Raw genomic sequence first — 57209 nt, 5'->3', positions numbered from 1 at the left:
CCGTTGTCGCTCGTCACGGCGAGATACACCGTCTCCCCGGCGACGACCGGTTCCACGTCGTACATGCTTCCTTCCAGGTCCGTCCGCCAGTCGGTCGCGGGGAACGGCGTCGGACCCCGGTCGTCGGTCGCTCCCGTTCGGTTCGGCCCCAACCGGACGCCCGTCCAGGCCTCGAATCCCGACCGCCGACGCTCCGCCCTGTCGGCGGTGGCGACCTGACCGGCACCGCCGACAGCCCCGAGCGCGACACCTACCGTCTTGAGTAACGTTCTCCGATTTTCGCTGTAACTTCTATCGCTCATGTGCCGTAAAGCCAGAAATTATCCGATTTCACTTCGTTATTCGTACGTTACTCGAAATATTACTAATATATATATATATATATAGGATATAACAATAATTCTTTCCAGAATTAAATGAGATATGCTCGACAAAAGAGCAAGCAAAACCGATTATCGTAGTACGATTAATGTCGAAATACTTCGGAAAGATATGCGGACTCGGTCGGAGGGTCAGAAAGGAGAGCGAACGACGCGGGGTCGCGTCGGGCGACCGCGAACGACCGCCGCATCGCCCACGGGGGGGACGTGAATGCCGACCTATAACATCGTCGACGAGGGAGCGGACAATACCGGCGAGACCGCCATCGACCCCGTCCTCGAGAGACTGGTCGGCAGCGATACGACCATCCTGTTCCCGCCGGGCACGTACCGACTCACGGAGCTCGTCGTGGAGTCCGGCACCACCGACCTCGAACTAATCGCGCCGGACGGCGCGCGCCTCGTCCCCGGCCGGTCGGGCGACAACGTCCGCTGGATCGACGTGTACTCGCAGGGGTTCGTCCTGGACGGCTTCGAACTCGACATGCGCGACGTGCCGGTACCGCCATTCGTCCGGATGAACGACACTGCGGGCGACTGGGAACTGCGACCGCTCGTCACCCGGGGGAAGGTTCGGGAGGCCACCGATACGAACGTCGGCACGAACGACTCCGGCGACGCGCGGACGTACTTCCGACTGTCCGCGGCGGCCGGGACCCGGGGGCTCCTGCAGGACTGCTACTTCCACGAAGGCGCGTGCGAGCCGACCGAGGCCAGCAATCGGCGGGCCATCCTCGTCGAGTCGGGGAATGGCGACCTCGTGTTCAATCGCTGCTGGTTCGAACTGTGGGCCGAGAACACGGTGTACGCGAAGAAGCCCGAAGGCGCACTGCGGATTTTCAACTGTTACTTCCGCAACACGCAGAACGGCATGCGCCTCGGCGGCAACACAGCCGTCCGCAACTGCGTCTCCATCAAGGACGGTAGCCATCCGATACAGGCCTGGTCGGGGGGCTCGCTCCAGCGCGGCGTGAACGTCGAAGCCACCGACCCGGCGAATTCCAGCCGCGGCATCGACAGCTACAACGGAACGCTCACCGTCGCGGACAGCGACTTCTACCACCGCTACCCGTCGTCGAGCTGCGGCGGCGCGATTACGGCACCGGTGCCGTGCGAGCGCATCAACGTCCAGGACGTTCGCGTCAGTTACGACTCGACGAAGAACCTCGACGCAATATACACGTACGAGAGTTCGACGAACCTCTCGTACCTCCAGCTCGAAGACGTCTCCGTCCGCAACGACCACGATTCGGAGTACGCGGTCTGGATCGGTCAGGAGCCGGATAGGTGGGGAACGGTGTCGGGCACGCTGGGGGGGAGCGGCCCCCAGACGAACTCCTCTTTCGTCAGTTCCCGCATGACGACCGACGGCGATCCGCCAGCGCCCGACACGACGCCGCCGAACCCCATGCCGGTCGGAGACGTCCCGATGGAGCCCTCACAACTCCTCCGTATCGACAACGCCGGTAACGACTCGGCCGCCACCTACGACATTGAGGCCGGCAACTACGTCCTTCCGGCGGGGAACGACGGGGCGACGATAACGATGAAGTGGGGGCCGAACGGGGAGCCGCTACGGCCGCCGAACTCGCAGCGAGCGACTGGGACGATTCCGGCGGGCGACGTCTACGCCTTCTACGTGACCGGCGGCATCGTCTCGGCGGACGTGACCGAACCGGCCACGCTGACCGTGGACGGGGAACCGTACGCGCCGCCGGCGGCGCTCCTGACGAACGCCATCACGGCCGACCAGCCGAACGCGGAGTTCTGGAACCAGGTCGAGTCTGTCGCCCCACAGGACCGCGTCGTCGTCGCGAAACCGCTCTCCAACAGGGGCGGTCAACCGACGCACGTCCGCCTTCGGAACGTGGCCGACGGCGACTTCGAGTACCAACTCGAGGAGTGGGCGTATCTCGACGGCCGACACGTCACCGAGACGTTCCACAGCCTCGCCGTGGAACCGACCGAACAGGTGCTGCAACTGGACAGCGGCGCACCGTATCGGGTGACGGCAAGCAGAACGGACGCGAACCACACCTTCGAGTCCGTCTCCCTCGGGGATTTCTTCGGGACGCGGACGCCCGTCGTGCTTGCACAATCGCAGACGTACCGGGGCGCGGACCCGATAGTCACGCGAGTCCGGAACGTCTCGAGCGACTCCTTCGACGTACGACTCCAAGAGGAGGAAGCCAAGGGATGGCACGCGAGCGAAACAGTCGGCTACGTCGCGCTCGAACAGGCGACGGGCGCACTCGACGGGAGGCCGTTCGAGGTACGGAGGACCGACGCGACGATAGGTCACGAGTGGACTCGCATCCCGTTCGAGCAGCAGTACGACCTCCCGCGATTCGTCGCCGGCATGCAGACGTTCAACGGTACCGACACGGCAGAGTTGCGCTACCGGAATCTCACCGGCGACGGCGTCGACGTCAGGGTCGAAGAGGAGTAGAGCGCCGACGCCGAGACGAACCACTGGGACGGCGAACGCGTCGGATACCTCGTCACCGAGGGCGCTGAGTGAGCGGCCGTCTCATCGCTTCCGTCGTAACCGCCGACGCTCGTTCGAAGCGGTGTCCCGGGCCGATCGCAGACGAACTCCGGCGCGATGGGAGTCAGCCCGACGACAGTCTGCTGTTCCGCGTGTCGTCGGTGAACGACGTGAGAAAGCGGCCGTACGGGGTTCCGCCGGTCCCCTCGGTGTCGTCGAGCTGGTTCACGAGGTACGTCTCGACGACGTCGACGTGGTGTTCGCGGAATGTGACCAGCTGGTCGATGCAGTCGTTGTAGGCGCCACGGAGGGCGTCGTCGGCGCGGTCGACGTGGTCGCGGAGGGACGGTCCGTCCTCGACGGCCTCGACGAACGCTCGATGGGCGGGTGGCATGTCCTCTCGCAGTTCGTGGAGGTGGTCGACGAGCGGGTTGTCGCCGTGGTCGATGCCGAGGGCGGCGTCGAGCGCCGGAACGAAACTGGACTGTGCGCCCGAAGCGCCCCGATACGACTGGTAGCCGTCGAGTTCCGGGACGCCCTCGTACTCGACGTTGGTGAGCGAGTTCAGGTACGGTCGGAACGCCCGTCCGTACTTCTCGGGTGCGTTCCGTTCGGGCATCCTGTCGAGGATGGCGGTCACGTCCCGCAGGGCGTCGGTGATAGTGCGGAGCGCACGGACGACCCGGTCGGTGTCGTCGTCGAGGACGCCGCGCTGGGCGTCGCCGATGGCGGCGATCGCCGGTCCGGCCGCGCTCTCGATGGCGACGTGGACGGCGATGAACCATCGCTCGTCGCGAAGGCTGGCGAACTGCGTGATCGGGCGGACGTTCGGCGGTCCCAGCCCCTGTTCGGGTTCGTCGCGCGTCCAGTTGTGGAGGACGTAGGCGTCGTACGAGAGGACGGGCGTGCATCCGAGGCGGTCGGTCGCTTCGTAGAGGGGGACGGCGACGCCGGCTGGAATCGTCTCGACGTCGGCGTCCGGGTCGTTGACGTACGCGTTCGCGAGGAAGCCGGTGGTCCGGTAGACGTGGTAGAGTTCCCGGTCGGAGAGCCCGTCGAAGATGTCTCTCGGCGGTGCCGAGAGGTCGCGCACCTTCGGCCCGAGTTCGTCGCGTTCGAGAAGCGACGGGAGCCGTTCACCGAGTTCGTCGAGTCGCTGGAGTCGCGGATGTGCGTCCCTGCCGAGCGAGGAGCGGGGTGTGACGTCCGGGAGGAAGCCCCGTTCGGGACTGACGCCGAACCGGTCGGGGTCGGGTGCCTCGTCATCGGTTGTCATGGTACCGTCGGAGTTCTATTTAGCCGCAGTAAAAGATGAAGGTTCGTTTTTCTGTCATCTCTGGCGGATAGCTGCCAGAGACGTACATTAGATTACATACCGGGTCACCGCTCTCCGGTTTTCACCGGTCCCGGGAACCGACGACGGGAGAGCGACCCCCGACCCGTCGCCGTCGGTCATTCCCGTTTCGGGGCTCTGCCACGGTCGGTAATCTCATCCTGACGACCGACGCCGCCGCCCGAAGCGTCCGCCTTCGTTCTCCCACGCATACCTATCCGAAAAACCCAACAGAGAAGCAGTAGCATACGAACTATGGACGACGACTTCGAACGCGGACGCGAGTACGCCCGCGAACGCGACCGGTCGGCCGCTCTCGGCGTCCGCGACCGCTTCTACCGTCCCGACGACCTCTACATGGACGGGAACTCCCTCGGCCCGCTCTCGACGGACGCCGAACACGTCCTCCAGCACGTCCTCGACGAGTGGCGCGAACTCGGGATTCGAGGGTGGACCGACGGCGACCCGCCGTGGTTCCACTACGGCGAGCACCTCGGCGAACGCCTCGCGTCGCTGGTCGGCGCTCGCGACGACGAGGTCGTCGTCGCCAACTCCACGACCGTCAACATCCACACGCTCGTCGGCACCTTCCTCACGCGGTGCGACCGGGAGAACCGCGGGCAGAAGGTCCTCGTGAACGAACTCGACTTCCCGACCGACCACTACGCCATCCGCGCGCAACTGCGAAACCGCGGGCTCGACCCCGACGAACATCTCGTCGTTGTCGAGTCCAGAGACGGACGGACGCTCCGCGAAGACGACGTCGCGGCGGCCCTCGACGCCCACGACGACGTCGGCATCATGTTCATGCCGTCCGTGTTCTACCGTTCCGGACAGCTCCTCGACGTCGAACGCATCACGGAGCTCGCGCACGCACACGACGCGTACGCCGGCTTCGACCTCGCACACTCCATCGGCGCGGTGCCGCACTCGCTGGCCGACCACGGCGTCGACTTCGCCGCGTGGTGTCACTACAAGTATCTGAACGCCGGGCCAGGTGCCGTCGCGGGCCTGTACGTCCACCGCGACTACCACGGCGAGACCCCGGCGCTCGCCGGCTGGTGGGGACACGAGAAGGAGACCCAGTTCGAGATGCGGACGACCTACACGCCGGCGCAGTCGGCCGGCGCCTGGCAGACCGGCACGATTCCCGTCCTGAGCGCCGCGCCGCTGCTCGGGGTCATGGACATCGTCGACGAGGTCGGCATCGAGGCGCTGCGCGAGCGGTCGGTCGAACTCACCGAGTATCTCGTCTTCCTCGTCGACGAGCGTCTGCCCGAGTGTACGGTCGGGACGCCGCGCGACCCCGACCGGCGGGGCGGCCACGTCGCCGTCGAGCATTCCGAAGGCTACCGCATCAGCGAGGCGCTCAAGGAGCGCGGCGTCGTCGTCGACTTTCGGCCGCCGAACGTGGTGCGCGTCTGCCCGTCTCCCTTCTTCGTCGGCTTCGAGGAGGTTTGGGAGACGGTCGACCGACTGCGCGAGATTCTCGACGAGCGCGAGTACGAGACGTTCGAGCGGCGCGGAAGCGGAGTGACGTGACCGCCGGTCGCCGGGTCCCCTGGTCGACCCTGACACGCATTCCACACGTCAGAACTTCTACCACTGCCACGGTAGTGTCAAGTAGCGATACACTATTATGTCATGGTATCGCATACCTTCGGTATGCTGCACCACGAGAGCATCCAGCGACCGAACGTGCCCACGGACCGGTTCCCCGACCCCGACGCACGTCCGGACCTCGTCCACGCGCTGCCCGAGCTCCACTATCCGGAACGGCTCAACGCGGCGCCCGGCTTCGTCGACCGGCACGTCGACGCCGGACGCGGTGACGCACCGGCCATCCACTTCGAGGGCGAGACGCTGACGTACGCTGACCTCCAGGAGCGGGTGAACCGACTCGGAAACGCGCTCCGAAGTCTCGGCGTCGAACCGGGTGAACGCGTGTTCGTCAGATTCCCGAACCGGCCGGAGTTCGCCGTCGCGGTCCTCGCGACCCAGAAGATCGGCGCCGTCCCGGTACCGTCGATGAAGCTCCTGCAGGCGAAGGAGGTTACGTACGTCCTGGAAGATTCGGCGGCGACCACCGCGCTGGTCGACGACGGCCTGCTCGCCCCCGTCGAGGCCGCCGACGAGGAGTGCGAGACGCTGGAGACGGTCGTCGCCGCAGACCGGGCGGGCGTCGACCACGACTACCGCGACTACGACACCCTCGTCGCCGACGCCGCACCGACGCTGGAGCCCGCCGACACGCGACGAGACGACCTGTCGATGCTCGCGTACACCAGCGGGACGACGGGCCGACCGAAAGGGACGATACACACCCACCGCCAGATGCTGGCCATCGCCGACGGATACGCGCGGTACTGCCTCGACCCGTCGCCGGACGACGTCTTCACCGGGAACCCTCCGCTGGCGTTCACGTTCGGGTACGGGATGCTCGTCGCGTTCCCCCTCCGGTTCGGCGCGAGCACCGTCATCGTCCAGAACCCCGAACCGGCCGACCTCCTCGACGCGGTCGAGGCACACGACGTCACCGTCATCGGGTCGATTCCGACGGCGTACAACCAGATGCTCGGCGAACACGGCGACCGACTCGCCGAGATGGATAGCTCGTCGCTCCGTCTCGGCGTGAGCGCGGGCGAACCGCTGCCGCCAAGCACGTTCGACCGGATACAGGAACGGCTCGGCATCGAACTGCTCGACGGAATCGGCACCACCGAGATGCTGCACATCTTCATCAGCCACCGCAGAGACGACGACGTCGACCCGTCGGCGACGGGGTATCCTGTCCCCGGCTACGAGTGCAAGGTCGTCGACCCGGACACCGGCGAGGAGGTCGACCGCGGCGAAGCCGGACTGCTCGCCGTCCGCGGACCGACCGGCGTGGACTACTGGGACCGGCCGGACGAGCAGGCGAGAGCCGTCCGGGACGGATGGAGCGTCCCCGGTGACGTGTTCGTGTACCGTGACGACGACCGGTTCGAGTACAAGTCCCGGCAGGGCGACCTCATCATCGCCAGCGGCTACAACGTCCCGGGTCCCGAAGTCGAGAACGTCCTGCAGGAGCGCGACGAGGTGTACACGGCCGCCGTCGTCGGCAGTCCCGACGAGGAGCGAGGAAAGATAGTCAAGGCGTTCGTCATCACCGCCGACGGGTACACCCCGGACGCCGGTCTCACGGAGACGCTCCAGTCGCACGTCAAGGAACGTATCGCACCCTACAAGTACCCCCGCGAGATCGAGTACGTCGACGACCTGCCGACGACCGAAACCGGCAAGATACGGCGCGACCGGCTCCGGGAGCGGGAACGCGAGCGGTCGAGCGCCTGAGCACCGGATCGTCCCGGTCGCCGTTCGCGCCCGTACCGGTCTCCGTCTCGTCCCCGAGACGACCGCCGTCGGTCAAGTCGCAACGGTATCGATTTCAACCAGTGCGGTGATAACACGGGTATGCTCACGGGATACGAGCACTCGCCGGGTGCACACTGCGGTTCGTCGTCGCTTCGCAACCTCGCCGCCCACTACGGGTGGGGATTCGACGAACCGTTCTGCTTCGGACTCGGAGCTGGCCTCGGATTCGGATACTACGAGGGCGGACCGGCGAGTCGGACGATAATGGGTCGCAACGGCCGACTGGAGACGTTCTTCTTCGACAACCTCGGCGTCGACTACGTCGAGCGTTCGGGGCAGGAGTGGTCCGCGGCGTGGGACGACGTCCGCGCCCGACTCGAGGCCGGGACCCCGGTGATGCTGTTCGTCGACCTCTACTATCTCGACTACTTCGACACGAGCACGCACTTCGGGCCGCACGTCGTGCTCTGCATCGGCGGTGACGAGGACGAGGTCGTGCTATCGGACGGCGAGTTCGACGAGCGACAGACCGTCGGGACCGACGACCTCCGGCGAGCCTGGAACTCGGAGTACGGGTTCGCCCCACTGGAGAACCACTGGCTCGCAGTCACCGACCCGGCGGTTCCGGAAGACACCGCAGCAGCGGTCAGGGCGGCGGTCGAACGGACGGCGACCGTCATGCTCGATTCCGGAGACGCTGCGTGGGACACGCAGGGCGTCGCGGGGATACGGCAGTTCGCCGAGGAGTTGCCGGACTGGCACCGGTTCGAGGACACGGGATGGTGTGCGCGGTTCGCGTACCAGAACGTCGAACGCCGGGGGACCGGCGGCGGTGCGTTTCGTCGTCTCTACGCCGACTTCCTGGACCAGGCGAGTTCCACGGTCGAGCTTCCCGAGGGGAGTTCGGACCGACTCCACGCCATCGCGGACGACTGGACCGACCTGGCCGGGACGCTCAAGGACGCGAGCGAGGCTGACCCTGACGAACAGCGCGGAAAGCTGGAACGGGCGGGCGAGCAGGCGGCGGCGTTGGCAGACGAAGAATCCGCGTTCTTCGGACGGCTGCGGGACGCCGTACGGTGACGGCACCGTCGACTCGACACCGTCACTCCGGCGGAGATTCCCCGACGGCGAAAAACGACAAACGCATCGCCCCCCAAGACTGCACCGTGATGGCAACGGACACCGAAACTCTCGAGGGATACGTCATAGACGGCGGCTGTATCCGGAAGAACGGGCGCGAGGAACTGCTCGAGAAGGCGCGGGAACACACGCGAGAGTGCGCGCTCATGGGTCACTGCATCGAAAGCGGCTACGGCGTCGTCACCGAGGGCGACCGGTTGACGATGCTCGACCCGGAGGCGACTCCGAAGGTGGTCGACGTCGTCCAGGAATCCGACACCCAGGAGGGAATCCGCCTTCGCGTGACCCGCGAGAGAGGCGACGGCCAGATGGAGACGACGGACGTCGAGGAGCTATAATAACCGACGACGTCTCCTGCCTCAAGAACTATCCGCGAGGGTCACGAACCACGCACCGATGAGTTCGCGAACACCCAAGGAGTGCGTCGACCTCGCAGTCGACGAATCGGCGAGCAAGGACCGACGTGAAGACGCAGTTCAGGAGCTCAAAACGGCGAACGAGTGCGACGAACTCGAAAACCTCGTTCGGATGGACGACCTGGACGACAGGTATCGCGAACAGGCGCTGCGGGCGCTGGCCACTCCCCAGTGCGACTCGACTCTCCGGGAACTCGTCGAAGAAGGACCCCTCGACGAGTCGCTCCGGGAGAACGCGACGGAGTTGCTTCGCAAGGTCGAGGAGAACGCCGAGTAGGGACGCTCTCCTCGATTTCCGACACACCACCAATGACAGACCCATCCCATCCGTTTTCGGCCGACCGCATCGAGGGCGTCGCGGAGGAACGCGACGTCGACGAGGAACGCCTGGACGAGACGCTCGCGCAGCTCCAGAGCGAACTCGACCGTAGCGACGGAGGCTACGAGTACTCCTCCGAGTTCAATTTCGGGTGGCAGGACGACCGGGCCACCTACTTCTACGGCGGTGACGACCTCTGGACGTGGTTAGCGGAGAAGCTCTCGGTCCCCGACGAGTTTCTCGACCCCGCCCGGGACGTCCACTACAGGACCATGGTGGAGGCGGCGGCAGAGCGCGACGAGAAGGAATCCGTCGAGGAGATGCTAGCTGACGGGAACGAACCGCTCGTGGTTACCAACACCTCGGAGGGTCCCCCGTCGTTCGGCCAGGGCGATTCGGTCTGACTCCGTCGAAGCCGGTCACTCGGTCCGTTCGAACTCCGGACGGTGAACTCGCTGCCGTCCTGACTGACGACGCTCGTGCCGAGACTTGGCGATGGGAGTGCGAAGCCACGAACTCGGTAGCCGCCGAGGCATCTTCGGGGTGGAATGGCGACGAGGTGAGTGGAACTGGTAACACGACCGGCGGTTTTTCCGGTACCGGAGACCGGCAGCTACTCGAGCTGGTGGTAGTCCAGTTCGTAACCGGCATTGAGCGCGTCCTGGACTACGGCGCTGGGTGTCCTGATTGGTGCCGTCGTCAGTCGCATCGCGCCGACGCTGTCGCGCTCGACGACGATGTTCCGCTGCCAGTCGGGACTAACGTCGGGGTAGTCCGTCCGGTAGTGCGCGCCACGTGACTCCGTACGCTCGCGCGCGCCACGCAAGACGGCCTCGGCGACGACCAGTGCCAGCCCGAGGTCGAGCGCGAACTCGAACGAGCGACTCGTCGGTCCGCCGACCGCGAGGTCGTTCGCGCGTCCGCGGATTCGATCGAGTTCTGCGAGCCCGGAAGCCAGTCCCTCTTCGTCCCGTATGATGCCGGCACGACTCCAGAGTAGTTCGCGGACTTCGTCGAGCACCGTGCGGGGGTCGTGTGTTCCGTTGCTGTCGGCCAACATCGCCAGGTCGGCGAAGTGGCGCTCCGCGCGATCGTATAGCACGTCGCTGTCGCCCCCGATCGACTCCGTCGCGAGTCTTGCCGCGATAGCCCGTCCGGTGACCTGTCCGAAGGCGACTGTCTCGGCGAGCGAGTTACCGCCGAGCCTGTTTGCACCGTGAACGCCCGCCATCGTCTCGCCGATGGCGTACAGCCCGTCGATACGCGTCTGGCCGACGCTGTCCACTGTGACGCCGCCCATCCCGTAGTGGGCGGTCGGAGCGACCTCCACGGGTTCCTCGGCCATATCGACGCCGAGGTCCGAAAACCGCTCGTACATCCGCGGAAGGCGCTCCTCGATGAACGACCGACTGCGATGCGAGATATCCAGATAGACACCGCCGTTCTCCGTCCCCCGTCCCTCAGCGATTTCCCGGGCGATAGCGCGGGCGACCACGTCGCGGGCGTCGAGTTCCATCTGGTCGGGCGAGTATCGCTCCATGAACCGCTCGCCGTCGACGTTGTACAGGCGTCCGCCCTCGCCGCGGACAGCCTCTGTGACTAGCCGTCCATCCCACTCGTCGCCGTAGCGGTCGCCGACCATTCCGGTCGGGTGGAACTGGACGAACTCGACGTCCATCAGTTCCGCACCGGCCTCGTAGGCCAGCGCTGGGCCATCGCCGGTGTTCTCGTCGTCTCGCGACGAGTGTCGCCGATAGAGACTGGCGTAGCCGCCGGCCGCGAGCACTACGACGTCGGCGTCGAAGACCACGAATTCGCCGGTCTCCATGTCGTGTCCCGCAGCGCCGAGCGTTCGACCTCTCTCGGTCACGAGCCGAGAAACGAAGACGTTCTCGTGGTAGGGGACGTCCAGGTCTCGTGCACGTTCGACGAGCGTATCCAGAAGTGACTCGCCGGTGTGGTCGCCGGCGAAGGCCGTCCGCCGGAACGATTGAGCGCCGAAGTAGCGTTGGTCTATTTCGCCCTGGTTGGTGCGGCTGAACGGCATCCCCCAGTCGTCGAGCTCTCGCAATAGCGCTGGCATTCGCTTCGCGACAGTCTCGACCTTTTCGGGATCGTTGAGGTATCCCCCTTCCCTGAGCGTGTCCGCAGCGTGAATCGACCAGTCGTCTTCGGGGTCGTGCGTTCCAAGTGCGCCGTTTATTCCACCGCGTGCCCACTTCGTGTGGGCGTCACCGTACTCCTGCTTTCCGATGACGAGTATCTCCTCCGGGTCGATTCCCTGTTCGACCAACTCGATGGCCGTCTGCGCGCCGGCGGCGCCCGCGCCGACGACGAGTACGGTCCGCTCGACTACCCTGTAGTCGGCCGGGTCGAGCGGTACAGCATCACCTGTTCGGTTTTCAGTTCTCATACCTATTCTTGGTACTCACCAGGCTTAACGGCGTTGTGAGCGATACACGAGGCGTCTCATCCCGTATCTATTAGATAACTTATTTTTTAGAATTCTGGTCGAACTCGATTGGTGCCCACCCTGTGGACAGATTGTAGGTATCCAAGGGTTCGATGTACGGACTCGCGAAGGAGGTTTGCTTCCACCCTCGACGGGTCGTCAGCTCTCACGAACAGGGACGTTCGATTCCGGTCGCGTCGCCTACAGGTGGCCAGAGCATAGCTCTCCACCACGTACCTTCGTGGGCGGAGATTGGTTAGTTATCGCCCGCGCTCGACACACCCTCACTCCGCATACTCGCGGTCGTTCGGGTAGAGTTCGAGCCATTGACCTTCGACGCGTCGTTGCGTCGAAGCCAGTCGCGATACTCGTCGGGAGGGAGTACCCGCACAGTCGTCCGCATCTCCGAATGACCCGCACCGCAGAGTTCGGCGCAGTAGCCGCGGTACGTTCCCGGCTCGAAGACGCGGGTGTGGATGACGGTCGTCCGGCCCGGGAACACGTCCTGTTTGACGCCCAATTCGGGAACGTACAGCGAGTGGATCACGTCTTTGGACGTCATGCGAACGTAGACGTCACGGTTCGCAGGCAGAACGAGTTCCTCCTGGTCGGTGACGTTCCGCCCTGGATAGCTGAACTGCCAGTCCCACTGGTAGGCGAGCCCGCGGACGACGACGGCGTCCTCCGGGACGTCCGCGGCGGCGTTCCCGGACTGGTTCGGTGAGATGTACGGATTGCCGAGGACGCTGTACGCAGCGACTCCGACGAACAGGAGGATGATGGCCGTCGCGACGGTCCACGTTATCTCCAGCGAAGGGGCCTCGGCCGTCGGGAGCGGGTCGTCGTTGTTTCGGAACCGATAGACGGCGTAGACGAGGATGAGTTCGACGAACAGCGTGAGCGGAATGGCGACGTAGAGCAGCTGGAAGTTCAGCTGGTCGATAAGCTGCCGGTTCACGGATTGTGCCGCCGCCGGCTCGGCTACCACTCCCACGGCCAGAGTGACGAATCCCCCCACGACTGCCGTGCGACGGTCCCCCGGTACCATCACCACCATCGGTCGGTAGGCGGCGAGTTATATCTGTTGTCCAACGCGGTTCACGGCCATCGCCGGGGCGGGTAGACGATTTCGAGCCAAGCGGTGTCTTTCCACGGCGAACGCCGGCGGTTTCCACCGCTCGCCCCGGTACGTCACCCTTCACCGGCCGTGAACCCGGGTCTTTCGACGACGGCCCCCGATTTTATTGGAACGAGTGTTGAGACAGGTGGTGGAGCAACGATGGACTGGGGGACGCAAGGAGGGGGAGACCTGCGGGTCCGAGCGGCGCGATCGGGGAGAGGGCGATGAACCGCGCACTGGTCGAAGTGGGACTGCTCGCAGTGCTCCTCGTCGGGTGCTGGGCCGTGGTCCGGCGGTCGAAGGCGGGGAGCGGCAGGTCGAGCAGCGACGGTGGTTCGACCGGCGGATACGGACGGGAGCGCGAACGCGAGACCGGAATCGGACGGTTCCGGGAGACGGTCGGTCGCTGGACGACGACGACGAATCACCGCGAGATAGGGATACTGTACCTCGTGTTCGGAACCTTCGCGGCGCTCTGGGGCGGGATGGAAGCGATGATGTTGCGGACCGAGTTGTTGACCCCCGAGACGACCATCTGGTCGGCGGAGACGTACAACGCCCTCTTCACGACGCACGGCGTCACGATGCTGTTCTTCTTCGTGACGCCCGTCTTCTTCGGCATCGGGAACTACTTCCTGCCGCTGCTGATCGGCGCGGACGACATGGCGTTTCCACGGCTGAACGCCGTCGGCTTCTGGCTGTTACCGCCGGCACTGCTGATCGCGCGGTCGGGCCTGCCCGCGCAGGTCGTCGGACAGTTGCTCGGACTCCTCGTCGAGACCGGCGACGTCCTTCGATTCTTTCTGACGCTTCGAGAGCCGGGAATCGGCTGGACGCTGTACACGCCGCTGTCGATACAGGTCCCGGATCCCCAGATAAACTTCCTCCTGCTCGGCCTCCACCTCAGCGGTATCTCGACGACCGTCGGCGCGATCAACTTCGTCGTCACCACCGTCTACGAGCGCGGCGAGGACGTCGGCTGGCCCGACCTCGACATCTTCTCGTGGACGATGCTCACGACCAGCGGCATCGTCCTGTTCGCGTTCCCGGTGTTGGGCAGCGCGCTCGTCATGCTGTTGCTCGACCGTAACTTCGGGACCACCTTCTTCGTGACTGAGGGCGGCGGTCCCATCCTCTGGCAGCACCTCTTCTGGTACTTCGGCCATCCCGAGGTGTACATCATCTTCCTTCCGGCGACGGGACTGATGAGCCTCATCCTCCCGAAGTTCGCAGGACGAAAGCTGTTCGGGTTCAAGTTCATCGTCTACTCCACGCTGGCTATCGGCGTGCTGAGCTTCGGCGTCTGGGCCCACCACATGTTCGCCACCGGCATTGACCCGCGCATCCGCGCCAGCTTCATGGCCGTCTCCATCGCCATCGCCGTCCCGAGTGCGATAAAGACGTTCAACTGGATAACGACGATCTGGTCCGGGAACCTCCGGATCACCGCGCCGCTGTTGCTCTGCGTCAGCGGTATCGGTACGTTCGTCATAGGCGGCGTCACCGGCGTGTTCCTCGCCGTGATTCCCATCGACATCCTCTATCACGCGACGTACTACGTCGTCGGCCACTTCCACCTCATCCTCATGGGAATCATTCCGTTCATGATGTTCGCAGCGAGCTACTATTGGTATCCCATCGTCACCGGTCGGATGTACGACCGCCAGCTCGCGCTCTTCCAGTCGATGCTGCTAGTCACGGGGTCGGTTGTCACGTTCGGAACGCTGGTGGTAATCGGATTCTTGGGGCTCCCGCGCCGGCACGCGAACTACCCCGCCGAGTTCATCCCCTACCAGCAGGTCGCGACGGTCGGCGCCTACGTCATTGGTATCAGCGTTCTGTTATGGCTCTACAACATGCTCTGGTCGTACCGGAACGGACGGCCGGTCGAGGACGCCGACGTCTGGAATCTCAAGGGAACCGATCAGTTCACCCGCGAGTGGCAGTGGTTCGAACGGCGACTCGAAGAGCAGTACGGCATCGAGCCGACCGAGCCGGAGATGGTCCGACCGGCCTCGACGAGCGTCCCCGGCGAGGGAAGTCCGACCATCCTCCGGGGCGTTACGCCGCTAGTCGGAACCGTCTCGCAGGTCGTCGCGGCCGCTGCCATCTCCGGACTCGTCGGAACGCTGCTAATGGCGGGAGCGCTCGCGGTTGCGGCCGGACTGGACGTACTCGACCCCGCCGCGTTCGGCGAACTCGCCGAACTGGTCGGCCTGGGACGGAACGTCACCGTCGGGTACGCGCTCTTCCTCGCCGGCGGCATGACGACGTGGCCGCTGTTGTTCGTCGCGTTCGTGGAGTTCCTCCCGGGCAAACCGCTCGTCGTGGCCGGCGAGGCGTTCGTGACGGTCATCTCGGTCGGATTCCTGCTGGCGTTCTACACGGGACAGACCGGCCTCGAACTGCTCGCCTACGTCGTGTTCGTCTTGATCGGACACTGGCTGTACGGCTTGGGACTGGCCGGGACGTTCGGCTACCTGGCGCGCCGCTGGTCCATCGAACTATGACCGACGACGACCCCACGCGACGAGCGACGAACGACTCCGCGGACGGGACCCCGACCGGCGACCCGACGCGCCGAACGGCGTCCACCGCGGGACGGGCGACAACCGACCTGCGCGGATCGGCCGCGCTGACCTACGGTCCGCCGTTCCTCGGCACGCTCCTCATCGCGCTGGGGATGGCCGGTGGCGTCGTCGGCGGGTACGCATTCATCCAGGCCGAACTGGGCCTCTGTGGCGACCCGACGGTCGTCGTCTACTCCCCCGAGGCGACCGACCGGTTGACCGCCGAGCAACCGTCCGGCCCGAACCTACAACGGTTCGGGTTCGACGACCTCACGCCCGCAGAGCGACGAGCGGTCGCAACTGCCGTCTCCGACCCGGCCGGCGAAGCGGAGGTACGGGGACGGTTCGCTCACCGCTCCGCGTTCGAACGCGGCGCGCTCGTCGAGTACCGGGGAGCGACTCGCTACGTCACCATCGCGTCGACGACCGCCTGCCTAACGGTCAATCCGCTCCTGTTCCCGCTCGGCGTCGTCTCCATCCTGCTCGGCGTCGTCGGAATCCTCGTCCCGCCCGTCTACCGCCGCTTGATCGCGCTCGAGGCCCGGTCCGAACGGTCGCGACAGGAGGAGCAGGGCTAAGCGACGAGCGTGGCACCGGCGTAGACGTAAACGACGAGAAAGAGCCAGACGGCGTCGACGAAGTGCCAGTACCACGACACGGTCGTCACCGACGTATCGTGCCCGGCGGCGTACCCTTCGCGTACCGCGCGACCGAACACGATGGACAACAGTACGACGCCGAGGAGGACGTGGAGGCCGTGGAGTCCCGTCAGACCGAAGAAGGCGCTCCCGAAGATGCCGCTCGTCAACGTGAACCCTTCTTCGACGACGAACTCGTAGTACTCGAACACCTGGCCGACGACGAAGACGACGCCGAGCGCGACCGTTACACCCAGCAGTCGGCGGAACCGGCGCTGATTCCCCTCGCCAAGCGCCGAATGGGCGACGTGGAGCGTGACACTGCTCGCGACCAAAACGGCCGTGTTCACCAACACGAGCGACCCGAATACGTCGGGGACGTCGGCCGGAGTCCACGCTCCAGCCCGGATGTAAAAGTAGTATGCGAAGCCGGCGCCGAACGTAGCGACGTCGGTCACCAAAAAGAGGACCATCGTCATCCGGTACGACGCGCGCTTTCGTTCGTCGGCCGCACGCATTCCACCGACGTACGCCTGGTCGAGCCAGCCGAAGAGACCGACGACGACCACCCCACCCCCTGCGACGGCGACGGCGATACCGAGGGACGTCGGCACGATACCGGCCGCACCGGCGAACAGCGCGACGGCCGCGCCAAGATACAGCGCGCCCGCGCCTGCCGCGGCGACGAACGGCCACAGACTCTGCTCGTGCTCGTGTGCTGGCGCGTCGGAAACCTCCGTCCGACCGTCCGGTGGCTTCGTCATGTGGGTGTCCCAACCGGCTTCGAGAGGTAGTCACATGACAGTAGCGGCCGGCGGACGTCTCCGAACCACGTTCGGGTCACGGCCACTCGTCTCACCTGCTCGACGTTCACGTGACGCGGCGGGGAGTCGGTCACGGGTTGACCTTCGCCCTCCTCTACGGCGGCGACTCCCGGCAGCTCGACGAGTGGTCTCACGCGAGCTACGTCGACGTCTGTCGCTGGGTGGCGACGCCTACCGTCGTTAAGATGCGTCGTACGGCGGGAATCTTCGCTACCGAGCCGTACGCCGCCTCCGCGTACTACATCTCCCGGATGGGCGATTGCTGTCCGGACTGCCCGTACGCTCCCGACGACACCACCGGCGGCGGTTCGTGCCCCTTCAGCGCCCTATGTGGGGGTCCTTGACCGGAACGAGGAGCGGCTCTGCGAGAATCCCATCATCTCCCGTACTCTCGCCCCGACGGCGAGGACCGCGGGCGATTCGTGACCCGGTCCGGGCCCTCCGACGTATCGTCACGGCGGCGAGTCGCGATGCGCTCCGCAACGGAGCTTCAGAGGTCGAACTTCTCCGCGGCGGTCTCCATGTCCTTGTCGCCGCGGCCGCTGAGATTGACGAGTATCGTGTCGTGGTCGCCCTCCTCGGCGAGCTGGATAGCTCGGGCGACGGCGTGGCTGGATTCGAGCGCCGGGATGATGCCCTCCGTCTCGCTCAGTTCGCGGAAGGCGGCGAGCGCCTCCTCGTCGGTGATGCCGGTGTACTCTGCGCGACCGATCTCCCTGAACATCGCGTGTTCGGGACCCACGCCGGGGTAGTCGAGCCCCGCGGAAACCGAGTGGACTTCGACGTCGTCGTCGATGACGCGCGTCTTCATCCCGTGGAGGACGTCGTCCTCGCCGCTGGTGAGCGGGGCAGAGTGGCGCTTCGACTCGGCTCCTTCGCCGCCGCCTTCGGCGCCGTAGAACTCCACGTCGTCGTCGCGGAAGGCGTGGAACAGGCCGATGGCGTTGGAACCGCCGCCGACGCACGCCACCGCAGCGTCCGGAAGCTCGCCCGTCCGTTCCTGGAACTGCTCGCGCGCTTCGCTGCCGATGACGCTCTGGAAATCCCGAACCATTCGGGGGAAGGGGTCGGGACCGACGACGCTCCCCACGAGGTAGTGAGTGTCGTCGACGTTCTGGGCGAAGTCTTCGAGCGCGGCGTCGACGGCGTCGGCGAGCCCTGAGTCGCCGCGGGTGACCTCGTTGACCTCCGCGCCCATCAGCCGCATCCGGAAGACGTTCATCTTCTGGCGCTCGACGTCTTTCTTCCCCATGTAAATCTCGGTGTCCAGGTTCAGGAACGCGCCGACCATGGCGGTCGCAGTCCCGTGCTGGCCCGCTCCCGTCTCGGCGATGAGTCGTTCTTTGCCGGCCCGCTTCGCGAGCAGTCCTTGGCCGAGCGTGTTGTTGATCTTGTGCGCGCCGCCGTGGAGCAGGTCCTCGCGCTTGAGGTAGATGTCTGCACCGTATCGGTCGCTGAGATTGCCGGCGTAGTGGAGCGGCGTCGGTCGACCGGCGAACTCCTCGAACAGCGCCTGGAGTTCGGACTGGAACTCGTCGGTGTCGCTGACGTCGTCGTACGCCGTCGCGAGCCGTTCGAGCGGTTCGACGAGCGGTTCGGGAACGTGACGGCCACCGTAGCCCTGGAAGTCACCCTCTGACATACCTACCTATTACTATTACTACACTTAAATCGTTTGGTGAAGGTCCCGCTCACGGGTAACCGAGCCGTCTCCGTTCGCCGGTTCCGCCTGCGGCCGCTCCTCCGATGCCTCTCGGTCCGCCGACGAAGCGCTCCTCCGGGAAACAAATCTTAATATCCCGTGGTATGAGTGTTGTGGACACGTGACGGTGAACAGCGTGCAAGAAGACATCGACATCACGTCCGACCACGGCGAGGCGACGTCGTCGCTCGACGCCGCGACGCTACGACAGCCCGAGACGGCGCCGGCGCGATACCAGCTCGTGTCGCCGGACGGGACCTACGACGCCGGGACGCTGCCGGACCTCGACGACGAGGAACTGCGCGACCTCTTCCGGTGGATGGTCCGGCAGCGCGTCGTCGACGAGCGGATGGTGAAGCTCCAGCGTCGCGGCGAGATGGGGACGTACGCCTCCGGTCGCGGGCAGGAGGCGAGCATCATCGGCTGCGTCTACGCGCTCGACGCGGACCGGGACTGGCTGTTCCCGTACGGTCGCGAGGCGACGGCCCTGCTGAAACACGGGATGGCGTTGCGGGACCTCCTGCTGTACTGGCGCGGCGTCATGGACGCGAACCGGTTCGAGGACAGCAACATCTTCCCGATGTCCATCGCCATCGGTACCCACATCCCGGTCGGCGTCGGCCAGGCGTGGGGGATGAAACTCGACGGCGCCGACGCGGTCTCGGCGATGTACTTCGGCGAGGGCCATCCGAGTACCGGCGAACTCCAGTCCGGCATGAACTTCGCGGGCGTGATCGACGCGCCGGCCCTGTTCTACTGCCAGAACAACCAGTACGCCATCTCCCAGCCGTTCGAGAAGCAGACGAACGCCAGGTCGGTCGCCCAGAAGGCCATCGCCTGGGGGTTCGACGGCATCCGCGTCGACGGCAACGACGTCCTCGCCGTCTACGACGCCTGCCGGCGCGCCCGGGAGCGGGCCGTCGACGGGAGTCCGGTGCTCGTCGAGGCCGTCACCTACCGTCTCGACGCCCACACCACCAACGACGACCCGTCGCTCTACCGGAGCGACGAGGAGGTAGAGCGGTGGGAAGCCTACGACCCCGTCGACCGCTTCCGGTCGGTGCTGAAGGCGGAGGGCGTCTGGGAGACGGTCGACGAGGACGCGATCCGGGACGAACTGAACGCCGAGTTCGACCGGGCGAAGGAAGCCGCGGACGCGTACGAGTCTGGCGGCGTCGACGAGCTGTTCACGTACCTGTACGAGGAGATGCCGCCGGAGCTCGAACGCCAGCTCGCCGAGTTCGAGGCGCTGCTGGAGGAGCGACCGGACGTGATGGAGTACGTCGACGACAGACCGAAGGGGTGACCGAGATGCAACTGACACTCGTCGAAGCCGTCAACGAGGCGCTACACGCGGAGATGGCTGCGGACGACCGCGTCGTCGTCTACGGCGAGGACGTCGCCGAAACCGGCGGTGTCTTCCGCGCGACCGAGGGTCTCGAAGACGCGTTCGGGAGCGAGCGCGTCGTCAACACGCCCATCGCCGAGATCGCCATCGTCGGCACGGCGGTCGGCCTCGCGATGCGGGGCTACCGTCCCGTCGCCGAGATTCAGTTCTCCGGGTTCCTGCCGCCGGCGTTCAACCAGCTCGTCTCGCAGGCGAGCAGGATTCGCTGGCGGACGCGCGGCGAACGCACCGCTCCGATGGTCGTGCGGGCGCCGTACGGCGGTGGCGTTCGCGCCCTCGAACACCACTCGGAAGCGATGGAGGCCGTCTACAGCCACGTTCCCGGACTGAAGGTCGTCGTCCCCAGCACGCCCCGCGACACGAAGGGGCTGCTCACCGCGGCCATCCGCGACCCCGACCCCGTCCTCTTTCTCGAACCGAAACGCGTCTATCGCTCGTTCCGCCAGGCGGTCCCCGAGGAGTCGTACGTGGAACCCATCGGCGAGGCCGCGGTCCGGCGCGAGGGCGAGGACGTGACGGTCGTCTCCTACGGCGCGATGATGGAGCCGACGACGACGGCCGTGGAGACGCTCGCGGAAGAGCGGGGACTGGACGCGGAGGTCGTCGACGTCCGGACGCTCTCGCCGCTCGACCGCGAGACGCTCGTCGAGTCGCTGAAGAAGACCGGTCGCGGCGTCGTCGTCCACGAGGGGCCGAAGAGCGGCGGGTTCGCCGGCGAAATAATCGCGACGCTCAACGAGGAGGCGCTGATGTACCTCGAAGCGCCCATCGAGCGCGTCACGGGGTTCGACGTTCCGATTCCGATGCTCGCCTGGGAGGACTACTACCTCCCGAACCCGCCGCGTATCGAGGAGAAGATTCTCGACGCGATGGCGTTCTGACCGCTCCCCCCGTCCCTCGGTAGCGCCGTCGGTCCGATTCGACGGAGATAGATTGATAGGCGGTGGCACACCACTGGTTGGCGTGCAACGCGAGATACTGAACCCCGACGAACTCGCACCGCCCAGCGGTTTCAACCACGGCGTCCTCGTCGACGGCGGGAAGACGCTCTACCTCGCTGGGCAGGACGCCAGCGGTCCCGACGCCGAGATCGTCGCCCCCGACGACCTCGTCGGTCAGTTCGAGCAGGTGCTCTCGAACCTCTCGACCGTGGTCGAGGAGGCCGGCGGGAGTTCGAACGACATCGTGAAACTGAACGTCTTCGTCGCCGACCGCGACGAGTACAAGGCCCACCTGGACGAACTGGGCGACGCGTTCGGACGGTACTTCGACGACTATCCGGCGATGGCACTGTTCGAGGTCGCCGGCTTCTTCGCGGACGACGCCCGAATCGAGATGGAAGGGTTCGCGGTCGTCGACGACGAGTGACCGCGAGCGCGGCGCTCTCGACGTGGCCTCGACTCCGGGGCCACGAGGACGACGAGCGACGACGGAACCGCGGGTCCTATCTACCGTCGTCTGCCTCGCGGACGCGGATTTCGTCGCGCGTCACGGTGACCTCGCACCCGCCGAACAGGAGGACGAACGACCCGCCCGCTCTGGACGATTCGGGCCCCCGTTTCCCGAACAGCCCGTCCAGGTGGTCGGGGTCGACGACGTCGTACAGCGGGTCGAGGTCGATGGGCGACCGGTTCGTGTAGGCTGCGACGGCGTTCACGACGGCGTGGCTGGGCGATTCGTCGGTCCCGACGTCGTACGTGAACTCGCTGCGCCGTTCCCGTCGGTCGTTTTCGCCGTTACCGTCGGTGATGGGATTATCTGTCATGGTCAGAAGGAAAACGTTTGTCGGAAGTCGTCGCTCTGGAAGTCGAGGTGGTCGAGCCGCGGGCCCAGTAGCTCGCGCACGAGGACGACGAGCGGGTTCGTCTCGCCCTCGCCGACCACGGCCGTCTCCGCGTGTGCGTCCGCCGACTCCTCGAGGAGGCCGAGCATGACTTTCTCGCGATCCGCGAAGACGAGCCGCCCGACTTTCGGATACCGGGACGGGGCGTTCATCCAGTCCAGGTCCGGTTCCCAGATGGTCGCTTCCGGAAGCCGCCGGCGGGTGACGTCGCGGACGTTCCGGTTCTGAGAACCGAGGTAGATGTCGACGCCCCGCTCTATCGCGTCCACCGCGTGACAGATGCACTCGTCTTCGAGCAGGTCCTCGCGAACGTACATGAGGAACAGCTCGTCGGTCGCCTCGTCGGCGAGGTGACGACCGTGTTCGATCACCATCTCCCGGCCCTCTATCGTGCCGACGTCGCTTTCGGCGGCCTCGCTGCCGTTCGTGAGCCGGTCCAGTTGCTCGTCGATTCGACCCGCGTCCAGCCAGTCGGCGTCGACGTCCGTCGAGTCCCGCGACTTGGCGACGTTGGCTGTGCTGTCGTACTCGACCAACCCCGCCTCGTCGAGCTTCGGCAGGCGATAGTGATGCAGCGAGATCCGAACCCGGTCGAGTTCGTCCTCGTACTGGGACGTTCGAGCCACGGGCATCTCGCGGGCGACGAGACGCTCGGCCAGCTCCATCACGTGAAGCGACCGGCCGGCTTTGTCGAGGACGGTCAGTATCGAGCGATTGCACCCGTCCGCGAGGAGACCGTCGATTCGCTCGGACCGTGGGTCGGTTTCCATGGATAAGACGGCCTACAGTGCATCAGTAATTAAAAATGATGGCGTCGTCGCACTGCGCCGACTTCGTGGCTCGTGAGCCCCCGTCCGTCGACCGGTCGCCCGCTGGGGTCATCTGGAGCCTCCATCGCCCATCGGCACCCTCGCCGGAGCGTCGGTAGACGTCGTAGCCGCCCGGACGGCAGTGGCGACGAACGGTTGGCGCACCGAGAAATTAAGGCCCGGGTGGCCGACTGGACGAACGTCATGCTAACCAGGCTCACGATATCGGACGACCACGCGGCGTACCGCGAGGAGGTCCGGGCGTTCTACGACGCGGAGATAGCGCCGCACGTCGAAGCGTACGAAGACGCCGGCGAGTTTCCCGGGGACCTGGTGCGGACGCTCGGCGACGCCGGACTCGTCGGCGTCCCGTACGCGGAGGACGTAGACGGCGGCGGCCTCGACTACCGGTCGTTCGCCATCGCGATGGAGGAACTCGCCCGGACCTGGAAACTGCTCGCGGGAACGGTCAACGTCGCTGCCGGCCTCGTCGGCTATCCGATAGCTACGTTCGGCGCTCCCTGGCAGCGCGAACGGTGGTTGACCGACGTCTTCGCCGGCGAGTCCATCGCGGCGCTCGCGATGACGGAACCGGACGCGGGGAGCGACGCCGCGTCGGCGTCGACGACCGCGGAGCGAGACGGCGACGAACTGGTCGTCGACGGACACAAGGTGTGGTCGACGAACGGCGCCGTCGCGGACCTCCTGCTGGTGCTGGCGCGGACCGGCGAGGACGACGGCCACCGGGGACTCAGCCTCGTCGGCATCCCGGAGCCGCACGACCGCGACGGCGTGACCGTCGTCCGGGACATCCCGTCGATGGAGGGCGAAGCGGCCGTCGAGACCGAGATACGGTTCGACGGCGTCCGCGTCCCGGCGGAGAACGTCGTCGGCGATCCCGGGTCCGGCTTCCGATACGTGATGGAAGCGCTCGACGTCGGCCGCATCGGGACCGCCGCACAGGGCGTCGGCGTCGCACAGGCCGCCCTGGACGCCAGTCGCGAGTTCGCGGACGAGCGCGAACAGTTCGGCCAGCCCATCCGGGAGAACCAGGGCATCTCGTTCAAGCTCGCCGACATGGCGATGGACGTCGAGGCGGGGCGACTGCTCACGCTCGCGGCGGCGGACGGCCGGGACAGGGGCGACCGCGTCACCCAGGCGGCCGCGATGGCGAAGACGTTCGCGACTGACGCCGCGATGGACGCGGCGACCGAGGCCGTCCAGATACACGGCAGTCGCGGCTACTCGAAGGAGTATCCCGTGGAGCGGTACATGCGCGTCGCCAAGGGGATGCAGATATACGACGGAACCAACGAGATAAACCGCGTCGTCATCAGCAAGCGGATGTACGAGAACGAGGGGGAGCGATGACCCTCGCGCCCGACGTCGACCTCTCGGGCGAGGTCGTCGTGGTGACCGGGGGCACGCGCGGCATCGGCCGCGCCATCTCCGAGGCGTTCGCGGCGGCGGGCGCGGACGTCGTCCCCACCTCGCGGACCCGGGCGGACGTCGAGGACGCGGTCGAGACCGTCCGCGAGGCGGGCGGCGACTCGGTCGCCGTGCCGACCGACGTGACCGACGAGGCGGCCGTCGATGCGCTGTTCGAGACCGTCGAGGCGGAGGTGGGTTCGGTCGACGTCGTCGTGAACAACGCAGGCATCAACCCCGTCGACGGGATGGACCGGCCGGAGGACGTCGACCCGGACGCGTTCGACCGGACGGTGGACGTGAACCTCCGCGGTGCGTTCCGCTGCGCTCGCCGGGGCGCGGCGGTGCTCGCCAGCGACGGCGGCGGGAGCGTGGTGAACGTCGCCAGCGTCGCCGGACTCGTCGGCATCCCGCGCCAGCACCCCTACGTCGCGTCCAAACACGGTCTCGTCGGCCTGACGAAGAGCCTGGCGCTCGACTGGGCGCCCGACGTCCGGGTGAACGCGCTGGCACCCGGGTACGTGAGCACGGACCTGACGGAGCCGCTGATGGCCGACGAGGAGCTGTACGAGTCGGTCGTCGACAGGACGCCGCTCGGCCGGTTCGCCGACCCGGCGGAAGTCGCGGGACCGGCGCTGTTCCTCGCGAGCGACCTGGCGAGTTTCGTGACCGGGGCCGTCCTGTCGGTCGACGGCGGGTGGACGACGCGCTAGTTACGGGAAATCGAGGAGAAAGCCCCGTGCTGTAGCGCGGGGATGACTCCGACAACAGGGACGCCACCCACGAACTATTAAGTTACCCGACAGCATATTCAGTAGCAAGCACATCGGACGAAAATTGGAGTTGGGTTAGGGTCTCCACTATCAAAAAGCAACCCTGCGTCGGATGGCCACTCGCCCTTCGCGGGTGAGTCGGGTCGATGGCACGGCCTGTGAGGTGCAAGCGGATACCCAAGCACACCACGCCTCCTTCGGAGGCCCGACCCACTACTCACGAACCACAGCCGAGACCCCGATGGTCTCGGTCAGGGTGCCTTCGGGGACGCACGAACGGCGTGCCGTCCCACGAAGGAATCCTCGCGCTTCAGTGCGGGGAGGATGTCAAGTCTCCCACTCCGGGTCGCGACCGTCGAGTTGCGCGTCGACGCCCTCCCGGTAGTCGGGGTCCTCCCGGGCGGCCTCGTGCGCGATGCGGCCGAGGTGGTCTTTGGCCGCCGCCGGCGGCATGTCCATCGTCTCGTAGAACCCGGTCTTGAGCTTCCGGAGGACGCGGGGGCTCTTCTCCAGGAGGGACGCGGTCAGCGAGGCGACCTCTTCCTCCACCTCGGACCGGGGGACGCTCCGCGTGACGAGCCCGATGCGTTCGGCCTCCGCGCCGTCGACGGGTTCGCCGGTCATCACGAGGTCGAGCGCCCGCCGCCAGCCGACCATCTCGCGCAGCATCGGCGGCGAGAAGTGGTTCACGATGCCGAGGCTGGCTTCGGGTTGGCCGATGGTGGCGTCGTCGGTGGCGACGACGAAGTCGACGTGGAGCATGAGGTCGAACCCGCCGCCGAGACAGACGCCGTCGACCTGCGCGACGGTTGGCTTGCCGAGTCGCCGGAGCGCGTCGAACAGTTCCTGCCAGGTCTCCGTGAACGCGGCGAGCGAGTAGTCGGTCTCGCGGACCTCCTTCAGGTCGCCGCCGGCGCAGAATGCGTCCTCGCCTGCGCCCCTGAACACGACGACGCGGACGCCGTCGTCGTGTCTGTACTCGCGAACCCGGTCGATGATGTCGCGTTTCGTCTCCGAGTCCATCGCGTTCAGCGCGTCGGGGCGACGTATCTCCACGGTCGCGACGCCGTCAGTGACATCGAACACCGCGTTACTCATGCACACATCTTCCGCCGAGAGGACCTTAAATCATCACCCGGGCCGTCGTCGTACAGAACTGCCGAATTATGTCCGATACCGTTACCTACCGGCCCGAATTGAGCAGCGTACTTTTACGTTCCGATGTGTCCTGTGTTGACACATCATGCATGTAGGCGTCGGCCTACCGAACACGTTGACGGGGACCGACCGCGACCTCGTTCTGGAGTACGCCGAACGCGCGGACGCCGGACCGTTCTCGAGCATCGGCGTCTTCGACCGCCTCCGGTACGACAGTCTCGACCCGATGGGAACCCTGGCCGCCTGCGCCGGCGTGACCGACGACGTTCGGTTGGCGACGTCGATAATCGCCGGCCCGCTGCGGCGGAACGCGTTGCTGGCGAAGAAGACGGCGACGGTCGACGTGCTCTCGGACGGACGACTCACCGTCGGACTGGCGCTCGGCGCCCGGCGCGACGACTACGAACTCGCGGACGTTCCGTACGGCGAGCGGGGCCGCCGCTTCACGGAGCAACTCGGCGCACTCCGCGACCAGTGGGAGAGCGAGGAGGTCGGTCCCGACCCTGTCCAGGACGGCGGTCCGGAGCTACTGGTCGGGGGGATGAGCGACCCGGCGTTCAAGCGCGTCGGCCGGTACGCCGACGGGTACATCCACGGCGGCGGCCCGCCGAGCGTCTTCGAACGGGAGGCAGAGAAGGCCCGGGCGGCCTGGATGGAGGCGGAGCGACCGGGCGGGCCCGCGCTGTGGGGGCACGGCTACTTCGCGCTCGGCGACGAGGACGTCGAGGAACGGGGCCGGGAGTATCTCCTCGACTACTACGCGTTCACCGGACCGTTCGCCGAGAAGGTGGCCGACGGACTCCTCACGACGCCCCAGGAGGTCGTCCAGTTCGTCCGCGGCTACGAGGACCGGGGCTGTGACGAACTCCTCCTGTTCCCGACGGTGATCGGCGTCGAACAGTACGAGCGCCTGGAGCGCATCGTCGAGAACGAATGGGGTGACGGTCTCGCATGAACGTCGAGGTCCTCGGCGGGGGACCCGGCGGTCTGTACGCCAGTCTCCTGTGCCAGAAGTCCAACCCGGACTGGGACGTCAGCGTCTACGAGAGGTATCCCGCCGACTCGTCGTACGGCTGGGGCGTCGTCTTCTCCGACGCGACGCTGTCCTCGCTCCGCGAGGCGGACTACGAGACCCATGAGCGCATCACCGAGGCGTTCGTCCAGTGGGACCCCATCGACGTGTACTACGGTGGCGAACGCCACCGCTGCGGTGGCCACACGTTCGCCGGCATCATGCGGACCGACCTGCTGGAGATTCTCCAGGACCGCTGTCGGGAGCTCGGCGTCGACCTCAACTTCGAGGTCGAGATCGACTCGCCGCAGGAACTCCGGGAGGACGCCGACCTCCTGGTCGGCGCCGACGGTATCGCCAGCACCGTCCGCGAGGAGTACGCCGACCGGTTCGAGCCGAACGTCTCGGAGGGGAACGCCAAGTTCGCGTGGTACGGGACCGAGAAGCCGTTCGACGTCTTCACGTTCATCTTCCGGGAGAACGACGACGGCCTCTGGCAGATACACGCCTATCCGGGCGAGACGAGCACCTTCATCGTCGAGTGTAGCGAGGAGACGTGGCGCAACGCCGGCCTCGACGAGAAGAGCGAGGCGGAGAGCCTGGCGTACTTCGAGGACCTGTTCGCCGACCACCTCGACGGGTACGGGCTGAAGTCCAAGCAGGAGCGCTGGCGGAACTTCCGGACGGTGAAAAACCGGAACTGGCACTTCGACGACGTCGTGCTCGTCGGCGACGCGGCGGCGTCCGCCCACTTCACCATCGGGGCGGGCACCAAGATGGCGATGGAGGACGCCATCGCCCTCTGGGAGGGGTTCAAGGAGCACGGGACGGACGTGTCGGCGGCGCTGAACCGGTACGAGATGGACCGCCGGGACAAGGTGAACGCGCTCCAGACGGCCGCCGACCGGAGCCGACGCTACTTCGAGCACGTCGACCGCTACCTCCACATGGACCCCGAGCAGTTCACCGTCCACCTCCTGACGCGTAGCGGCCGGATCACCTACGACAACCTGCGCGTCCGCGACACCGGCTTCGTCGACGACTATGATAGCTGGTTCGCGAACCGGGCCGACGGTGCGAACCCCGGAACGCTCGACGTCGCTACTCCGCCGCTCTTCACGCGGTTCGACCTGGACGGCGTCTCGCTGTCGAACCGCGTCGTCAAGCTCCCGGTCGAGGACCAGGACGCGACCGACGGGTTGCCGAGCGCGGCGTACCGGGACTCGCTGGTTGAGGCCGGTCGGAGCGGCGCCGGCCTCGTCCTGACGGACCCGGTTACCGTCGCGGCGGACGGCCGCATCACGCCGCGGAACGCGGGCATCTACGCCGACGACCACCGGGAGGCGTGGACGGACGCCGTCGGACGGGTCCACGACGCAGGGGACGCGAAGGTCGCGGTCCAGCTCTCTCACGCCGGCCGGCGCGGCGCGATGCGACCGCGGTCGGCGGGACTCGACCGTCCGCTCCCCGACGAGGCGGCCTGGCCGCTGCTCGCGCCGTCGGCGAAACCGTTCTCGAAGGACACCCGGACGCCGACGGCGATGGACGATGACGACCGCGAGCGCGTGCTCGCGGCGTTCGAGTCGGCAGCGACGCGCGCCGCCGAGGCGGGGTTCGACGTCGCACAACTGCACATAGGACACGGATACCTGCTGAACAGTTTCCTCTCGCCGTTCGCAAACGAGCGCGACGACGAGTACGGCGGGTCGCTCGAGAATCGGATGCGGTTTCCGCTGGCGGTCTTCGAAACGGTGCGTGACGCGTGGCCCGACGACGGGGCGGTGACCGTGACACTGCAGGCGACCGACTGGCACCCGAACGGGTTCAAGACCCGCGAATCGTACGCGCTCGCGGAACGGCTCGTGGAACGCGGGTGTGCGCTCGCCGCCGTGGTGGCGGGGCAGGCGAGTCCGAACGGCCGCCCGCGGTACGACCCGCAGACGCTCGGCTGGTTGAGCGACCGAATCAGGAACACGGTCGAGATTCCGACGATGGCGACGAACTACGTGACGACGACGGACGGGGTGAACACGCTGGTCGGGAGCGGGCGCGCCGACCTCGCCGTACTCTACGACGACGAACTGTGACCGCCCCCGAGGACAGTTAATTCAGCCTTAATCAAGTTATCTTATTTAACAAAACACCTATTCATTCCCACCGCGGTTTGCTATGGTATGGCATATGTAACGGGAGTTGACACGGGAGGGACGTTCACCGACACGGTCATCGTCGGCGACGATGGCTCCCGCGTCACCGGGAAGGCACCGACGACGCCCGACCGGCCGGAGGAGGGAGTCGTCGCCTCGCTCGCGAACGCCGCGGAGACCCTCGACCGCCCCCTGGAGGACGTACTGGCGGACACGAGTGTGCTGTTCCACGGCACCACGCTGACGACCAACACCGTCCTCGAACGAACGGGTGGCGACGTCGGCCTCGTCACGACCCAGGGGCACCGGGACGCGCTGCACATCGGTCGCACCACGACGCGAACGAAGGGGCTCTCCCAGCAGGAGATGCAGCACTACGCGGCGCAGTCGAAGCCACAACCGCTCGTTCCCAAGGCCAACGTCCGGGAACTCGACGAGCGAACCGACTACGCCGGCGAGGAGGTCGTCTCTCTCGACGACGACCAGGTCAGGGACGCCGTCGCCGACCTCGCCGACGACGTCGACGCCATCGCGGTGAACCTCCTGTGGAGCTTCCGGAACGCCGACCACGAACGCCGCGTCGGCGAGATCGCGGCGGACGTCGCGCCGGACACGCCGACGTACCTCTCCCACGAGGTCGTGCCGAAACTCGGCGAGTACGAGCGCGGCGCGACGACCGCCGTCAACGCGTACACGGCCCCCGTGCTCGCAGACTACGTCGACGACCTCGCGTCGGCGCTGTTGGACCGCGGCCTCGACGCCCCCGTCTACCTCATGAAGAGCACCGGCGGCGCGATGCCGCTCACCGAGGTCGAGAACGACGCCGTCGCGACGATAAACTCCGGGCCCGCGGGGGGCGTCATCGGCTCGCAGTTCATCGGCGACGCGGTCGGCGAGCCGAACCTCATCTGCACCGACGTCGGCGGGACGAGCTTCGACGTCGGCCTCGTCATCGACGGCGACCACCAGGTGCGCGCGACCTCCGCCGTCCAGCAATACAGCCTCTACCAGCTATCGGTCGACATCGAGTCCATCGGGAGCGGCGGCGGTTCCGTCGCCTGGATCGACGACGGCGGTGCGCTCCAGGTCGGCCCGGAGAGCGCGGGAGCGGACCCCGGCCCGGCCTGCTACGACCTCGGCGGCGACCGACCGACGGTGACCGACGCGGACCTCGTTCTCGGCTACCTGAACCCCGAGTACTTCCTCGGCGGTCGCCGCGAACTCGACGTCGACGCCGCACGGGCGGCGATGCGGGAACACGTCGCCGACCCGCTCGGCGTGAGCGTCGAGGAGGCGGCCGCCAGCGTCTTCGAGATCGTTAACGGGGCGATGGCCGACCTCCTCCGACAGGTCACCGTCGAGCGCGGCCACGACCCGCGGAACTTCTCCATCTTCGCCTACGGCGGGGCCGGCCCGCTGCACGCGTCCTTCTACGGGGAGGACCTCGGCACCCAGTCGACGATCGTCCCGCTGGGCGACACCGCGTCCGTGTTCTCCGCGTTCGGCATCTCTACGTCGAACGTCGGCTGGGTCGAGGAGATGTCGAACCCGGCCGTCGCGCCGTTCGACGCGGACGACCTCGCGGACACGTTCGGGGAACTGGAAGACCGCATCGAGTCCGACTTCGAGAGCCAGGGGTTCGACACGGACGCCGTCTCCTACGCCCGGGAGGTCGACCTCCGGTACAAGGGGCAGGTCCACCAGGTGTCCGTTCCGGTGCCGACCGGCGACCTCGCGGACGGGGACGTCGACGACCTGCTCGACCGCTTCGAGGCGAAGTACGAGTCGCTGTACGGCCCCGGGTCGACGTACGCGGAGGCCGAGGTCGAACTGGTCCACCAGCGCGTCCGCGGAAGCGGGGACACGACGAACCCGACGCTCGCGGCGTCCGCCGAGGCCGGCGACGCTCGCACGGACGCGCGGGACGTGTACTGGCCGGACCGGTCGGCGTTCGTCGAGACGGCCATCTACGACGGCGACCGGCTGACGCCCGGCGACGCCGTCGACGGCCCTGCAGTCGTACAGCTCCCCGACACCACCGTCACGGTGCGCCCGCACCAGCGCGCGACGGTCGACGACTACCGCAACATCATCATCGAGTGAGCATCCATGTCACAGATTCCAGGCGCGGACAAGTACGACGCGGTCACGGAGTTCGACGAAGCGGCGCTCCCGGACGACCTCGACCTGCACACCGTCTCGGACGACCACGACCTCGACACGGTCACGTTCGAGGTGCTCCGACACCGACTCGGACAGATCAACGACGAACAGGGGACGACGCTCAAACGGGTCAGCGGCTCGCCCATCGCCACCGAAGCGAACGACTTCAACGTCACCATCGCGGACGAACGCGGCGAAACCGTCAGCTTCGGCCCGTACGTCATGTACCACGCGAGCGTCACCGACCTCATCATCAAGTGGATTCTCGAACATCGCGCGGAGAACCCCGGCATCGAGCCCGGCGACATGTTCATCTGTAACGACCCCTGGGTCGGTGCCGTCCACCAGAACGACGCCGTCGTCATCGCCCCCGTCTTCCACGAGGACGAACTGTTCGGCTGGGTGAGTTCGACGCTCCACCAGGTCGACGTCGGCGGCAACGAGATCGGGAGCTTCTCCATCGAGGACGACGACGCGTTCGCGGAGGCGGAGCCGGTGCCGCCGACGAAGCTGGTCGAGGACGGCGAACTCCGTGCCGACGTGGAGGACCTGATGCTGCGGAAGTCGCGGGCCGCCCCGCTCCTGGGGATGGACCTTCGCGCCCAGATAGCGGCGAACAACGTCGCCATCGACCGCATCCACGAACTCGTCGACGACTACGGCGCGAACACGGTCAAGGCCGTGATGAACGAGACGATGGACTACGCCGAGGAGAGCCTCCGCGCCCGCCTCCGAGAGCTCCCCGACGGCGTCTGGCGGCACGTCGCCTACCAGGACGTCGCCAACGCCGCCGACCGGAGCGTCTACCGGACCCGCCTCGAACTCCGGAAGACGGACGACGGACTGACGTTCCGGGTCAGCGGCGACGAGTCGGCGGGCGTCATCAACACGACGTACGCGGGGATGCGCGGCGCGCTCACCACCGCCGTCCTGCCGATGCTCTGCTACGACATCCCGTGGGCGCTCGGCGGCATCTATCGCGTCCTCGACTTCGAGGCCGACGACGGCATCATGGTCAACGCCGAGTACCCCGCCGGAACCGGGATGGCCGCCGTCGCGGGCACGTGGCACACGGCCAACCTCTCGAACGTCTGCGTCGCCAAGATGCTGGACGCCAGCGACGAGTACGACGAGGAACTGTTCGCCGGGTCGTCCGGGTCGTGGGTGACGATGAACGTGATGGGCGTCGACCAGCGCGGCGAGTTCTTCGTCACGCAGTTCATGGACCCGATGGCCGGCGGCTGGGGGGCGCGCACCCACTCCGACGGCGTCAACACCGGTGGCATCTGGGTCGCGCCCGGCGGCGCCGCCCCGAACGTCGAGTCGAACGAACTCTCGTTCCCGATGCTGTATCTCTACCGGAAGGAGGAGACCGACTCCGGCGGTCCCGGCGAACACCGCGGCGGCGTCACGTCGAGCATGGCCTGGAAGGCCCACGACACGGACGGACTCGCGCACGTCGTCTCCTCGTTCGGCGCGGCGATGCCGACCAGCGAGGGCGTCTCGGGCGGCCACCCGTCGAACGCCGTCCGGTACGAACTCCTCCGCGACAGCGACGTCGCCGACCAGTTCGCCGACGGGACGATTCCCGCCGACAGGGACGACGTCGACGGGGAGACGGAGGTTCCCCAACCGAAGGCGAAGTTCGAGACCGGCGCGGACGACGTCTACTACAGCCGCTGGCAGGGCGGCGGGGGGTACGGCGACCCGCTGGACCGCGACCCCGAAGCGGTCGCCGAGGACGTGTCGGTCGGCTACGTCTCCAAGACTGAAGCCCTGGAGACGTACGGCGTCGTGCTCGACGGTGGCGACGTCGACGCCGCCGCGACCGACGAACGCCGCGAGGAGATCCGTGAGCGACGGCTGACCGCCGAACCCTGGGGAGGTGGTGCGTGATGGCTCGCCGACGGCTCGACGCCCACCTCGACGTGGACACGGACGCGGAGACCGTCGTCTGCCGGCGCTGCGACGAGACGCTCTGCGACGCCGACGAGAACTACAAGCTCCACGCGCTCTGCGAGCGACTGCCCGTCGAGGACGCCGGTCCGCTCGTCAACGACCCGGTGGAGTACGTCGACGATGACCTCGAGTTCCGGAAGTTCTACTGTCCTGGATGTGCCACCCAGCTCGCGACCGAACTCGTCGAGGCCGACCTCGAACCGGTGCACGAGGTCGAACTCGACCTCGGGTAGGCGGGCCGCCGGCACCCCCGAACTTTATGGCCGGAATCCACTTACCACGAGATGTCGATGGCGCTCCGACACTTCGAGGACGTCGCGGTCGGCGAAACGTTCGACTGCGGTGCGGTTTCGATCTCGGAAGCCGAGATAATCGCGTTCGCCGAGCGGTACGACCCACAACGCATCCACCTCGACCCCGACCACGACGAGGAGCTCTCGGACGGCGTCGTCTCGAGCGGCTGGCACACCGCGAGCCTCGCGATGCGCCAGTGCGTCGACGGCTTTCTCACCGACCTCGCCGTCGTCTGTGCGATGGGCATCAGGGAGCTGCGGTGGTACGAACCGCTCCGCCCCGCCGACGAATTCGCCGTCGCCGCAGAAATCGTCGACAAGGACGCCATGGACGACGACCGGGGCGTTGTCGACGTCCACGTCACTGCGACCGTCGACGGCGAGACGGCGATGGAGCGGACCGACGAAGTGCTCGTCAGACGAGCGTGAGGGCGGTCGACGACGGACGGCAGGAGCCGACCCCCCGTCGCCGGACGACGAACACCGTCGACCGGGGTCCCGGCGCGAGGGCCGGTGACTCAGTACGACTCCCGCAGCACGGCCTCTATCTCCGCGGCGTCCGGGTCGAGTCCGGGCGGCGCATTCGCCGTGAACGAGTCCGCGACTATCGCTTCGGCCACCGCGGGGAACTCGTCGGGGCCGGGTCCGTCGACGTCCCGGAGCCGCGACGGCAGGCCCAGGGCGTCGCGGACCTGCGCTACCGCGTCGACGACCGCGTCGGCGGCGTCGCGGGCGTCGTCGACGTCCAGCGCCTCAGCGAGGAGGTCACGTCGACCGTCGACGCGGTCGAAGAGGTACCGGAGGACGTGCGGGGCGATGACGGCGTGCGCGGCCCCCTGCTGGACGTCGTCGGTGCGCGTCAGGCCGTGGCCGAACGCGTGGACGAGCGAGAGTGTCGTCTCGCCGGGTCGCGAGATGCCGTACTGGACGAGCAGCAGGTTGCGGACGACGGGTTCCAGCGTCCGTACGTCCGCGTCGTTCCGTCCGAGTCGTCGGAGCCCCTCGTCGAGGAGGCCGAGCCCCCGGACGGCCGTCGCGTCCGTTATCGGGGTGGCGTTGCGGGCGTACAGCGTCTCGATTCCCTTGTCGAAGCCGTTCATCGCCGACGCCGCGAGGATGGGCTTCGGCGTCGTCGCGAAAAGCGCCGGGTCGTACACGGCCGCCCGCGGCATCAGTCGCGGGTCGGAGACGCCGCCGCTCGCCGGTTCGTCGACGAGTCCAGAGGCGGGCGAGGCGGTAACGCCGGCACCATCGGACAGGTCCGCGCCGGCGAGCGTGGTCGGAACGGCGACGATGGGTAGCGTCGAACCGGTCGGGGACGATATCGACCCGGTCTCGGCGAGTTCCCGACCGACCGCCTCGGGCGACCTGTCGTCCCCGGCGAGGAGGCTCGCGACCTTCGCAACGTCGAGGCTGCTCCCGCCCCCGAGCGCGACGAGAACGTCGGCGTCGCGCGCCTCCAGAGCTTCGACCCCGTCGTAGGCGGTTTCGAGCCGCTTTTTCGGCGTCGTCTCGGCGAAGACGCCGGCCAGTCGGTTGCCGAGTCCCTCCGTGACCGGGTCGATGACCGCGGGAGTGTCGCCCACCGTCGTTCCGCACACGACGAGCGCTCGGTCGAACCCCTGTTCGGCGAGTTCGTCCGAGAGGTCCTCGACGCAGCGGGTACCGTACCTGAGCACGCCGGGACGGTACTCGAAGCGGAACCCGTCGCTCCGGTCCACGCTACGCGTCCCCCGACGCGACGGTCGGCCCGTCGAACGGCGGTAACTGCGCCTCGATGGCCTCGCGCTCGTCTTCGAGCCATTGGGGGAGCCGCAGGTCGGAGCCGAGGTCGTCGACGTCCTCGTCGACGGTGAAGCCAGGGTCCGTGGTCGCCATCTCGAAGAGGACGCCGCCTGGTTCGCGACAGTAGACGGACTGGAAGTACTCGCGGTCGACGACGTCGGTCGCGGTCAGTTCGTGGTCGGCGAACGCCTCCCGCCAGCGCTCCTGTTCCTCGACGTCGACCGCCTCGAACGCCACGTGATGAATCGTTCCGACGCCCGACTGTCCGCGACCGTCCGCCTCGACGAGGTCGACGACGGACCTCGGTCCGCCCCCGTTCGCGCGGTACCGTCGTCGCCCGTCAACCTCGTCCTCGCGTTCGTAGCCGAGGACGTCGGTCAGCACCGAGGCGGTCGGGTCGAACGCCGGGACGGCGAGCGTCACGCCGTGGAATCCGCGAAGCTGGTGGTCCGCCGGGACGGGACTCCCGTCCCACGGTCGCACGTCGGCGTCGGCGGCCTCGTCGCTCGCGACCAGCGCGAGGCCGATGCCGTCGGGGTCGTCGAACCGGAGCACGGTCTCGCCGAATCGCTCCGTCCGGTCGATGTCGACGCCCTCGTCGGCGAGTCGGTCGTGCCAGTAGTCGACCGACTCGGGGCGTATCAGGTAGCCCGCGGTCCGCGTCTGCCCGGCACCGGCCCGTCCCCGGCGGCCGCCGTCCGTCCAGGGGAAGAACGTGATGGACGTCCCCGGTGTCCCCACCCCGTCGCCGAAGTAGAAGTGATACGTCGTCGGGTCGTCGTGGTTGACCGTCCGCTTGACGAACCGTAGGCCGAGCGTGCCGACGTAGAAGTCGGCGTTGCGCTGGGGGTCGCCCGCGATGGCAGTGACGTGGTGGAGTCCGGGTGTGGTCGGTGACACGTGTCTTCTACTCGGGCCTCAGAGCGGGTATGGTTTACTGGACGCGAGCATCACCTGGTTACGTTCGGTTACCGTCCGACATCGCCACCAAATCGGCGGTACGCGGGAAAGGAACGCTCGGCACGCTGACGGTTCGTGTCCCGCTAGCGTTCGTCGGCGGCGAGTCCGTCGTACCGAAAGGCGACCTCGGGGGAGTCCACAGGCACCGCAACGACCGCGGGAGATGTGGCCCGAAGCTGACAACGGCCGAGACCGGTCGGCAGTTTCCTTTCCTTTCAGGCGGCCCATAACAAACGGGGAGTCCGTCGTTCCGACCGTTGGAGTGATTCCAGTGAGTTCTCAACGCGATTCACGAACCCGCCGTCGGATGCTGCGGCGTTCCGGCGTCGTCCTGGCGGGGACGTTCCTCGCCGGGTGCGCCGGCTTCCCCAGTGCGGGCGACGAGGACACCGAGGACGGAACGACGACGAGCACGAGGACGGAAACGGTCGACCCCGGTCAGATGTCGCTCCGGAAGCTCGGCCAGACCCGACCCGCGGCGCAGCCGCCGCCCGGTGGCGGCTACTCGGAGACGGCTGTTCGAACGGATGGCAAGTACGCCGTCCTCGGGACCAAGTGGGGGACAGAGGGCACGTATCTCCTCGACCTCACCGACCCCGCCTCCCCGAACGCGGTCCACCACCTGAAGGGCTCGAACGACGCGCCGAACCTGGACGTCAAGTTCGACCACCGGGACGGTCTGTACTACCGGGCGATAGAGAGAACCTGGCCCGGTAACTTCGAAATCGTCGACTACGGCTACTCTACCGGAACGCCGACGAACCCGAGGATCGTCGGGTCCGTCTCCGAGGGGAAGTCCCACAACGTGACGCCACACCCAGGGAAGCCGGTCCTCTACACGGTGAACTACGGCCTGGAGACGAACGGGTTCGACGTGTACGACGCGGGCGACCCGACGGCCCCGCGCAAGGTCGGCCAGTACGGGCCCCAGGGAGCCTGTCACGACATCACCGTGGACCCGGAGCGAGAGGTGCTCTGCGCGGCGTTTCAGGCGGGGCAATTCATTGGCTTCGTCGTCTACGACGTGAGCGACCCTCGCAACCCGTCCGAAATCGGGCGTTTCGACTACAGGAGTCGGAAGTCGTACGATCAGGCGAGCGTCGGGGAGGAAGCATTCGGCAGCGCGCATCACGGCCACTTCGACCCGCGCCGCGACCTGCTCGTCCTGGGAGACGAGCGGCCGTACGGCGTCCCGGGCGGAAAGCACGTCTTCGACGTCGGGTGGCGGGACGGGTCGCTGGAGAGCCCCGTCCCGGTCGGGTTCACCATCTCGCCGAACGCCCGCCGCATGGAAGAGGGGAAGCGGACCGAACGCTTCGACTGGACCGGCCATCATTTCAACATCGTTCCCTGGGGGGACGCGACCTTCCTCGTCAGCGCCGACTGGCACGACGGCGTCGTGGTGTACGACGTCACCGACCCGACGGCTCCGCATCCGGTCGACCGGTATCCGACCGCCGACGGTGCGGACGCAGTCACGCCGAACGACAGCGTCGCCGCACTCGGTGCGCCACCGATGGCGTGGAAGGCGTCGTACAATCCCGAACGGGAACTCGTCGTCGCGAGCGATGCGTTCACCGGCCTCTACACGTTCGAGTTGACGCCTCGACCGGGGTAGTTCGCTCGACGTCCCGGCGGAGGATACGACTCGGGAGGGCCGAACGTCGGCGCGAAAGTCGACGCCCGCTTTCGGGTAGCGAACCGCTCGCCACGACGGGAGACGATAGCTGAAACCGCCGTGCGACGGCGCGATTCGAACTCGGTCGAAACGCCGTCGACGAGGGTCACGGAAGTCCGCTTCGGACGATGTCGACAGCCGAGTGTCGCAGTTCGAAATCCGCGACGTACCGTCCGTCGCGGAACGTCGACGCTCTCCCGTCGCGATACCTCGAAACGAACGGTCGACCGGCGCTGTCTCTCGTCGCCGCAATCAAGGTGCAGTGCGTCGTAACAGTCATCATGAATGACGGCAGAACGTGGTGGAAGGAAGCCGTCGTCTACCAGATCTATCCCCGGAGCTTTCACAACGCGAACGACGACGGCATCGGCGACCTGCGGGGCATCTCGGAGAAAGTCGATTACCTCGACGACCTGGGCGTCGACGTCGTCTGGCTCTGTCCGGTGTACGACTCGCCGCTCGTCGACGGCGGCTACGACGTTCGCGACTATCGTGCAATCCACGACGATTACGGGACGATGGCCGACTGGGAGACGCTGCGCGACGACCTCCACGCGAGGGACATTCGACTCATCATGGACATGGTGACCAACCACACGTCCGACGAACACGAGTGGTTCCGCAAATCACGCCGCAAAGCGGGGAAGTATCGGGACTACTACTGGTGGGTCGACGGTGACCCCGACCGTCCACCGAACAACTGGGAGTCGTTCTTCGGCGGGCCGGCGTGGAGTTACGACGAACGGCGCGAGGCATGGTACCTTCACCTGTTCGACGAGAAGCAACCGGACCTCAACTGGCGAAATCCCGACGTCAGAGAGAGCCTCTTCGAGATGGTACGGTGGTGGATCGAGAAGGATTGCGACGGATTTCGCTTCGACGTCATCAATCTCATCTCCAAACCCCCGGATTTGCCCGACGGGGACCCGGATTCGACCCAGCGAGGGAAAGAACAGTTCATCAACGGTCCACGAGTTCACGAGTACGTCCGGGAGCTGCACGACAGGGTACTGGACGACTACGACGTCGTGACCGTCGGAGAGACGTCCGACGTCACCATCGACGAGGCGCTGCGGTTCCACGAGGACGGCCTCGATATGGTGTTCTCGTTCCAGCATCTCCACATCGACAAGGGCGACCGGGGACCCTGGGACTTCGACGACTGGACCCTCGACGAACTTCGAGACGCGACCGCGAGGTGGCAGCGCGGTCTGGAGGACGGGGCCTGGAACAGCATCTTCCTCGGCAATCACGACCAGCCGCGACTGGTCTCGCGATTCGGCGACGACGAGGAGTACCGGGCCGAATCGGCGAAGATGCTCGCGACCTACCTCTTCACCCTCCGGGGTACCCCCTTCGTCTACCAGGGGGACGAGATCGGAATGACGAATCCGACGTTTCGTCGCCTCGACGAGTATCGAGACGAGGCGACCATCCAGAAGGTCATGCTCGCACTCCAGACGGGCGACGTCTCGACCTTCGACAAGATCCGGGACGCGGTCGACTTCTGGAGTCGTGACAACGCCCGGACTCCGATGCAGTGGTCTGACGACGAGAACGCCGGGTTCACGGACGGGGAACCGTGGATAAAGGTCAACGAGAACTTCCCGGAAGTCAACGTCGAACGGGAACAGGGGGACGAAGACTCCGTCCTCAACTACTATCGCCGTCTCGTCGTACTCCGCCATTCAACCCCCGTCATGGTGTACGGCCGCTACGTCCAACTCCTCGAGGACCACCCGGAGATCTACGCGTATCTCCGAACGCTGAACGACGGATCGGAGCAGCTGCTGGTCGTGCTCAACTTCTTCGACGGGGAGCCGACGTTTCGGCTACCGGACGACGTTACGTACGACCGAAGCGAGAAACTCGTCGGCAACTACGGCGACCGTACCGGCGACTCGATAGCCGAAATCGATCTCCATCCGTACGAGGCGCTCGTGTACCGACTGGAGTGATCGTCGGTAGTCTCCGGACGAAACGCGGTCGGGAGAGACCGGTCGAGTGCGACGAGCCGACGTCGATAGCCGGGAGCGGAGGCACCTCTCGGACCCTTAGCACTAAGCGCCTTCCGAACGATGCTCCGGCGATGGTCGAAACCAAACGCCTGGTACTCGACGTCTTGAAACCCCACGACCCAGGGATCCTCGAATTTTCCGAGGTCATCGCTCGCTGCGAGGGCGTTTCCGGAGCGAACGTCGTGTTGCTCGAAACTGACCGCGAGGTGCAGAACGTCAAGGTCACGGTCGAAGGCGACGACATCGATTCCGCTGCTGTCGAAGAGGAAATCGACGGTCTCGGAGGGACCGTTCACTCATTCGACGAGGTAGCGTGTGGCGAGGTACTCGTCGAAGAGAGCGAGACGCCCCAGGACGTTCGATGATGGCGTGGATGGAGGAAGTGAGGGAACTCCTCCGAAAAGAAGAGGTTCGGTCAATCTCACGCAGATATTTCATCTCCAACGGGTTCGACGGTACGCTGACGAGCATCGGAATCATCGTCGGAGCGTATCTCTCCGGTGTGTCGGACGGCGTCACGGTGGTCAAAATCGGTGCCGGTGCTGCCGTCGGCCTCGCAACGTCCGGCGTCTGGAGCGTCTGGGAGATAGAGCGCGCCGAGAAGCGGGCGGAAATCCTACAACTCGAGCGAGCGATGCTCGCCGACCTGGACGATACGAAGGTACAACGCCAGAAAGTCGGTGCACGAAAAATCAACGCTGTAATGAGCGGAATCGGGCCGCTCATCGGCATCCTCTTTCCACTGGTTCCGTTTCTGCTCCAGGGGACGTACCTCTCGCTCCTCGAAGCGACGGTCGTCGGTGTCGGCATCGGCGTCGGCGTTCTGTTCGCGTTCGGCGCCTACCTCGGCCAGCTATCGGAGCAGAACTGGTTCGTCGCGGGCGTTCGCATGGGTCTTGCGGGGCTCGTGGTCACGTTCGTCAACTTCCTCCTTCCGGGGTAGTGGACCCGCCCGCCCGAAAGCGAGTAGTTTGTACGAACTCACACCAGAATAGGTGATATCCATGCCTGACAACGCGTCCGTCTCACCGGAAGAAGCCTTCTCGGTGCTCGGAAACGAACTGCGGACCGCGATTCTGCAGGCGTTCGCGGAGGCAGAACGCGACGGAACGAACGGACTCACGTTCACCGCGATTTACGACAGAGTTCCGGTCGACAGTACCTCCCAACTGTCGTATCACCTCGATATGCTCGACGAGATATTCCTGTACAAGGACGACCAGGAGTACGCCCTGACGCAGGCAGGCGACAAGGTCGTGCGGGCGATACTGTCCGGGACGTACTCCGAACGCCCGTCGTTCGAGTCGACGCGACTCGAAGGTCGGTGTCCGGCCTGTGAGTCCGTATCGTTGCGGGCCGACTATCGCGAGAGGGGACTCGTCGTCGTCTGTACCGACTGTGACACGCAAATCGTTGTCTACGACCTCCCTCCCGCCGAAGCGAAGGACCGGTCGAGTACGGAGATTCTGCGGTCCTGCGACCAGCGGATTCATCACGAGTACGCCACCGCCCTCAGGGGAACGTGTACGGCCTGTGGCGGACGAACGTCGGTCGAGATCGACAGCGAAGACGGCCCCGGTTCGACGGAACACTACTGCATCGCGCGATGTCGAAGCTGCTATCGTCAGGTCTTCGCTCCCCTGTACGTTCGATTGCTCTACCATCCGGCGGTCGTCGTATTCTACTGGAAGCGGGGCGTCGATATCTCGTCGGTCCCCTTCTGGGAGATATCCGAGTACGTCCGGAACTGGAGCACAGAGGTCATCGAGGAGCGTCCCTTCCGTGCTCACGTCACGGTCGCCTACGAAGACGCCGAGATGCAGTTGACTGTCGACGGCGCACTCGACGTCAGTCTCCCGACTTCGAGGGGGTCGAAACCAGACACCTGACTCTCCCGTTGGATCTGAAGACCGATGCTCTTCCCGTGGGTCAAGAGAATTTGAGTAGCCGCTCTGACAAGATGTAACTAAATTGACAATCCTTTTCAACCCTTCCAGTATAGGTTCTCGTATGGTCACCTTCGCAGTTGAGGCTATCTACGAACGACGCTTCCGCTGGTTCTTCGTGCTACCCTGTGCGCTGGGGTGGATGTTCACTGCGTCCGGCGGGAGCAGTCCCCCCTCGATACTAATGCACGACGTTGGCAACGTACCTCCGGGACGACTTCTCCTGGCCGCGTCCGTCGTCGCACTCGGTATCTTCGGAATCGTCGGAACCGACCGCTACCGAAACCAGGTAGGAGACCGCACCGTCCCCATCGGCCGTGCGACGGGCGGTGACTGACGGTGGCCGCAATCCAGACGCACGGGCTGACGAAGCGGTACGGACACGACATCTACGCAGTCGACGACCTCTCGCTGACCGTCGAAGAAGGCGAGGTGTTCGGGTTCCTCGGTCCGAACGGTGCCGGGAAGTCGACGACCATCGACGTGTTGCTGGACTACGTCCGGCCGACCGCTGGCTCCGCGACGGTTCTCGGATACGACGCCCAGCGCGAGGCGGCCGAGATTCATCAGCGGGTCGGCATCCTCCCAGACGGGTACAGCCTGTACGACCGGCTCACGGGGCGCGAGCACGTCGAGTTCGCCACCAACATGAAAGGAGTGGACGACGACCCGGACGAGATTCTTCACCGGGTCGGCCTCGATTCGACGGCGGCGGCCCGACCGGCGGGGACGTACTCGAAGGGGATGAGCCAACGCCTCGCCCTGGGAATGGCACTCGTCGGTAATCCCGAGGTGCTGGTGCTCGACGAGCCATCGAGCGGGCTCGACCCCGACGGTATACGAGACATCCGCGAGATCACCCGAGAGCACGCTGCCGACGGCGGTACCGTCTTCTTCTCCTCCCACATCCTCAGTCAGGTCGAGGCGGTCTGCGACCGCGTCGGTATCTTGAACCGGGGTCGACTGGTCGCCGTCGATTCCGTTAGCGGACTCCGCGACGCGCTTGGAACCAGCTCGACCATCACGCTTACCGTCGACACGCCACCGACAGGAATCAGCGTCGACGGAATCGAAGGTGTGACGGAGGTGACCATCGAGGAAGACGTAGTCCGAGCGACCTGTACCGAACCGGCGGCGAAGGTGGCCGTCATCGATCGGGTGAGAGCCGCGGGAAGCACTATCGTAGACATCGAAACCGAGCAGGCGTCACTTGAGGACCTCTTCTCCGAGTACACGCACCCCGACGCACGCACCGAAGCCGTCCCGGAGGCGGTGCGATGAGCTGGCAGGTCATCGCAGCGAGGGAGTTCCAGGACGCCGTCCGTTCGCGGCTCCTCTGGGGACTCGTCGCCGTCGTCGCAGTCGTGATCGGCCTGACTGCCGTCGTTCCGTTGTTGATCCCGGCGATGAACGCCTCCGCGCTGACCGGCCTCGGCGCGGCCAGCGAGTTCGCTGCGATACTCGTTCCGATCATCGCACTCGTCGCTGCATACCTTGCCATTGCCGGCGAACGGGAATCGGGGAGTCTACGGCTCCTGCTCGGCCTCGAACCGGCCCGATCCGCGGTCGTCCTCGGGAAGTTCTTCGGTCGGACTGCGGTCGTCGTCACCGGACTGGCGATCGGATTCGCTCTCGCCAGCGCCGTCGCGTGGCTCGCGTACGGGTCGTTGCCACTCCTCGCGTTTCTCGGCACCCTCTTCCTCACTATCTGTCTGGGGGTTTCCTTCGTCGGCATCGCGGTCGGGATTTCCGCGGCGACTGCGACGCGAGCGAGAGCGATGATGCTGGGGATTGCAAGTTACCTCGGGCTGGCACTGCTCTGGGACCTCCTACCGCAGGGTGCACATCTCGTCATCGAGGGGTCGCCGCCGGGGGGAACCGTCCCCGCGTGGTTCCTGTTGCTCGAAGGGCTCAGTCCGTCCGGTGCCTACAGCGCGCTGGTGACTAGGACGCTGAGTGCGATAGACCCTGCTCTCCCCGGACCGGCGAGCCTCCTCGGCGGTCCAGTTCCGGTCTACCTCGAGTGGTGGGTCTTCATGCTCGTCCTGTTCGCGTGGACGGTCGTCCCGATCGTTGCCGGATACTGGGTGTTCGAACGGGCAGATCTGAACTGATTACGGGAGCCATCGTGACCCCGTGACCATCGAAACTCTATCCGACGACCCCTGAACGCAGATTGAATCGACTATCGAGCGGTCGTTCCCTCGCAGTGTATTGGTCGTGTGAGCAGCCAGCGATAGAACAGCGGGGGTATCAGATAGATCCGATGTCGAAGACGACTCCAACGACGATACCGATCGTGACGACCGTTCCAGCGTAGACGCCCGACGACCGACGCTCGAACGGTTCGTCCACCAGAATCGGATTCGAGGCCCGGAACCGGACGATGACGCACCTACGTCGCTTCGAGGGGCGACCTCGACGTTCCGGTTGCCCACTGCCGGTACAGCAGGACCAGCAGTGCGTAACACGCGAAGATGACTCCCCAGTTCGGCCACGCGCTCGAACCCGGGTCGACGAACAACGGCCACAAGTCGCCGATTCCGTGCAGGAACGCCACGAGGTACAGGTTACGCGTCAACTCGTAGACGGTACCGAAGGTGATACCAGAGAATATCAACATCAAGAGTATTCCCGACATCTCCCGGAGTTGGACGCCTCCGACGAGGACGATGACGGGGACATGTAACAGGGAGAAGGTGACCGCCGCCGTCACCACTCCGAGTGCCCTTCGAGTACGGTCGTTGCCACCCTCGAAGAGTGCGGTCAGTTTGTTCTGGAGATATCCACGAAACACCAGTTCCTCGGCCGGTCCGACGAAAAGATAGAAATAGACGCCACTCACGGCGATTTCGAACGACGAATAGTTCGGTGGCACAGACTGGACCCCGACTGACACTTCGGTCCCACCGAGGATAGTGAGCCCAGCGACGACCCCGTTGAGTACGAGCACGACCCCACCGACGGCGACCATCGCTGGAGCGAGGAGTTGGGGAGAGAGTCCGAGATCGCGTAGTCGAACACCCTCGTACCGGAGAACCAGCAGTGCAATCCCGATTTGAACGGTCGACGACGCCATGCCCAGGATTCGCTCGGAAACGACGCTCGGTTCTGGACCCACCATTTCTGTACGTACGCCGTTTGTAAAAATCAGCCATAGCGAGAGGAAAAGGACGGTCGCGAGTACTGGCGAGATTCCGCGGTGGAACGTCGGAGGCCACTCCGGGGCGTATTCGGCTTCCCGTTTCGATGTACGTGGCACAGCTAGCGGGCAGGTTCTGGTCGAAAACAGATATTCATATCGCTTCACCTATCAGTAGTCTTACTCACCAACTGGTAGTTCAGGAAGAGCAACCAAGACGCATAGAGACCTCGTGCTGTTGAGATTCTTTATATTCGCCGGACAATTCGTGTTAGCCCTCTATCATTTGGTGCAACGTCAGTGAGGGTTCGAGAGCGTAGAATTATGTGAGTTATTGTCTGTCAATTATATTCCTTAATCACTCCAGAGTCGTAATGGTCCACTAAAGACTATTAACATTATCAATCATAACATTTATCGGTGGTTCGCGTGACCAACGACTGTGGTGAAACGAACGATGGTATCCGTACTCCGCCCCAGACGTCGACCCTGAATCGCCTCTTCGAACGACCCGACAACCGCAGCAACCGATATGACAGACCGGACTCGATACGACCGAAGCGAAGAAGAAGCGCCGACAGTTCCGATGATCACCCCATCTGGTGAACAGACGCCGACGATCGACCCCACGAGCGTCCGTGCACTCCGACAGAAGTGCGCGGTCCTCCGGACGCATCTCGAACAGATCGAAGAGATACTCGACGGTATAGACGCTGAAGACCGATGATTCCCGACAAAGACGTGACGACGACCGACCTGGAGAACCGTGCCGCTCAACAGTTCCGCGACCGACTCGACTCGCAGGACTACGTGTTCGCGCCCGGCCTGTACCACGCCCTCGACGCCCGCCTGGCAGAGATGGCCGGACTCGATGCCGCGTACATGAGCGGCTACTCGACGGTGCTCGGGCAGTTCGGATACCCCGACCTCGAGATGGTGTCGATGACCGAGATGGTCGAGAACGCCAAACGCATCGTCGAAGCCTGCAACCTCCCCGTCGTCGCCGACTGCGACACCGGCTACGGCGGCATTCACAACGTGCGTCGCGCCGTCCGCGAGTACGAGAAGGCGGGCGTCGCCGCCGTCCACATCGAGGACCAGACGACGCCCAAGCGGTGCGGACACATCGCCGGGAAGAAAATCGTCTCGCGCGAGGACGCCCGCGGTCGCTTCGAAGCCGCCGTCGACGCCAAACAGTCCGAGGACACGGTCATCATCGCCCGGACCGACGCGTACGGCTCCGCGAACGGCGACTGGGAAGAACACCTAGAACGCGGACGCATCTACGCCGACGCGGGCGTCGACATCGTCTGGCCGGAGATGCCGGACCCGAGCCGCGAGGACGCCATCGAGTACGCCGAGACCATCCACGAGACTCACCCCGACCTCACGCTGGCGTTCAACTACTCCTCGTCGTTCGCGTGGTCCGAAGAGGACGACCCGCTCACGTTCGACGAACTCGGCGACCTGGGGTACGAGTACATCTTCATCACCCTCTACGCGCTTCACTCCGGCGCCCACAGCGTCTTCGAAGACATGGTGAACATCGAGGAGAACGCCGAAGAGGCCCAGTTCGACCTCGAAGACCGGTATCTCGGTCACGAGACGGAATCCCATCACGACCTCTCGTTCGTCGACCGCTATCAGGAGATCGAGAAGGAGTTCGACCCCGAAGCGAACGAGCGCATCGAAGGCTCCGAAGGATACTCCGAGGACGAGTCCGACCCCATCACGTCGGAAACCGACGGGGGCGAGACGGTCGCCGCGTCCGAAGGGGAGGACGACTGACGTGAGCACTCGCCGCCAGCACGACCGCGCGTTCGTGCGGACGTTCTTCACCTCGCCGACGGCGGTGGAGGGAGAAGACGACTCCGCCAAGATGGTGCGGAGTGCGGCCCAGCTACGCGGAATGGAAGCACCGGACGTCTGGGTCCCGGACAACGAGGACGCGACGGCACCCTCAATGCGCGACGAGGGTGCCGAGAACGTCGTCGACGTCGTCGCCGAACACGGGGCGGACTTCCCCGGCGAAATTCACCCCCGCGTCGTCTGGCATCGGGACAGCCCCACCACGCGGTACCAGGGCTTCCAGCACATACTGCAGATCGCCGACCCCGAGAAAGGAGCCATCGAGCACATCGACGGCTTCGTGATTCCGGAGGTCGGCGGCATCGACGACTGGAAGAAGGCCGACGAGTTCCTCACCGTCGCCGAGAACGAGCACGGCCTCGAGGAAGGGAGTCTGGCCATGTCGGTCATCGTCGAGAGCGCGGCGGCCGAGTTGGCGATGGGCGACCTCCGCGAAGAGATAGCGAAGCCGACGAACAACCTCGAACGCCTGTTCATGCTGGTCGACGGCGAGGTCGACTACACGAAGGACATGCGCGCGATGACGCCAACCGGCGGACTGCCGTCGTGGCCGGAGCTCCGCCACAACACGTCTCGGGGTGCGAGCGCTGCCGGCCTCGTCGCGGTCGACGGTCCGTACGACGACATCCGGGACGTGGAGGGCTACAACGAGCGGATGACCGACAACCGCGCAAAAGGGATGATCGGCATCTGGTCGCTGACCCCGGGCCAGGTCGTCGAAGCGAACGAAGCACCGCTACCGCCGGAAACCGGCAGTTGGCTCATCGACGTGGACGGCCGCGAGGTCGAACTCGAATCGGTGGACGACCTCCACGTCTACGACGGTGACCGGATCGAACTCGAGGACACCAGCGATGGCTACGTTCTCCGCGTCGACGGTGACGAACTCGAACTCGACGAGGACGAACTGCGTGAAGAGCTGCTGGACCTGACCGAGTACGTTCCGAGCATGGACGACATCGTCGACTCGATGGAGGAATTCGAAGCGGCCAAGGAAGCAGGCAGGGGCGCTATCTCCATGACGCAGGCGGCGACCATCGTCGTCGACGGGAACGAAATCGACATCACCAAAGACCGAATGTGGGACGAGGCCACCTACCAGGCCGCGATGACGCCCATCAGCCTGTTCCAGGACGTGTACGAGAATCGTCCGGACCAGCACGAAGCACTGGCGGAGTTGTACGGCGAGGACGTCGTGCAACGCGCGATGAACGTCGGATAACGGGGAAGTCGACGTTCCCTGGACTTCGACCGTTGTCCGAGACGATAACAGGTCGTCCGTATTTTTGCACCTCCGAGACGTGACAGCGATAAACCCGCTACCGGAACAGCAGGAAGACCCGAGCGGCGGGACTGGTCGAGCACGGAGGGTAATGCCGGGGATGGCGTGCAAGCGGGGGACGGACCGGAGTCACGTGTGGCGCCCACAACGTTATCCCGTTCATTCTCCTGTGTCACAGTATGGCAGACACGAAAAAGAGCCGGGACGAGCAAGCCCGTGACGAAGAGAACCGCCAGCGAGAGCGAGAACTTGAGCAGGCGCGCGAGCGCATCGACGAAGCCGAGCCGCCGCGTGACGAACGGGGCGAAGCGAACGAGACCCGAAACGAGCAGGACGAGTCTCCGGATTCGCCTCGCGAGTGTCACCGTCGCAACTGCGACGAGCCGGCGGCGTTCGTCGTCCTCGAACGATACCAGGAAGACACCGGTCACGGCGCCGTCGAGGCGGAGGCCCTCCTGTGTCGAGCGCACACGGACGAGGAGAGTCCGACGAACCTCGATGGCGTCTACGAGGACTACGTGTTTCGCGTCGAGCCACTGCCGGAGATAGCGAACGCGGACGCGTCGTGACGGCTTCCGCACGTCGAACCGTTGGCCCCCGGACTGGTGGCGGATCCAGTCGATTCGGACGAGGGGAGTCTCCAGCCCCCGGTCAGTCCACAGGGGCGTAGTGTGGGCTTTGCTGCCGGCCAGCTACGGAGCGAGTGGCCATGCTCAGTCGGTACCACCGTACCGGTGACGACATGAGCAACAGCAACTCGAAACCGAAGCGTTCGCTCTCCTTGCTCCCCTTGCGTCGATTACTTATTATAACTCGCGTATGAAGGTGACCTCCCAACTCCCCTCGACCTTCTTCGCATCGACGACGACGAGGCCGTCGTCTTTGGGGTCGTCTCTGAGCACCTCGACCTGGTACTTTCCCTCCGGTTCGTCATCGGATGCGTCGTCCGCGGCCGCTTCGTCGAACGGCGATGGACGGACCGCTTCTCCGCTAGCGTAGTTCTTATCGACACACTTCTCTATCGCCTCTCTCAGATCGCCACTCGCTGCGGAGTAACTCATACCGGACATGGCGACCACGGTCAGTTAATCTAATCGGCCGAAAGCGTCAGCAGAGACGAAGAAGAACGCTTAGCTGGATTTATTCGAGGTCGGAGCGCTCGAATCGCCAGTAGCCAAGCACGACGGGGATGATGCCCCAGGCAACCAGTACGATAACCGAAGCCCAATCTTCGAGGTAGAACGGGACCTCGCCTGCGACGCGATTGGCGAGTTCCAGTCGCTCCGGCGGGGTAGTTGTGGGAATATCTTCGAGAGGGAACTCGGGAACTGGGGCCACCTCCTCGTTGAGGGCGGCGCCCGTGAGTACGCGGAAGGCCTCTAAGGGATTGAGTCGTTTCAGGAGGAAGTACCAGCTATCGGCTTGGATTCCCGGAAGAGACCCGTTGACGGCGTAGTACAGCCCCACGATTATCGGCTTCCAGAAGAACACCATCCCCATGAACGACCCGATGGTAAGTCCCATCGCCCGTCCCCTGGTCGCCGTGGCGGCTGACCCACCAACGGCGAGGCCCGTGAACGTCAGTCCAACCAGTATACCAGCGGCCACGAACCCGACGAACGCTCCGACGTTGGGGGCGCCGTACAGCGTCACGACCAGTACACTCGCCACGGCATATCCCACGGTAAGTGCCGTGCCAGTGACCAGAAGTCGACCGACGAGTTTCCCGGTTACGATATCCAATCGAGAGAACGGATAGCTTAGCAGGACGTGCAGACTCCCCGAACGGCGCTCGCCGACCACGGCCATGTAGCCTGCGGCCAGTGCGATGCCCGGGACGAACAACTGGCCGAGCATCGCGACGCCAGCCAGCGCCATTGCGGCGTCGACAGTCACCCGGTCCGGGAAGAGCTGTTCGGCGGAGAGGAGTGCCATCACCAGAAAAGCGACGAAGACGGTGATGAGTCCCCAGAGCATCTTCGACCGGACTGCGTCTTCGAAGTCCTTCCTGGCAACGTCCTTCCAGGTAGCCGTCATGGGGACGCCTCCCCGACGGTCGGTTCGTTCCGACCGACTTCTCGAGACGTTTCGCCGGTCGTATAGGCCGTGAAGACGTCTTCCAGGGAAGCGCTCTCGGAGTCGACGTCGAGGATGTCGACGCCGGCGTCCGTGAGACGGGCGATGACCCGTGCCTTCGCCCGTGACTCCGAACACGTGACTCGAAGGATGCCGTCCGTTTGGACGACCGAGTCGACACCTTCGATGGGTTCTACCTCGACGTCGACGTCGTCGGTCACCCGCAGACGTAGTTCGGAGCCAGCTCCGACGGTTTCGCGTAATCCCTCGACAGTGTCGACTGCCACCAATTTCCCCTCGTACAGGATACCGACGCGGTCACAGATGGCCTCAACCTGGCCGAGGATATGGCTGGAGAAGAACACGGTCTTCCCCGCCTCGGCCGCCTCGCGAACGAGTTCCTGCATCTGGCGGATGCCGTGGGGGTCCAGTCCAGAGGATGGCTCGTCGAGGATGAGGAGGTCGGGGTCGCCGGCGAGTGCCATCCCCAACGCGAGCCGCTGTTGCATGCCCTTCGAATAGTCACCGACTGGTCGGGAGGCATCAGCCCTGGTCAGGCCGACTCGGTCGAGGAGCGCGTCGGGAGCAGTGGCGGCGTCCTTCCACTCGATGGCGAACTCTAAATGTCGCCGCCCGGACAGTCGGTCGTAGAGACCGAACCCCTCCGGAAGGACACCGATGCGCTTCCGGAGTGCCTCTGATTCGTGATGCACGTCCAACCCCAGGACCGTCGCGGATCCTGCAGTGGGGCGCACGTAGTCCAAGAGCATGTTGATGGTGGTGGACTTGCCGGCACCGTTGGGACCGAGGAATCCGAACACCTCGCCGGATTCGATCTGGAGGTCGAGTTCTTCGACCGCAACGACTGCACTGTCACCGGACCCGTACTGCTTTGTCAAGCTGTCCGTTTCGATGACTGTCTCCGAACTCGTTCTGGAGGTCACGACGAAACACACCTCCAGCGACGGATGCGGCTCTCCAATCTTTGCCGAGGATGGCGTTCGCTTCCGGAAGTTCGGTGCCGTCTCTCCTGTCGCTCGCCCGGTAACGTACTCGATCCGTCGGTCTCTAACGAAGCCATCTCCGTTTGCAGCGTAGGAGCGCGTCGTGCTTGTACTCATGTATTGAGATTTACATCACGAACGGGAACCGTTCCACGAAACGGGACTGTACCAGTCGTCGAAACGCCTTAGTCAGCCGCCTTGTTATAAACTAGCAAAGATCCGATGAAGTTCGACGACGAATTCCTCGAAACGGCGGTGGGCCGCAAACCGGTTTTGGTAGCATTACTGGAGGGACCACACCACCGCCGCGAACTCCAGGAGCAACTCGACCTCTCCAAGTCAACCTGCCACCGGATTATCCGGTCGTTCGACGAAAACGGTCTCGTCCGACGAACGAATTCGGGATATGGATTGACCCTACTGGGGCGCATCGTTGCCGAGCAGGTCATGCAGTTCGAGGAGGGTCTCGAAACAGCCTGTCAGCTACAGCCGCTACTCGAACTGTTCGAGTCGTCCGCAGAAGAGTTCGACTGTGCCGTGTTTACCGATGCCGACGTCGATTGGGTCGTCGAACGGGACCCACCGTTCACGATCGATAGAGACGTGGAGTTCGTCGAACGTAGTGACGTCATTAGGGTCATCGATTGGACACCCGTGCCGGAACTGTACATCCAAAAGATTTTCCAAATTATCGCAGAAGACGGGATGAGAGCCGAGTCTATTTATCCGAAAGACGAGGTGGAACACCGCCTGGGAAAGTTCCCCGAGTTACACGACCAACTCATCGAACGGGAGGCCAAACCACGATACTGGGTTTACGACGACGTCCCTCCCTGGGGAATGACGATATACGACGATTCGCTCGTCCAGTTGCGGGCGTACGAACAGCAGTCCGGTGCGCACCTCCTGGACGCGACTACGGATGATCCACGGGTGGCAGAATGGGCGATGGATATCTTTGCTGATTATCGCGACCGTGCCGACCCGCTATCGGCCGTCGACGATCTGCCCGATTGGGGCGATTACTCTTGGTGACGAGTCCGTCACTGTTCGCACCGTGAGCCAGTAGTCGACCGTTTTCTCGGACCGTCGTTGCTTCTCGACGGTATCTGCGTTCGCTCACGGCAAGGGGTCGTCCGCAGCAACGCTACACCGATGGTAGAATGGGTTTCCTCCTCCACAGCGACGCGGTGATACTCGGCGAAGAGTGGCGGGCGACGAGGGTCCGGCCAGCGTTCCACGAATGGGCGCGGACCTACGGCACCAGGGTGACGACGAGTCCCCGGCCGCTTCGACGCTCGTCAGGCCCACCTGCCGGAATCCGTTGTTCCGATAATCGAGCCGGCGACTTCGAGTCCGGTTGGCGAACACCAGAGGACGACGGTTCGCCGTAACGGGAATCACCCGACCCATTCGCCCCCGACGTCGTCGGCGACGCGTTCTCGCCACGTCTCGAAACGCTTCTTGCAGGACTGATTACGTTCGAGATGGTCGACGAACGCCGGACCTGCGTTCGCGAGCTCGTCGTTACAGAAGGGACACCGTTCGGGGTCGTTCCACGTCGTCACGTCGTCGGGGTGGGATTTTTCCGACATCTCTTATTCCCGTGGAACGGCGATGTTCCGTAACCGACCGTCACAGTCCGGACAGGTCGACTGGTACGAACTCGTGGTGACCCGCCGCATGCAGTTTCGGCACTCGTAGTACTTTCGCATGGTTGTTCGTCTACCTCTCCACGGAATACGTATCGTACTCTTCCATGTTAAGTGTTATCATTGTACAAATGGGCGGCTATTTCCGATACACTAATCAGATGTCAAATTCTCATTCGCGTTGGTCCGTACGTCGAGACGGTCGCAGCACGACGAAGCCCGGAGTATCGACGCCGGAGTGACCCCGAATTACCGGGCGTGTCCAACTCGACCAACGCTACTACTGACTGACGACCCTTCGAACTGCTGCTGGCCACGTGATTACGAACGACCGTATCCACGAAAACTAGTTCCACCCAAGAGGGAGAGCTGTGAGAGAAGAGGCCGACTCTCCGTTCGGTATCAGTGAAATGGATGAAACGATGGCTTCGTCAACTCTGTCACATAGCATCTTAACCTGCAGGACTCCGTACAGTGCGTGATGGCCTCACCCGTCGAACTCGTCGAACGATCGCTCGCCGACGCGACCCAGGATGAGTTTGACCGTCGAGTCATCGAGCAAGCTGCGAACTTGACCACAGCCGTCCGAAACGGGCGGCTTGCGAATCCGGGGTTCGCCCTCGGACTCGAATGCGAGTTGTACGCCGTCACCGACGACACCCGTCTTGCACGACTGCCGGGGGAGGTGTTCGATGGTCCCTGCGAGCGGGAACTTGGCCTCCACAACGCCGAACTCCACACTGCACCCAGCCCATTCGCCGTCGAGGGAATCGAGAATCAGGTAACGCAACTTCGGCGCCAGTACCAGCGGGCACAGCGAGCCGTGAACCGACACGACGTGGAACTCGTCCTCGACGGAATGTGGACCGTACCGCCTCCGGAAGGAACCGTCTCGTACCTTAGCGAGGTGGACGAACACGGCGACGTGACCGTCGCGGAAAACATGACGGTCTCTCCCCGATACTACGCGATAGACAACGACGTCCTCGATCGAGCCGAGGGGACGCTCTCCCTCACGGTTCCAGGAACCGTCCGTGACTTCCCGTCGATCCTCTTCGAGTCGCTAACGAGCTCGATCCAGCCACACGTCCAGGTTCCCGATCCGGAACTCTTCCCCCGGTACCACAACACGGCAATCCGAACGCTCGGTCCGGTACTCGCGTTAGCGACGAACTCGCCGCTCTTGCCACCGGATCTCTACGACGTCGACGACCCGTACAAGCTGCTCGAGACCACCTTTCACGAACTTCGAATTCCCGTGTTCGAGCAATCAGTCAACGCCGGGTGGGAAAAGGTGCGGTTCCCCGACGACATCCGGACGACGACCGACGTCGTCGACAATCTGGTGGCAGATCCGACGTGTGCGCCGTTCCTGCGTGAATGGATCGCTAGGGAGGACTCGGAGACGTTCGACGACCAGTTCTGGGAACTCGGCCACAAGCGGGGGACGTTTTGGCGGTGGCTCCGGGGCGTCATCGGCGGGCAACCGGTCGGCGAGGGCGACCAGTGGTCGATCCGCATCGAGTATCGGCCCCTCCCGACGCAGCCGACGATAACCGGCGTAGTGGGCTTTCAGTGTTTGGTTGCCGGACTGCTCCGTGGGCTGGTCAGCGCCGACCATCCTCTCCCGGAACTCGATCACGGAGCAGCCGAACGGAGCTTCTACAGCGCCGTCGAGTCCGGCCTCGACGCCGACCTCGCGTGGATTACCGCTGACGGCGTCCGCACGACGAACGCAGAAGAGATTTACGAGGAAATCTTCGACTTCGCTCGCTCCGGCCTGCGTGAGCAGGGAGTCTCGACAGAGCTCGTCGAGACGTATCTCCGGCCGATCGAACTGCGCTGGGATCGGCGAACGACGCCGAGCCGATGGAAACTCGCTCGGGTCCGCGAGCAGCTCGATCGGACGGACTCGCTCGAGGTCGCCGTCCGCGAAATGCAGACCGAGTACGTCCGACGAGCAGGGACTACCGCCGCCTTCGCGTACTGGGGCCAGTGAAAACGTACCTCCGGACCCGCACCTCTCCAATTCCCATTGCCACGAATGAACCACACAGTTCTGGCCGGTGGCCACGTGGGCACGACAGTGTCCTGAACGTCCAATCGGGAACGGTACGCACTCGTTTGCGGACGACAGGCCGTAACCGGTCGTAGAAACGAGACCCCGACCTCGCTCGGCGGATGAAGCGTACGATCGACGGCGGAGAGGCGTCGTGACCCTCGGCGTCGTCGGGAGCGCTCGAGTCGAGTTTGGCGACGTGAGCCGAGAAGGCCCAAATCGACGAGTCGGTCGACGACGCACGCGGACGCATCGACACTGCCATCGAATAATCGGCAGTCGACGATGCGGGTCTAGTGATCGAGCGCCGCCTGGGCCGTCCCAACCGCCTGCGCCGCGGCGTTGACCCGGCCGCTGGCGAAGAAGTCCACGAGCCGGTGGAACCCCTCGTTCTCCTCGCCGAACTCTCGGACTGCCTCGCGTATCGAATACTGTACCTCTGACAATCGAAATGCTATCTCTCCACTGAGATTCCAATACAAAACAACCTGCCATATATGCATCTCTCGTTAACGGAATCGCGGGAGTCGGCGTACGTTCGGCCGTAGATTTATCTTCGAGAACGTCTAGAAAATCCGTATGCGTGCTGCAGTGTTACGAGAGTACGGCGAACCGCTTCAGATCGAGGACGTGGAACGGCCCAGCCCCGACCCCGACGGCGTCGTGATCGAAACGGAGGCCTGCGGCATCTGTCGGAGCGACTGGCACGCCTGGCAGGGCGACTGGGACTGGATCGGGGCGAAACCACCGAAAGGGCAGATTCTGGGCCACGAACCCGCCGGAACCGTCGTGGCGGTGGGGGAGGACGTGACGCGTCTCCGCGAGGGCGACAGCGTCGCTGTCCCGTTCAATCTCAGCGACGGCACTTGTCCCGAGTGCCGGAACGGTCACTCGAACGTCTGCGAGAACCTCGTTCCGCTCGGGTTCGCCGAGGCCGCGCCGGGGGCGTTCGCCGAGCAGGTGCACGTTCCCGCCGCCGACCAGAACGCGGTGGCGCTGCCCGACGACGTATCGCCGGTAGCCATGGCCGGACTGGGGTGTCGGTTCGTAACCGCATTCCACGCACTCGTTCACAGGGCGGACGTCGACGCGGGTGACTGGGTCGCCGTCCACGGCTGCGGCGGTGTGGGGCTCTCGGCCGTCCACATCGCCTCGGCCGTCGGCGCGAACGTCGTCGCCGTCGACCTCGCCGAGGAGAAGTTGGAAAAGGCCGCAACGCTCGGTGCGGCCGAGACCGTGAACGCCGCGGAGACGGACGACGTTCCGGGAGCCGTCAGGGCCGTGACCGACGGCGGAGCCAACGTCTCGGTCGACGCACTCGGCATCGCCGAAACGTGCCACAACTCCGTGAACAGCCTCCGCCGTCGGGGCCAGCACGTACAGATCGGTCTCACCACCGAAGACGAGCGAGGGAGCGTCGACCTCCCGACCGACGCGATGGTCATGAAGGAGATCGACTTTCTCGGTTCGTTCGGGATGCAACCCCCGCGCTACGACGAAATCTTCCGGATGGTCGAACGGGGGACGCTCACCCCGAGCGCCGTCGTGTCCGAAACGGTGACCCTCGACGACGTGCCCGACCGGCTCGCCGCGATGACTAACTTTGAGACCATGGGTATCCCCGTCGTGGACGAGTTTCGGTCGTAGATGGCGCGTCTCCGTCACCGGAGTACTCGGTGGAACGGCTCAGTGAGAATCGTTCGGTCACGCCTCGGACAACGTCGCCGGGGCAAGTGGCTCGGGCTCGGCCAAGTACCCCTCGTAGCGTGACCCGGACCACGATGTTACGGTTAGTTCTCCACGACTCGCACTCCTCGAACCACCAGTTCGTCCCCGCGTTCCTCGCCCACCTCGATTACCACCGATTCGTCGGCGATGTTCACGTCGATTGAGATCAAGCAGAACGTCCACTGTTCAGCGTAATGCAAGGTGGAGCCTCCGGCCTCAAGGAGCGAGCGAAGCGAGCGAGTAGGCCGGAGAGGAACCCGACACGGTACTACACCAGC

Annotated in this window: 54 protein-coding genes (1 of these 54 running past the window's edge); 36 read left to right on the top strand and 18 right to left on the bottom strand. The window is 65.2% G+C overall.

The features are described from left to right. A protein-coding gene (locus ACRYA2_RS19025) for an outer membrane protein assembly factor BamB family protein (protein WP_433631780.1) crosses the window boundary here: on the bottom strand, window positions 1-302 show its beginning. It extends 1351 nt beyond the left edge of the window; only the first 302 of its 1653 coding nucleotides appear in the window; it begins with the start codon at window positions 300-302; its stop codon lies off the left edge, out of view. Between the two features lie 289 nt (window positions 303-591). Here ACRYA2_RS19025 and ACRYA2_RS19020 point away from each other — a divergent pair, with 289 nt between their 5' ends. After that, complete coding sequence (locus ACRYA2_RS19020) at window positions 592-2829, top strand: hypothetical protein (protein ID WP_433631777.1); 2238 nt, start codon at window positions 592-594, stop codon at window positions 2827-2829. 163 nt (window positions 2830-2992) lie between these two features. Here ACRYA2_RS19020 and ACRYA2_RS19015 read toward each other — a convergent pair whose 3' ends face one another. Continuing rightward, window positions 2993-4144, bottom strand: coding sequence for a PrnB family protein (locus ACRYA2_RS19015; RefSeq protein WP_433631774.1), 1152 nt, complete (start codon window positions 4142-4144; stop codon window positions 2993-2995). A 312-nt stretch (window positions 4145-4456) separates the two neighbouring features. Here ACRYA2_RS19015 and kynU point away from each other — a divergent pair, with 312 nt between their 5' ends. From kynU to ACRYA2_RS18985, 6 genes are all read left to right on the top strand, one after another. After that, complete coding sequence (kynU, locus tag ACRYA2_RS19010) at window positions 4457-5743, top strand: kynureninase (RefSeq protein ID WP_433631771.1); 1287 nt, start codon at window positions 4457-4459, stop codon at window positions 5741-5743. A gap of 123 nt (window positions 5744-5866) precedes the next feature. Next, on the top strand, window positions 5867-7534 hold the full coding sequence (locus ACRYA2_RS19005; protein WP_433631768.1) for an acyl-CoA synthetase: 1668 nt from the start codon (window positions 5867-5869) through the stop codon (window positions 7532-7534). 120 nt (window positions 7535-7654) lie between these two features. Further along, window positions 7655-8638 (top strand): BtrH N-terminal domain-containing protein, encoded by a 984-nt coding sequence (locus ACRYA2_RS19000; protein WP_433631765.1) that lies wholly within the window; start codon window positions 7655-7657, stop codon window positions 8636-8638. A gap of 89 nt (window positions 8639-8727) precedes the next feature. Further along, window positions 8728-9036, top strand: a complete 309-nt coding sequence (locus tag ACRYA2_RS18995) for a hypothetical protein (protein WP_433631763.1) — start codon at window positions 8728-8730, stop codon at window positions 9034-9036. Between the two features lie 58 nt (window positions 9037-9094). Then, on the top strand, window positions 9095-9391 hold the full coding sequence (locus tag ACRYA2_RS18990; protein ID WP_433631760.1) for a hypothetical protein: 297 nt from the start codon (window positions 9095-9097) through the stop codon (window positions 9389-9391). A gap of 32 nt (window positions 9392-9423) precedes the next feature. Next, window positions 9424-9837, top strand: a complete 414-nt coding sequence (locus tag ACRYA2_RS18985) for a DUF8048 family protein (RefSeq protein ID WP_433631757.1) — start codon at window positions 9424-9426, stop codon at window positions 9835-9837. A 209-nt stretch (window positions 9838-10046) separates the two neighbouring features. On the opposite strand, the gene ACRYA2_RS18980 is transcribed toward ACRYA2_RS18985, so the two are convergent. Beyond that, entirely contained in the window at window positions 10047-11846 is a 1800-nt protein-coding gene (locus ACRYA2_RS18980; RefSeq protein WP_433631754.1) for an L-aspartate oxidase, read from the bottom strand. A 295-nt stretch (window positions 11847-12141) separates the two neighbouring features. Then, complete coding sequence (coxB, locus tag ACRYA2_RS18975) at window positions 12142-12933, bottom strand: cytochrome c oxidase subunit II (RefSeq protein ID WP_433631751.1); 792 nt, start codon at window positions 12931-12933, stop codon at window positions 12142-12144. 296 nt (window positions 12934-13229) lie between these two features. Between coxB and ACRYA2_RS18970 the strand changes: the two genes are divergently transcribed. Both ACRYA2_RS18970 and ACRYA2_RS18965 read left to right on the top strand, forming a co-directional pair. Next, on the top strand, window positions 13230-15515 hold the full coding sequence (locus tag ACRYA2_RS18970; protein WP_433631748.1) for a DUF6789 family protein: 2286 nt from the start codon (window positions 13230-13232) through the stop codon (window positions 15513-15515). Continuing rightward, a complete protein-coding gene (locus ACRYA2_RS18965; RefSeq protein WP_433631745.1) occupies window positions 15512-16153 on the top strand; it encodes a DUF7979 domain-containing protein in 642 nt (213 codons plus the stop codon). The genes ACRYA2_RS18970 and ACRYA2_RS18965 overlap by 4 nt, the downstream gene beginning before the upstream one ends. Here the strand turns inward: ACRYA2_RS18965 and ACRYA2_RS18960 are convergent. Next, window positions 16150-16977, bottom strand: a complete 828-nt coding sequence (locus ACRYA2_RS18960; RefSeq protein ID WP_433631742.1) for a cytochrome c oxidase subunit 3 — start codon at window positions 16975-16977, stop codon at window positions 16150-16152. The genes ACRYA2_RS18965 and ACRYA2_RS18960 overlap by 4 nt on opposite strands. 110 nt (window positions 16978-17087) lie before the next feature. Here ACRYA2_RS18960 and ACRYA2_RS18955 point away from each other — a divergent pair, with 110 nt between their 5' ends. Then, on the top strand, window positions 17088-17381 hold the full coding sequence (locus ACRYA2_RS18955; protein ID WP_433631739.1) for a hypothetical protein: 294 nt from the start codon (window positions 17088-17090) through the stop codon (window positions 17379-17381). 146 nt (window positions 17382-17527) lie between these two features. On the opposite strand, the gene trpB is transcribed toward ACRYA2_RS18955, so the two are convergent. Continuing rightward, window positions 17528-18679, bottom strand: a complete 1152-nt coding sequence (gene trpB, locus ACRYA2_RS18950) for a tryptophan synthase subunit beta (protein WP_433631737.1) — start codon at window positions 18677-18679, stop codon at window positions 17528-17530. Between the two features lie 196 nt (window positions 18680-18875). On the opposite strand from trpB, the gene ACRYA2_RS18945 reads away from it, so the two are divergent. From ACRYA2_RS18945 to ACRYA2_RS18935, 3 genes are all read left to right on the top strand, one after another. Beyond that, window positions 18876-20045 carry a thiamine pyrophosphate-dependent enzyme gene (locus tag ACRYA2_RS18945; protein WP_433631735.1) on the top strand — a complete coding sequence of 390 codons (1170 nt, stop codon included), beginning with the start codon at window positions 18876-18878 and terminating at the stop codon, window positions 20043-20045. A 5-nt stretch (window positions 20046-20050) separates the two neighbouring features. After that, window positions 20051-21028 (top strand): alpha-ketoacid dehydrogenase subunit beta, encoded by a 978-nt coding sequence (locus tag ACRYA2_RS18940; RefSeq protein ID WP_433631732.1) that lies wholly within the window; start codon window positions 20051-20053, stop codon window positions 21026-21028. An 82-nt stretch (window positions 21029-21110) separates the two neighbouring features. Further along, window positions 21111-21515 carry a RidA family protein gene (locus ACRYA2_RS18935; RefSeq protein WP_433631729.1) on the top strand — a complete coding sequence of 135 codons (405 nt, stop codon included), beginning with the start codon at window positions 21111-21113 and terminating at the stop codon, window positions 21513-21515. Between the two features lie 76 nt (window positions 21516-21591). Here the strand turns inward: ACRYA2_RS18935 and ACRYA2_RS18930 are convergent, their stop codons facing one another. Together ACRYA2_RS18930 and ACRYA2_RS18925 are read right to left on the bottom strand one after the other, a co-directional pair. Beyond that, window positions 21592-21912 carry a HalOD1 output domain-containing protein gene (locus tag ACRYA2_RS18930; protein WP_433631726.1) on the bottom strand — a complete coding sequence of 107 codons (321 nt, stop codon included), beginning with the start codon at window positions 21910-21912 and terminating at the stop codon, window positions 21592-21594. 2 nt (window positions 21913-21914) lie between these two features. Beyond that, complete coding sequence (locus ACRYA2_RS18925) at window positions 21915-22760, bottom strand: DUF7344 domain-containing protein (RefSeq protein WP_433631724.1); 846 nt, start codon at window positions 22758-22760, stop codon at window positions 21915-21917. Window positions 22761-23003: 243 nt separating this feature from the next. On the opposite strand from ACRYA2_RS18925, the gene ACRYA2_RS18920 reads away from it, so the two are divergent. Together ACRYA2_RS18920 and ACRYA2_RS18915 are read left to right on the top strand one after the other, a co-directional pair. Continuing rightward, window positions 23004-24170, top strand: coding sequence for an acyl-CoA dehydrogenase family protein (locus tag ACRYA2_RS18920; RefSeq protein WP_433631722.1), 1167 nt, complete (start codon window positions 23004-23006; stop codon window positions 24168-24170). Further along, window positions 24167-24940 (top strand): SDR family NAD(P)-dependent oxidoreductase, encoded by a 774-nt coding sequence (locus tag ACRYA2_RS18915; RefSeq protein ID WP_433631719.1) that lies wholly within the window; start codon window positions 24167-24169, stop codon window positions 24938-24940. The genes ACRYA2_RS18920 and ACRYA2_RS18915 overlap by 4 nt, the downstream gene beginning before the upstream one ends. Window positions 24941-25327: 387 nt before the next feature. On the opposite strand, the gene ACRYA2_RS18910 is transcribed toward ACRYA2_RS18915, so the two are convergent. Then, window positions 25328-26098 (bottom strand): enoyl-CoA hydratase/isomerase family protein, encoded by a 771-nt coding sequence (locus tag ACRYA2_RS18910; RefSeq protein ID WP_433631717.1) that lies wholly within the window; start codon window positions 26096-26098, stop codon window positions 25328-25330. Between the two features lie 145 nt (window positions 26099-26243). Between ACRYA2_RS18910 and ACRYA2_RS18905 the strand changes: the two genes are divergently transcribed. From ACRYA2_RS18905 to ACRYA2_RS18880, 6 genes are all read left to right on the top strand, one after another. After that, window positions 26244-27113: an LLM class flavin-dependent oxidoreductase gene (locus ACRYA2_RS18905; RefSeq protein WP_433631714.1), complete on the top strand. Its 870-nt coding sequence runs from the start codon at window positions 26244-26246 to the stop codon at window positions 27111-27113. After that, complete coding sequence (locus tag ACRYA2_RS18900; RefSeq protein ID WP_433631712.1) at window positions 27110-29257, top strand: oxidoreductase; 2148 nt, start codon at window positions 27110-27112, stop codon at window positions 29255-29257. Before ACRYA2_RS18905 ends, ACRYA2_RS18900 begins: the two co-directional genes overlap by 4 nt. Window positions 29258-29344: 87 nt before the next feature. After that, on the top strand, window positions 29345-31420 hold the full coding sequence (locus tag ACRYA2_RS18895; RefSeq protein WP_433631709.1) for a hydantoinase/oxoprolinase family protein: 2076 nt from the start codon (window positions 29345-29347) through the stop codon (window positions 31418-31420). A gap of 6 nt (window positions 31421-31426) precedes the next feature. Further along, window positions 31427-33376 (top strand): hydantoinase B/oxoprolinase family protein, encoded by a 1950-nt coding sequence (locus ACRYA2_RS18890; protein WP_433631706.1) that lies wholly within the window; start codon window positions 31427-31429, stop codon window positions 33374-33376. After that, on the top strand, window positions 33376-33672 hold the full coding sequence (locus ACRYA2_RS18885) for an acetone carboxylase subunit gamma (RefSeq protein ID WP_433631703.1): 297 nt from the start codon (window positions 33376-33378) through the stop codon (window positions 33670-33672). Before ACRYA2_RS18890 ends, ACRYA2_RS18885 begins: the two co-directional genes overlap by 1 nt. A 57-nt stretch (window positions 33673-33729) precedes the next feature. After that, a complete protein-coding gene (locus ACRYA2_RS18880) occupies window positions 33730-34161 on the top strand; it encodes a MaoC/PaaZ C-terminal domain-containing protein (protein WP_433631700.1) in 432 nt (143 codons plus the stop codon). Window positions 34162-34250: 89 nt separating this feature from the next. On the opposite strand, the gene ACRYA2_RS18875 is transcribed toward ACRYA2_RS18880, so the two are convergent. After that, window positions 34251-35453 (bottom strand): iron-containing alcohol dehydrogenase family protein, encoded by a 1203-nt coding sequence (locus ACRYA2_RS18875; RefSeq protein ID WP_433631697.1) that lies wholly within the window; start codon window positions 35451-35453, stop codon window positions 34251-34253. A gap of 1 nt (window position 35454) precedes the next feature. Beyond that, window positions 35455-36417: a ring-cleaving dioxygenase gene (locus ACRYA2_RS18870; RefSeq protein ID WP_433631694.1), complete on the bottom strand. Its 963-nt coding sequence runs from the start codon at window positions 36415-36417 to the stop codon at window positions 35455-35457. Window positions 36418-36784: 367 nt separating this feature from the next. Here ACRYA2_RS18870 and ACRYA2_RS18865 point away from each other — a divergent pair, with 367 nt between their 5' ends. From ACRYA2_RS18865 to ACRYA2_RS18830, 8 genes are all read left to right on the top strand, one after another. Further along, window positions 36785-38095 (top strand): LVIVD repeat-containing protein, encoded by a 1311-nt coding sequence (locus tag ACRYA2_RS18865; protein WP_433631691.1) that lies wholly within the window; start codon window positions 36785-36787, stop codon window positions 38093-38095. A 341-nt stretch (window positions 38096-38436) separates the two neighbouring features. Next, complete coding sequence (locus ACRYA2_RS18860) at window positions 38437-40113, top strand: glycoside hydrolase family 13 protein (RefSeq protein WP_433631688.1); 1677 nt, start codon at window positions 38437-38439, stop codon at window positions 40111-40113. 131 nt (window positions 40114-40244) lie between these two features. After that, window positions 40245-40538 (top strand): DUF211 domain-containing protein, encoded by a 294-nt coding sequence (locus ACRYA2_RS18855; RefSeq protein ID WP_433631686.1) that lies wholly within the window; start codon window positions 40245-40247, stop codon window positions 40536-40538. Window positions 40539-40546: 8 nt separating this feature from the next. Continuing rightward, window positions 40547-41116: a VIT1/CCC1 transporter family protein gene (locus ACRYA2_RS18850; protein WP_433631951.1), complete on the top strand. Its 570-nt coding sequence runs from the start codon at window positions 40547-40549 to the stop codon at window positions 41114-41116. Between the two features lie 61 nt (window positions 41117-41177). Then, window positions 41178-42062, top strand: coding sequence for a DUF7351 domain-containing protein (locus ACRYA2_RS18845; protein ID WP_433631684.1), 885 nt, complete (start codon window positions 41178-41180; stop codon window positions 42060-42062). A gap of 121 nt (window positions 42063-42183) precedes the next feature. Beyond that, window positions 42184-42456, top strand: coding sequence for a hypothetical protein (locus ACRYA2_RS18840; RefSeq protein ID WP_433631682.1), 273 nt, complete (start codon window positions 42184-42186; stop codon window positions 42454-42456). Between the two features lie 2 nt (window positions 42457-42458). Beyond that, on the top strand, window positions 42459-43400 hold the full coding sequence (locus ACRYA2_RS18835; RefSeq protein ID WP_433631679.1) for an ABC transporter ATP-binding protein: 942 nt from the start codon (window positions 42459-42461) through the stop codon (window positions 43398-43400). After that, entirely contained in the window at window positions 43397-44233 is an 837-nt protein-coding gene (locus tag ACRYA2_RS18830) for an ABC transporter permease (protein ID WP_433631676.1), read from the top strand. Before ACRYA2_RS18835 ends, ACRYA2_RS18830 begins: the two co-directional genes overlap by 4 nt. Before the next feature lie 281 nt (window positions 44234-44514). On the opposite strand, the gene ACRYA2_RS18825 is transcribed toward ACRYA2_RS18830, so the two are convergent. Then, window positions 44515-45243 (bottom strand): CPBP family intramembrane glutamic endopeptidase, encoded by a 729-nt coding sequence (locus ACRYA2_RS18825; protein ID WP_433631673.1) that lies wholly within the window; start codon window positions 45241-45243, stop codon window positions 44515-44517. A 550-nt stretch (window positions 45244-45793) separates the two neighbouring features. Between ACRYA2_RS18825 and ACRYA2_RS18820 the strand changes: the two genes are divergently transcribed. The 4 genes from ACRYA2_RS18820 (at window position 45794) to ACRYA2_RS18805 (ending at window position 48981) form a co-directional block, all read left to right on the top strand. After that, on the top strand, window positions 45794-45988 hold the full coding sequence (locus ACRYA2_RS18820) for a hypothetical protein (protein WP_433631670.1): 195 nt from the start codon (window positions 45794-45796) through the stop codon (window positions 45986-45988). Then, entirely contained in the window at window positions 45985-47049 is a 1065-nt protein-coding gene (locus ACRYA2_RS18815) for an isocitrate lyase/PEP mutase family protein (RefSeq protein WP_433631666.1), read from the top strand. Before ACRYA2_RS18820 ends, ACRYA2_RS18815 begins: the two co-directional genes overlap by 4 nt. A gap of 1 nt (window position 47050) precedes the next feature. Beyond that, a complete protein-coding gene (gene aceB / locus ACRYA2_RS18810) occupies window positions 47051-48352 on the top strand; it encodes a malate synthase AceB (protein WP_433631663.1) in 1302 nt (433 codons plus the stop codon). A 239-nt stretch (window positions 48353-48591) separates the two neighbouring features. Beyond that, window positions 48592-48981: a hypothetical protein gene (locus tag ACRYA2_RS18805; RefSeq protein ID WP_433631660.1), complete on the top strand. Its 390-nt coding sequence runs from the start codon at window positions 48592-48594 to the stop codon at window positions 48979-48981. 237 nt (window positions 48982-49218) lie between these two features. On the opposite strand, the gene ACRYA2_RS18800 is transcribed toward ACRYA2_RS18805, so the two are convergent. The 3 genes from ACRYA2_RS18800 to ACRYA2_RS18790 form a co-directional block, all read right to left on the bottom strand. Continuing rightward, window positions 49219-49473 carry a hypothetical protein gene (locus ACRYA2_RS18800; protein WP_433631656.1) on the bottom strand — a complete coding sequence of 85 codons (255 nt, stop codon included), beginning with the start codon at window positions 49471-49473 and terminating at the stop codon, window positions 49219-49221. Window positions 49474-49552: 79 nt separating this feature from the next. Continuing rightward, window positions 49553-50449 carry an ABC transporter permease gene (locus tag ACRYA2_RS18795; RefSeq protein ID WP_433631653.1) on the bottom strand — a complete coding sequence of 299 codons (897 nt, stop codon included), beginning with the start codon at window positions 50447-50449 and terminating at the stop codon, window positions 49553-49555. Next, the gene (locus ACRYA2_RS18790; RefSeq protein ID WP_433631650.1) at window positions 50446-51432 is read right to left on the bottom strand and encodes an ABC transporter ATP-binding protein; all 987 of its coding nucleotides are present in this window, start codon (window positions 51430-51432) and stop codon (window positions 50446-50448) included. Before ACRYA2_RS18790 ends, ACRYA2_RS18795 begins: the two co-directional genes overlap by 4 nt. Before the next feature lie 282 nt (window positions 51433-51714). Here ACRYA2_RS18790 and ACRYA2_RS18785 point away from each other — a divergent pair, with 282 nt between their 5' ends. Beyond that, complete coding sequence (locus ACRYA2_RS18785; RefSeq protein ID WP_433631647.1) at window positions 51715-52527, top strand: helix-turn-helix transcriptional regulator; 813 nt, start codon at window positions 51715-51717, stop codon at window positions 52525-52527. Window positions 52528-52892: 365 nt separating this feature from the next. Here ACRYA2_RS18785 and ACRYA2_RS18780 read toward each other — a convergent pair whose 3' ends face one another. Further along, window positions 52893-53087: a DUF7501 family protein gene (locus tag ACRYA2_RS18780; RefSeq protein WP_433631645.1), complete on the bottom strand. Its 195-nt coding sequence runs from the start codon at window positions 53085-53087 to the stop codon at window positions 52893-52895. A 3-nt stretch (window positions 53088-53090) separates the two neighbouring features. Then, window positions 53091-53207, bottom strand: coding sequence for a rubrerythrin-like domain-containing protein (locus ACRYA2_RS18775; protein WP_433631642.1), 117 nt, complete (start codon window positions 53205-53207; stop codon window positions 53091-53093). Window positions 53208-53625: 418 nt separating this feature from the next. Between ACRYA2_RS18775 and ACRYA2_RS18770 the strand changes: the two genes are divergently transcribed. Beyond that, a complete protein-coding gene (locus ACRYA2_RS18770; protein WP_433631639.1) occupies window positions 53626-55143 on the top strand; it encodes a glutamate-cysteine ligase family protein in 1518 nt (505 codons plus the stop codon). Between the two features lie 353 nt (window positions 55144-55496). On the opposite strand, the gene ACRYA2_RS18765 is transcribed toward ACRYA2_RS18770, so the two are convergent. Next, window positions 55497-55649 carry a hypothetical protein gene (locus ACRYA2_RS18765; protein ID WP_433631636.1) on the bottom strand — a complete coding sequence of 51 codons (153 nt, stop codon included), beginning with the start codon at window positions 55647-55649 and terminating at the stop codon, window positions 55497-55499. 133 nt (window positions 55650-55782) lie between these two features. Between ACRYA2_RS18765 and ACRYA2_RS18760 the strand changes: the two genes are divergently transcribed. After that, window positions 55783-56850, top strand: coding sequence for a zinc-dependent alcohol dehydrogenase family protein (locus ACRYA2_RS18760; RefSeq protein ID WP_433631633.1), 1068 nt, complete (start codon window positions 55783-55785; stop codon window positions 56848-56850). Window positions 56851-57209 lie beyond the last annotated feature (359 nt).

The sequence above is a fragment of the Halomicrococcus pelagicus genome, assembly GCF_050954125.1.
This window is presented reverse-complemented; position numbering and strand designations above follow the sequence as displayed.

Bases quoted from the DNA above. Each gene is read 5' to 3' on its own strand.
- ACRYA2_RS19020 (WP_433631777.1), top strand. From the start codon at position 592: ATGCCGACCTATAACATCGTCGACGAGGGAGCGGACAATACCGGCGAG.
- ACRYA2_RS19015 (WP_433631774.1), bottom strand. From the start codon at position 4,144: ATGACAACCGATGACGAGGCACCCGACCCCGACCGGTTCGGCGTCAGT.
- kynU (WP_433631771.1), top strand. From the start codon at position 4,457: ATGGACGACGACTTCGAACGCGGACGCGAGTACGCCCGCGAACGCGAC.
- ACRYA2_RS19005 (WP_433631768.1), top strand. From the start codon at position 5,867: ATGCTGCACCACGAGAGCATCCAGCGACCGAACGTGCCCACGGACCGG.
- ACRYA2_RS19000 (WP_433631765.1), top strand. From the start codon at position 7,655: ATGCTCACGGGATACGAGCACTCGCCGGGTGCACACTGCGGTTCGTCG.
- ACRYA2_RS18995 (WP_433631763.1), top strand. From the start codon at position 8,728: ATGGCAACGGACACCGAAACTCTCGAGGGATACGTCATAGACGGCGGC.
- ACRYA2_RS18990 (WP_433631760.1), top strand. From the start codon at position 9,095: ATGAGTTCGCGAACACCCAAGGAGTGCGTCGACCTCGCAGTCGACGAA.
- ACRYA2_RS18985 (WP_433631757.1), top strand. From the start codon at position 9,424: ATGACAGACCCATCCCATCCGTTTTCGGCCGACCGCATCGAGGGCGTC.
- ACRYA2_RS18980 (WP_433631754.1), bottom strand. From the start codon at position 11,846: ATGAGAACTGAAAACCGAACAGGTGATGCTGTACCGCTCGACCCGGCC.
- coxB (WP_433631751.1), bottom strand. From the start codon at position 12,933: ATGGTACCGGGGGACCGTCGCACGGCAGTCGTGGGGGGATTCGTCACT.
- ACRYA2_RS18970 (WP_433631748.1), top strand. From the start codon at position 13,230: ATGAACCGCGCACTGGTCGAAGTGGGACTGCTCGCAGTGCTCCTCGTC.
- ACRYA2_RS18965 (WP_433631745.1), top strand. From the start codon at position 15,512: ATGACCGACGACGACCCCACGCGACGAGCGACGAACGACTCCGCGGAC.
- ACRYA2_RS18960 (WP_433631742.1), bottom strand. From the start codon at position 16,977: ATGACGAAGCCACCGGACGGTCGGACGGAGGTTTCCGACGCGCCAGCA.
- trpB (WP_433631737.1), bottom strand. From the start codon at position 18,679: ATGTCAGAGGGTGACTTCCAGGGCTACGGTGGCCGTCACGTTCCCGAA.
- ACRYA2_RS18940 (WP_433631732.1), top strand. From the start codon at position 20,051: ATGCAACTGACACTCGTCGAAGCCGTCAACGAGGCGCTACACGCGGAG.
- ACRYA2_RS18930 (WP_433631726.1), bottom strand. From the start codon at position 21,912: ATGACAGATAATCCCATCACCGACGGTAACGGCGAAAACGACCGACGG.
- ACRYA2_RS18925 (WP_433631724.1), bottom strand. From the start codon at position 22,760: ATGGAAACCGACCCACGGTCCGAGCGAATCGACGGTCTCCTCGCGGAC.
- ACRYA2_RS18920 (WP_433631722.1), top strand. From the start codon at position 23,004: ATGCTAACCAGGCTCACGATATCGGACGACCACGCGGCGTACCGCGAG.
- ACRYA2_RS18915 (WP_433631719.1), top strand. From the start codon at position 24,167: ATGACCCTCGCGCCCGACGTCGACCTCTCGGGCGAGGTCGTCGTGGTG.
- ACRYA2_RS18910 (WP_433631717.1), bottom strand. From the start codon at position 26,098: ATGAGTAACGCGGTGTTCGATGTCACTGACGGCGTCGCGACCGTGGAG.
- ACRYA2_RS18905 (WP_433631714.1), top strand. From the start codon at position 26,244: ATGCATGTAGGCGTCGGCCTACCGAACACGTTGACGGGGACCGACCGC.
- ACRYA2_RS18900 (WP_433631712.1), top strand. From the start codon at position 27,110: ATGAACGTCGAGGTCCTCGGCGGGGGACCCGGCGGTCTGTACGCCAGT.
- ACRYA2_RS18895 (WP_433631709.1), top strand. From the start codon at position 29,345: ATGGCATATGTAACGGGAGTTGACACGGGAGGGACGTTCACCGACACG.
- ACRYA2_RS18890 (WP_433631706.1), top strand. From the start codon at position 31,427: ATGTCACAGATTCCAGGCGCGGACAAGTACGACGCGGTCACGGAGTTC.
- ACRYA2_RS18885 (WP_433631703.1), top strand. From the start codon at position 33,376: ATGGCTCGCCGACGGCTCGACGCCCACCTCGACGTGGACACGGACGCG.
- ACRYA2_RS18880 (WP_433631700.1), top strand. From the start codon at position 33,730: ATGGCGCTCCGACACTTCGAGGACGTCGCGGTCGGCGAAACGTTCGAC.
- ACRYA2_RS18865 (WP_433631691.1), top strand. From the start codon at position 36,785: ATGCTGCGGCGTTCCGGCGTCGTCCTGGCGGGGACGTTCCTCGCCGGG.
- ACRYA2_RS18860 (WP_433631688.1), top strand. From the start codon at position 38,437: ATGAATGACGGCAGAACGTGGTGGAAGGAAGCCGTCGTCTACCAGATC.
- ACRYA2_RS18855 (WP_433631686.1), top strand. From the start codon at position 40,245: ATGGTCGAAACCAAACGCCTGGTACTCGACGTCTTGAAACCCCACGAC.
- ACRYA2_RS18850 (WP_433631951.1), top strand. From the start codon at position 40,547: ATGGAGGAAGTGAGGGAACTCCTCCGAAAAGAAGAGGTTCGGTCAATC.
- ACRYA2_RS18845 (WP_433631684.1), top strand. From the start codon at position 41,178: ATGCCTGACAACGCGTCCGTCTCACCGGAAGAAGCCTTCTCGGTGCTC.
- ACRYA2_RS18840 (WP_433631682.1), top strand. From the start codon at position 42,184: ATGGTCACCTTCGCAGTTGAGGCTATCTACGAACGACGCTTCCGCTGG.
- ACRYA2_RS18830 (WP_433631676.1), top strand. From the start codon at position 43,397: ATGAGCTGGCAGGTCATCGCAGCGAGGGAGTTCCAGGACGCCGTCCGT.
- ACRYA2_RS18825 (WP_433631673.1), bottom strand. From the start codon at position 45,243: ATGGTGGGTCCAGAACCGAGCGTCGTTTCCGAGCGAATCCTGGGCATG.
- ACRYA2_RS18820 (WP_433631670.1), top strand. From the start codon at position 45,794: ATGACAGACCGGACTCGATACGACCGAAGCGAAGAAGAAGCGCCGACA.
- ACRYA2_RS18815 (WP_433631666.1), top strand. From the start codon at position 45,985: ATGATTCCCGACAAAGACGTGACGACGACCGACCTGGAGAACCGTGCC.
- ACRYA2_RS18805 (WP_433631660.1), top strand. From the start codon at position 48,592: ATGGCAGACACGAAAAAGAGCCGGGACGAGCAAGCCCGTGACGAAGAG.
- ACRYA2_RS18800 (WP_433631656.1), bottom strand. From the start codon at position 49,473: ATGAGTTACTCCGCAGCGAGTGGCGATCTGAGAGAGGCGATAGAGAAG.
- ACRYA2_RS18795 (WP_433631653.1), bottom strand. From the start codon at position 50,449: ATGACGGCTACCTGGAAGGACGTTGCCAGGAAGGACTTCGAAGACGCA.
- ACRYA2_RS18785 (WP_433631647.1), top strand. From the start codon at position 51,715: ATGAAGTTCGACGACGAATTCCTCGAAACGGCGGTGGGCCGCAAACCG.
- ACRYA2_RS18780 (WP_433631645.1), bottom strand. From the start codon at position 53,087: ATGTCGGAAAAATCCCACCCCGACGACGTGACGACGTGGAACGACCCC.
- ACRYA2_RS18775 (WP_433631642.1), bottom strand. From the start codon at position 53,207: ATGCGAAAGTACTACGAGTGCCGAAACTGCATGCGGCGGGTCACCACG.
- ACRYA2_RS18770 (WP_433631639.1), top strand. From the start codon at position 53,626: ATGGCCTCACCCGTCGAACTCGTCGAACGATCGCTCGCCGACGCGACC.
- ACRYA2_RS18760 (WP_433631633.1), top strand. From the start codon at position 55,783: ATGCGTGCTGCAGTGTTACGAGAGTACGGCGAACCGCTTCAGATCGAG.